50 protein-coding genes and 1 tRNA gene (1 of these 51 only partly in view) are annotated in these 50327 nt (G+C 58.9%); 29 read left to right on the top strand and 22 right to left on the bottom strand.

What is annotated here, in order from left to right:
- Positions 1 to 89: 89 nt before the first annotated feature.
- Genes M5J06_RS10915 through M5J06_RS10905 form a run of 3 tightly spaced genes read right to left on the bottom strand, consistent with a single transcriptional unit; the run spans position 90 to position 3060 of the window.
- Positions 90 to 1436, bottom strand: coding sequence for a tripartite tricarboxylate transporter permease (locus M5J06_RS10915; RefSeq protein ID WP_284150887.1), 1347 nt, complete (start codon positions 1434 to 1436; stop codon positions 90 to 92).
- A complete protein-coding gene (locus M5J06_RS10910) occupies positions 1436 to 2077 on the bottom strand; it encodes a tripartite tricarboxylate transporter TctB family protein (RefSeq protein WP_250224657.1) in 642 nt (213 codons plus the stop codon). The genes M5J06_RS10915 and M5J06_RS10910 overlap by 1 nt, the downstream gene beginning before the upstream one ends.
- A 2-nt stretch (positions 2078 to 2079) precedes the next feature.
- A complete protein-coding gene (locus M5J06_RS10905) occupies positions 2080 to 3060 on the bottom strand; it encodes a Bug family tripartite tricarboxylate transporter substrate binding protein (protein WP_250224656.1) in 981 nt (326 codons plus the stop codon).
- Positions 3061 to 3235: 175 nt separating this feature from the next.
- Between M5J06_RS10905 and tcuA the strand changes: the two genes are divergently transcribed.
- Positions 3236 to 4753, top strand: a complete 1518-nt coding sequence (gene tcuA, locus M5J06_RS10900; RefSeq protein ID WP_250224655.1) for an FAD-dependent tricarballylate dehydrogenase TcuA — start codon at positions 3236 to 3238, stop codon at positions 4751 to 4753.
- Positions 4754 to 4823: 70 nt separating this feature from the next.
- Positions 4824 to 5468, top strand: coding sequence for a GntR family transcriptional regulator (locus M5J06_RS10895; RefSeq protein ID WP_250224654.1), 645 nt, complete (start codon positions 4824 to 4826; stop codon positions 5466 to 5468).
- Positions 5469 to 5498: 30 nt separating this feature from the next.
- On the opposite strand, the gene M5J06_RS10890 is transcribed toward M5J06_RS10895, so the two are convergent.
- Positions 5499 to 5966 (bottom strand): ASCH domain-containing protein, encoded by a 468-nt coding sequence (locus M5J06_RS10890; RefSeq protein ID WP_250224653.1) that lies wholly within the window; start codon positions 5964 to 5966, stop codon positions 5499 to 5501.
- Positions 5967 to 6285: 319 nt separating this feature from the next.
- Here M5J06_RS10890 and M5J06_RS10885 point away from each other — a divergent pair, with 319 nt between their 5' ends.
- The 7 genes from M5J06_RS10885 (at position 6286) to M5J06_RS10855 (ending at position 13732) form a co-directional block, all read left to right on the top strand.
- A complete protein-coding gene (locus M5J06_RS10885; protein ID WP_083306827.1) occupies positions 6286 to 7479 on the top strand; it encodes an ATP-binding protein in 1194 nt (397 codons plus the stop codon).
- A 407-nt stretch (positions 7480 to 7886) separates the two neighbouring features.
- The gene (locus M5J06_RS10880) at positions 7887 to 9134 is read left to right on the top strand and encodes an arginine deiminase (protein WP_250224652.1); all 1248 of its coding nucleotides are present in this window, start codon (positions 7887 to 7889) and stop codon (positions 9132 to 9134) included.
- Between the two features lie 269 nt (positions 9135 to 9403).
- Entirely contained in the window at positions 9404 to 10678 is a 1275-nt protein-coding gene (locus tag M5J06_RS10875; RefSeq protein ID WP_070597195.1) for a hypothetical protein, read from the top strand.
- Between the two features lie 30 nt (positions 10679 to 10708).
- A complete protein-coding gene (locus M5J06_RS10870; RefSeq protein WP_070523482.1) occupies positions 10709 to 11281 on the top strand; it encodes a hypothetical protein in 573 nt (190 codons plus the stop codon).
- 3 nt (positions 11282 to 11284) lie between these two features.
- The gene (locus M5J06_RS10865) at positions 11285 to 11866 is read left to right on the top strand and encodes a hypothetical protein (RefSeq protein WP_070597193.1); all 582 of its coding nucleotides are present in this window, start codon (positions 11285 to 11287) and stop codon (positions 11864 to 11866) included.
- Between the two features lie 209 nt (positions 11867 to 12075).
- Positions 12076 to 13329 (top strand): ATP-binding protein, encoded by a 1254-nt coding sequence (locus tag M5J06_RS10860; RefSeq protein WP_070523578.1) that lies wholly within the window; start codon positions 12076 to 12078, stop codon positions 13327 to 13329.
- 55 nt (positions 13330 to 13384) lie between these two features.
- Positions 13385 to 13732, top strand: a complete 348-nt coding sequence (locus M5J06_RS10855; protein ID WP_070597192.1) for a DUF2200 domain-containing protein — start codon at positions 13385 to 13387, stop codon at positions 13730 to 13732.
- 34 nt (positions 13733 to 13766) lie between these two features.
- On the opposite strand, the gene M5J06_RS10850 is transcribed toward M5J06_RS10855, so the two are convergent.
- Together M5J06_RS10850 and M5J06_RS10845 are read right to left on the bottom strand one after the other, a co-directional pair.
- Positions 13767 to 13997, bottom strand: coding sequence for a hypothetical protein (locus tag M5J06_RS10850; RefSeq protein ID WP_070597191.1), 231 nt, complete (start codon positions 13995 to 13997; stop codon positions 13767 to 13769).
- A gap of 1 nt (position 13998) precedes the next feature.
- Positions 13999 to 14631 carry a RelA/SpoT domain-containing protein gene (locus tag M5J06_RS10845; RefSeq protein ID WP_256375377.1) on the bottom strand — a complete coding sequence of 211 codons (633 nt, stop codon included), beginning with the start codon at positions 14629 to 14631 and terminating at the stop codon, positions 13999 to 14001.
- A 412-nt stretch (positions 14632 to 15043) separates the two neighbouring features.
- On the opposite strand from M5J06_RS10845, the gene M5J06_RS10840 reads away from it, so the two are divergent.
- From M5J06_RS10840 to M5J06_RS10805, 8 genes are all read left to right on the top strand, one after another.
- Positions 15044 to 16006: a DUF2891 family protein gene (locus M5J06_RS10840; protein ID WP_250224651.1), complete on the top strand. Its 963-nt coding sequence runs from the start codon at positions 15044 to 15046 to the stop codon at positions 16004 to 16006.
- Between the two features lie 151 nt (positions 16007 to 16157).
- A complete protein-coding gene (locus M5J06_RS10835) occupies positions 16158 to 17156 on the top strand; it encodes a sortase family protein (RefSeq protein ID WP_250224650.1) in 999 nt (332 codons plus the stop codon).
- 296 nt (positions 17157 to 17452) lie between these two features.
- Positions 17453 to 18190: a hypothetical protein gene (locus M5J06_RS10830; RefSeq protein WP_070624377.1), complete on the top strand. Its 738-nt coding sequence runs from the start codon at positions 17453 to 17455 to the stop codon at positions 18188 to 18190.
- Between the two features lie 419 nt (positions 18191 to 18609).
- Entirely contained in the window at positions 18610 to 18975 is a 366-nt protein-coding gene (locus M5J06_RS10825; RefSeq protein ID WP_143335822.1) for a hypothetical protein, read from the top strand.
- A gap of 223 nt (positions 18976 to 19198) precedes the next feature.
- The gene (locus M5J06_RS10820) at positions 19199 to 19960 is read left to right on the top strand and encodes a LamB/YcsF family protein (protein ID WP_070564696.1); all 762 of its coding nucleotides are present in this window, start codon (positions 19199 to 19201) and stop codon (positions 19958 to 19960) included.
- Positions 19960 to 21507 carry a 5-oxoprolinase subunit B/C family protein gene (locus M5J06_RS10815; RefSeq protein WP_250224649.1) on the top strand — a complete coding sequence of 516 codons (1548 nt, stop codon included), beginning with the start codon at positions 19960 to 19962 and terminating at the stop codon, positions 21505 to 21507. The genes M5J06_RS10820 and M5J06_RS10815 overlap by 1 nt, the downstream gene beginning before the upstream one ends.
- A 24-nt stretch (positions 21508 to 21531) precedes the next feature.
- On the top strand, positions 21532 to 23307 hold the full coding sequence (locus M5J06_RS10810; RefSeq protein ID WP_250224648.1) for an acetyl/propionyl/methylcrotonyl-CoA carboxylase subunit alpha: 1776 nt from the start codon (positions 21532 to 21534) through the stop codon (positions 23305 to 23307).
- A gap of 22 nt (positions 23308 to 23329) precedes the next feature.
- Positions 23330 to 23929, top strand: coding sequence for a GntR family transcriptional regulator (locus M5J06_RS10805; RefSeq protein WP_070624373.1), 600 nt, complete (start codon positions 23330 to 23332; stop codon positions 23927 to 23929).
- A 447-nt stretch (positions 23930 to 24376) separates the two neighbouring features.
- On the opposite strand, the gene M5J06_RS10800 is transcribed toward M5J06_RS10805, so the two are convergent.
- Positions 24377 to 25156, bottom strand: a complete 780-nt coding sequence (locus M5J06_RS10800) for a putative hydro-lyase (protein ID WP_437177592.1) — start codon at positions 25154 to 25156, stop codon at positions 24377 to 24379.
- A complete protein-coding gene (locus M5J06_RS10795; protein WP_250224662.1) occupies positions 25147 to 26310 on the bottom strand; it encodes an NRAMP family divalent metal transporter in 1164 nt (387 codons plus the stop codon). Before M5J06_RS10795 ends, M5J06_RS10800 begins: the two co-directional genes overlap by 10 nt.
- 324 nt (positions 26311 to 26634) lie before the next feature.
- Here M5J06_RS10795 and M5J06_RS10790 point away from each other — a divergent pair, with 324 nt between their 5' ends.
- The 3 genes from M5J06_RS10790 (at position 26635) to M5J06_RS12505 (ending at position 30977) form a co-directional block, all read left to right on the top strand.
- Positions 26635 to 27795 carry an acetyl-CoA C-acyltransferase gene (locus tag M5J06_RS10790; RefSeq protein ID WP_250224646.1) on the top strand — a complete coding sequence of 387 codons (1161 nt, stop codon included), beginning with the start codon at positions 26635 to 26637 and terminating at the stop codon, positions 27793 to 27795.
- The gene (locus M5J06_RS12395; RefSeq protein ID WP_284150886.1) at positions 27796 to 30003 is read left to right on the top strand and encodes a 3-hydroxyacyl-CoA dehydrogenase/enoyl-CoA hydratase family protein; all 2208 of its coding nucleotides are present in this window, start codon (positions 27796 to 27798) and stop codon (positions 30001 to 30003) included.
- Between the two features lie 476 nt (positions 30004 to 30479).
- The gene (locus M5J06_RS12505; protein ID WP_437177593.1) at positions 30480 to 30977 is read left to right on the top strand and encodes a recombinase family protein; all 498 of its coding nucleotides are present in this window, start codon (positions 30480 to 30482) and stop codon (positions 30975 to 30977) included.
- A 429-nt stretch (positions 30978 to 31406) separates the two neighbouring features.
- Here M5J06_RS12505 and M5J06_RS10770 read toward each other — a convergent pair whose 3' ends face one another.
- The 4 genes from M5J06_RS10770 to M5J06_RS10755 form a co-directional block, all read right to left on the bottom strand.
- Complete coding sequence (locus tag M5J06_RS10770; protein WP_250224645.1) at positions 31407 to 33008, bottom strand: LGFP repeat-containing protein; 1602 nt, start codon at positions 33006 to 33008, stop codon at positions 31407 to 31409.
- Between the two features lie 333 nt (positions 33009 to 33341).
- Positions 33342 to 33839: a sporulation delaying protein family toxin gene (locus M5J06_RS10765; protein ID WP_250224644.1), complete on the bottom strand. Its 498-nt coding sequence runs from the start codon at positions 33837 to 33839 to the stop codon at positions 33342 to 33344.
- Positions 33840 to 33852: 13 nt separating this feature from the next.
- Complete coding sequence (locus M5J06_RS10760) at positions 33853 to 34254, bottom strand: SdpI family protein (RefSeq protein WP_250224643.1); 402 nt, start codon at positions 34252 to 34254, stop codon at positions 33853 to 33855.
- A 185-nt stretch (positions 34255 to 34439) separates the two neighbouring features.
- On the bottom strand, positions 34440 to 35873 hold the full coding sequence (locus M5J06_RS10755) for a phytoene desaturase family protein (RefSeq protein ID WP_250224642.1): 1434 nt from the start codon (positions 35871 to 35873) through the stop codon (positions 34440 to 34442).
- Positions 35874 to 36040: 167 nt separating this feature from the next.
- Between M5J06_RS10755 and M5J06_RS10750 the strand changes: the two genes are divergently transcribed.
- Positions 36041 to 36116: transfer RNA gene (locus tag M5J06_RS10750), tRNA-Val, on the top strand.
- Between the two features lie 78 nt (positions 36117 to 36194).
- On the opposite strand, the gene M5J06_RS10745 is transcribed toward M5J06_RS10750, so the two are convergent.
- Positions 36195 to 36911, bottom strand: a complete 717-nt coding sequence (locus M5J06_RS10745; RefSeq protein WP_250224641.1) for a GNAT family N-acetyltransferase — start codon at positions 36909 to 36911, stop codon at positions 36195 to 36197.
- 152 nt (positions 36912 to 37063) lie between these two features.
- Between M5J06_RS10745 and M5J06_RS12500 the strand changes: the two genes are divergently transcribed.
- Positions 37064 to 37459 (top strand): integrase core domain-containing protein, encoded by a 396-nt coding sequence (locus M5J06_RS12500; RefSeq protein WP_367615202.1) that lies wholly within the window; start codon positions 37064 to 37066, stop codon positions 37457 to 37459.
- Between the two features lie 133 nt (positions 37460 to 37592).
- On the opposite strand, the gene M5J06_RS10740 is transcribed toward M5J06_RS12500, so the two are convergent.
- Positions 37593 to 38768: an acyl-CoA dehydrogenase family protein gene (locus M5J06_RS10740; RefSeq protein WP_250224640.1), complete on the bottom strand. Its 1176-nt coding sequence runs from the start codon at positions 38766 to 38768 to the stop codon at positions 37593 to 37595.
- 177 nt (positions 38769 to 38945) lie between these two features.
- On the opposite strand from M5J06_RS10740, the gene M5J06_RS10735 reads away from it, so the two are divergent.
- Positions 38946 to 39503 carry a TetR/AcrR family transcriptional regulator gene (locus M5J06_RS10735; protein ID WP_250224639.1) on the top strand — a complete coding sequence of 186 codons (558 nt, stop codon included), beginning with the start codon at positions 38946 to 38948 and terminating at the stop codon, positions 39501 to 39503.
- Here the strand turns inward: M5J06_RS10735 and M5J06_RS10730 are convergent.
- Together M5J06_RS10730 and M5J06_RS10725 are read right to left on the bottom strand one after the other, a co-directional pair.
- Positions 39500 to 40549 carry a hypothetical protein gene (locus tag M5J06_RS10730; RefSeq protein ID WP_250224638.1) on the bottom strand — a complete coding sequence of 350 codons (1050 nt, stop codon included), beginning with the start codon at positions 40547 to 40549 and terminating at the stop codon, positions 39500 to 39502. The genes M5J06_RS10735 and M5J06_RS10730 overlap by 4 nt on opposite strands.
- A complete protein-coding gene (locus M5J06_RS10725) occupies positions 40542 to 41036 on the bottom strand; it encodes an RNA polymerase sigma factor (protein ID WP_070521314.1) in 495 nt (164 codons plus the stop codon). Before M5J06_RS10725 ends, M5J06_RS10730 begins: the two co-directional genes overlap by 8 nt.
- 94 nt (positions 41037 to 41130) lie before the next feature.
- Here M5J06_RS10725 and M5J06_RS10720 point away from each other — a divergent pair, with 94 nt between their 5' ends.
- Together M5J06_RS10720 and M5J06_RS10715 are read left to right on the top strand one after the other, a co-directional pair.
- A complete protein-coding gene (locus M5J06_RS10720; RefSeq protein ID WP_144675569.1) occupies positions 41131 to 42171 on the top strand; it encodes a ribonuclease HI in 1041 nt (346 codons plus the stop codon).
- 38 nt (positions 42172 to 42209) lie between these two features.
- A complete protein-coding gene (locus M5J06_RS10715; RefSeq protein ID WP_070685081.1) occupies positions 42210 to 42695 on the top strand; it encodes a hypothetical protein in 486 nt (161 codons plus the stop codon).
- On the opposite strand, the gene M5J06_RS10710 is transcribed toward M5J06_RS10715, so the two are convergent.
- The gene (locus M5J06_RS10710) at positions 42692 to 43165 is read right to left on the bottom strand and encodes a YdcF family protein (protein ID WP_250224637.1); all 474 of its coding nucleotides are present in this window, start codon (positions 43163 to 43165) and stop codon (positions 42692 to 42694) included. The genes M5J06_RS10715 and M5J06_RS10710 overlap by 4 nt on opposite strands.
- Positions 43166 to 43196: 31 nt before the next feature.
- Here M5J06_RS10710 and M5J06_RS10705 point away from each other — a divergent pair, with 31 nt between their 5' ends.
- Positions 43197 to 44090: a ribokinase gene (locus M5J06_RS10705; RefSeq protein WP_250224636.1), complete on the top strand. Its 894-nt coding sequence runs from the start codon at positions 43197 to 43199 to the stop codon at positions 44088 to 44090.
- Here the strand turns inward: M5J06_RS10705 and purE are convergent, their stop codons facing one another.
- Both purE and M5J06_RS10695 read right to left on the bottom strand, forming a co-directional pair.
- On the bottom strand, positions 44091 to 44591 hold the full coding sequence (gene purE, locus M5J06_RS10700) for a 5-(carboxyamino)imidazole ribonucleotide mutase (protein WP_070597167.1): 501 nt from the start codon (positions 44589 to 44591) through the stop codon (positions 44091 to 44093). It lies immediately after the preceding gene.
- Positions 44592 to 44633: 42 nt separating this feature from the next.
- Entirely contained in the window at positions 44634 to 45896 is a 1263-nt protein-coding gene (locus M5J06_RS10695; protein ID WP_256485996.1) for a 5-(carboxyamino)imidazole ribonucleotide synthase, read from the bottom strand.
- On the opposite strand from M5J06_RS10695, the gene budA reads away from it, so the two are divergent.
- Positions 45882 to 46601 (top strand): acetolactate decarboxylase, encoded by a 720-nt coding sequence (gene budA / locus M5J06_RS10690; protein WP_250224635.1) that lies wholly within the window; start codon positions 45882 to 45884, stop codon positions 46599 to 46601. The genes M5J06_RS10695 and budA overlap by 15 nt on opposite strands.
- Here budA and M5J06_RS10685 read toward each other — a convergent pair.
- The 3 genes from M5J06_RS10685 to M5J06_RS10675 all read right to left on the bottom strand — a co-directional run bounded on the left by M5J06_RS10685 (position 46598) and on the right by M5J06_RS10675 (position 48812).
- Positions 46598 to 47041 (bottom strand): hypothetical protein, encoded by a 444-nt coding sequence (locus M5J06_RS10685; RefSeq protein ID WP_250224634.1) that lies wholly within the window; start codon positions 47039 to 47041, stop codon positions 46598 to 46600. The two genes, budA and M5J06_RS10685, sit on opposite strands and share 4 nt — an antisense overlap.
- 292 nt (positions 47042 to 47333) lie before the next feature.
- On the bottom strand, positions 47334 to 48209 hold the full coding sequence (locus tag M5J06_RS10680) for a biotin--[acetyl-CoA-carboxylase] ligase (protein ID WP_250224633.1): 876 nt from the start codon (positions 48207 to 48209) through the stop codon (positions 47334 to 47336).
- Positions 48210 to 48251: 42 nt separating this feature from the next.
- Complete coding sequence (locus M5J06_RS10675; RefSeq protein ID WP_193629268.1) at positions 48252 to 48812, bottom strand: hypothetical protein; 561 nt, start codon at positions 48810 to 48812, stop codon at positions 48252 to 48254.
- A gap of 48 nt (positions 48813 to 48860) precedes the next feature.
- On the opposite strand from M5J06_RS10675, the gene M5J06_RS10670 reads away from it, so the two are divergent.
- Together M5J06_RS10670 and M5J06_RS10665 are read left to right on the top strand one after the other, a co-directional pair.
- Entirely contained in the window at positions 48861 to 49850 is a 990-nt protein-coding gene (locus M5J06_RS10670) for an ABC transporter ATP-binding protein (protein ID WP_250224632.1), read from the top strand.
- A gap of 125 nt (positions 49851 to 49975) precedes the next feature.
- Positions 49976 to 50327, top strand: the 5' end (the start) of a protein-coding gene (locus M5J06_RS10665; RefSeq protein WP_070597163.1) for an ABC transporter substrate-binding protein. The gene runs 938 nt beyond the window's last position; 352 of the gene's 1290 nt are visible here — the first part of the coding sequence; its start codon is at positions 49976 to 49978; its stop codon lies off the right edge, out of view.

Here is a 50327-nt window from a genome sequence, read left to right as displayed (position 1 = left end):
AAACATGCGCCTCACCACCAACACATAACCACCAACAACGCCTGAGTAAGACACCGCTACCGGATACTCACTCAGGCGCTACCAGATACTCACCACACCGCTACCATTTCAGTCTTCTGAACAATCGGCATTTGATAACGACGCATTAGGAAACCAAGGAAGCCAAGGGCAAAGAGAAGCAGGAGGTCGACGATAGAAGAAGAAATCGCGTAAACACCCAGCATCGCGACGATGACGATGCCCGCATACAGGTAGTGGTTTGGAATGTAGAGCAAACGCGCCCACATTGGCGCTAAGAAGAGGTTCAACGCTAGCAATACAAACAGGGCAATGAATAGTGAAGCCAGTAGAGTCCACACCAAATTGCCGGAACGCTCAAAGAGCAAAGGTCCCGGTTGCATTCCGTACTGTTGGAAAGCAGCCAACAAGATCGCAGCTGTCGCAGAGGTTGGCAAACCAAGAGCAAGCAGGGTTCCCATCGCGGTTCCTGCCGTAGCATTTCCTGCGGCTTCCGGCGCAGCAAGACCACGGATTGAACCTGTCGTGCCGAATTCCTTATCGCCGTTGTGCTTAGCAATGCGCTTCTCGGTGCCATATGCCAAGAACGTGGGAACCTCAGCACCACCCGCTGGGATCATTCCGAACGGTGCGCCAAAAAGGGTGCCACGAATCCAAGCAGGCAACGCCTTCCTAAAATCCTTTCCTGAAAGACGAGCGATGCCACCGGTAGTCAGCTTGTGTGCTTCTGGTTCTTTTCGAATTCGGGAGGCGATATGGAAGACCTCTCCCAGTGCCAGCAATCCAACCGTGATGACGACAATATCGATGCCATCGAAAAGCCCAGGCTGGTCAAAAGTGAACCGTGAAGTTCCAGACGGTCCATCGATTCCTACGAGAGAAAGAGCGATACCTATCGAGAGCGCCCCAAGTCCCCTGATAACGGACTCTGACACCACGGAAGAAATTGCTACAAACGCAAACACGGCGAGCGCAAAGTACTCCGCGGGCCCGAATTGAGTCGCCATCTTCACCAAATAAGGAGACATGAAGACAACAATGATGGTGGAGAAAAGACCACCAACGAAGGCACCGATTGCAGCCGTCGCAAGCGCTTTTGCTGCCTGGCCATTCTTTGCCATTCGGTGACCTTCAAAGGTCGATGCAATGGCTGAAGACTGACCGGGCGTATTTAGCAGAATTCCCGCGGTTGAATCGCCAAACAATCCGCCGAAATAGACACCGGCAAACATAATGAACGAGGCCGTGGGGTCTAGCGCAAAGGTGATAGGCAATAGCAGTGCCACCGCCATGGAGGAACCAAGCCCAGGTAGAACTCCTACAGCCGTGCCAAGCACCGCTCCGATGAACACGAATAGAAGATTGTAAGGCGTTATGGCGGAAGAAAAGCCTTCAAACAAAAGTCCGAGCTGTTCCATTAGATGCCTCCTATAAATCCGGTCGGCAGTGTTAATCCCAAGAGGGCACCAAAAATGAGTTGAATGACGGACGCCACGATTAACGAAACCCAGATATCAAAAACTGGTCGCGTCGAGCCTAGGAAGTGCGATATCAGCCAGAACAGTGCGGCGGCAGCCAGCACCCAACCCAGGTAAGGCAGCGAAATAATAAAGCCCAAAACCGACGCTAAGACTGCGCCTAGGGTTTTCCAGTCAGAACTAACGATCGGTCGGGCCTTGGAATCGGTCGCTATCTCGGCATTCCCCTTCCTGCTATGCCGATTCAACAATTCCTCGTGCAAGAAAGAATCTTCACTGTGCTTCATACCCGCGAGGTCATGCAGCATGTCGATAGACATCTCGTAGACTCCCGAGTTGTCTAAAGCATCGGATTCTTGCTCAACTTCTGGACGACGAATAACGTCAAAAGCCAAGGCTATTGCAAATACAGCTGTCAGAACGCCCAAAAGCATGGGAGTAAATTGAGGCCCGGGTTTGCTTTCAGACATCACTTCCATGGTGAATGAACCCCAGATCAGAACCACGGCCACAATTCCCAAAAGCGCAACCATGACTAGTTCGCTGCGTCCGCGCAGCACGGAGCTTTTGTTGCTTTTCATTTCTACATTCCCAACTGTTCAATGAGTTCTTTGGTTCGCGCTGTTTCCTCATCGATGTAATGCTCGAGTTCATCCCCAGTCATGTAGGCATCCGTCCAACTATTTCGACGGACCGCTTCCTCCCAGGCTTCACTGCGATGCAATTCATCAATGATTTTCAGCAGTTCCTCTTCAGCGTCTTCGGGGATGCCAGGCGGGGCCAAGAAGCCACGCCAGTTAGACATTTCTACATCGATGCCCTGTTCTTTAAAGGTCGGCAAATCAGGTGCTGTCTCAATTCGTTCTCCAGATGAGATGGCGAGCGCCCGAAGAGTTCCGGAATCGACTTGGTCTGCAATTTCGTTATAGCCAGAGATTCCGATATCAGTCGTGTGACTCAAAAGAGAGTTCAGCGCTTCACCGCCTCCTGAATATGCAATGTAATTAGCATCTTTGGGATCTATTCCGATTTCTCCGGCGATAGCACCAGTGAGCAAATGATCAATGGATCCTAGGGATCCGCCCGATATCGAGACCCCCTTTGGATCCGCTCTCCACGCCGTGACAACATCCTCCAGCGTTTCGAAGTCAGAATCAGCCGGAACGACCAAAGCCGAGTAATCATCTGACATGCGTGCGAGCGGCACCACGTCCTTGAGAGTAGCTCCGCTCCCCTTCAGCTCAACGGCGCCTATCATGACTCCACCCGTAGTCATGATCGTTGATTCCTCCCCTTTCATTTGCACAAACTGTGAAAGCCCAATAGTTCCTCCAGCTCCAGGGATATTAACGACCTTTGCATTATTGACGAGGCTATCCGCGCGCAGGACTTGCTGAGCTTCCCGAGAAAACCCATCCCAACCGCCGCCAACAGCTGCGGGCGCAATAATTGTTAAATTCGACCGAGCCTCACCAACGCTCGCGCTGTTAGCCGACTGAAAAACTGCAGTTCCAGTTATTCCTACAGCGATTACTGCGGTTGCGGCTTGCAACGCATTAACCATGTCGCCTCCTTAGAATTGAACAATGACTCGCCATTGTCCTATGTCACTTACCGTTAGAGCTTGTGACTTGAAACATGTTTTTAAACTTTCTACCCGATTGCAGCTTTCAGCACAAGAGGTTGCATATTGTTCTCTTTTCTGCTTAGTTTGTATCTATTCTCAAACATTGAGATACATGCACACCATTGATGCTGGAAGGACACACATGCCGGACAATCTTTCAACCACTAGTCAAACTCTCGACGCCGACGTCATCGTCGTCGGCGGAGGAAATGCAGGCTTTAGCGCTGCCCACGCTGCTGCCGAACGCGGCCGAAAGGTCATTCTGCTAGAGCGTGGCGAGGGCGATAGGGCCGGTGGAAACTCCTACTTCACCGCCGGCGCAACACGAATCGCCCATAACGGACTTGACGATCTCAAGGATCTCGTCGAGTTCGACGAAAGACACGAAAACACAGTCGTGCCGCCCTACTCTCCAGACGAGTATCGCTCGGACCTAGAACGCGTCACCGAAGGACGCACTGACTCTCGGATGGCAGATATCCTGGTCAATGAAGCAGCCGATGCCCTTCGCTGGCTCAAGTCACTAGGGCTGAAGTACCGCTTGATGTATGAACGCCAAGCCTACAAGCGCCCAGATGGTTCATTCTTGTTCTGGGGCGGACTGCATGTTGGAAATGTTGACGGCGGAGTGGGACTGATTGCAGATCACACACGCGTTGCAGAAAACAACGGCGTAGACATTCGCTATGGAGTACGCGCTCTAGATCTCATTCTTGAAGATGGCAAAGTATGCGGAGTCATAGCTGAAACAGATGGTGAGCAATTCGCACTTCGCGCTGAATCCACCATTATCGCTTCAGGTGGATTCGAAGCCTCACCCGAAATGCGCGCCGAACACCTTGGGGAGCGTTGGGCACACGCACGAGTCCGCGGCACTCTCTACAACGTAGGCGACATGCTCAAGGCTGCGCTTAAGATAGGCGCCGCAAAGGGCGGCGACTGGGAGACCTGTCACTCCGTGCAGTGGGACGCAAACCCCGAGATTAATGAATCCAATATCGAGCTCACCAACCGTTTGACCCGACAGTCTTACTTCTTGGGACTACTCATCAACGATGAGGGTAAACGCTTCTTAGACGAGGGAGCAGACTTCCGAAACTACACCTACGCGAAGTACGGAAAAGTCATCCTAGAGCAGCCAAACTCAGTCGCTTACCAGATCTTTGACGCCGACCTTCGTCCCACTCTTCGAACCGAAGAATACGACATGCCCGGCATATCGGAGGTAAAAGCAGACTCCCTAGAGGAACTAGCGAAGCAGATTGGAATTGACCCAGACACCTTCGTAGCAACAGTTAACGATTTCAATGCGAACGTCAACGATGCAGAGTTCGATCCCACCATCAAGGATGGGAAGGCCTCATCGGTTACTCCACCAAAGTCCAACTGGGCAACGCCGATTGATAAGGCACCGTTTTATGCTTACCCGGTTACCTGTGGCATTACGTTTACCTTTGGCGGCTTGAAGGGCGATGATAACGGACGAGTTCTCAATGAATCTGGCGAAGTCATCCCGGGATTGCTTGCTTGCGGAGAAGCTCTTGGAGGTCTGTTCTCAACTAACTATCCTGGTGGATCAGGCCTTGCAGCAGGATGCGTCTTTGGTCGCCGCGCAGGTAGTGTTGCATAATTAGAAGTACATTGGCGTACAAACAGGCCCGGCCGCTAGGCCGGGCAATTCTTTTCGGAGGCTCTAGGAAATGCGCGAAGACATATTTGCCAAACTGCGCAGTGAAATACTGAACGGCACGCTTCCACCTGGCACTCAGCTTAAAGAAATACAATTGGCCAGTCGCTTTGGAGTATCGCGCACACCGGTCAGAGATGCCCTTTCCCGTCTCGAAGACTCAGGATTAGCAGAACGTGTAAATCGTGGCCTTCAGGTGCGAGGTCTGGATCCGGAGCAAGTGATCCAGGTTTACGATATGCGGATCCTCCTCGAAGTCGAAGCATCTGGTCAAGCTGCTCAAAACCGGAGCTTGAACGATATTCTCGCACTTGAAGCGCTCCTAGAAAGAGACAAAAACCTGAAGAAACCAACAGATGCTGAACTCATCCAAACCAACCTAGAGTTTCACCGTAACGTCTGGAAAGCTTCCCAAAACCCAGTACTTATCGATCTACTTGAGCGTCTAATGACGCATTTGGTTCACGCCCCAACGTCGACGTTAAGCGTAAATAACCGACAAAAGGAAGCCCTAAAGGAACATGCACGCCTGATCGAAGCCATAAATGATCGCGATGCTGCCGCAGCCCGTGAAATCGCTAAATTGCATTTCAGCACAGCCCGCGAAATCAGAATGGATCTGCTTCGCAAGGCTGCTTTCAGAGACGCTACACGGTAGCCATTTAAGTAATCCACAAAGAGCAATGACTCACACTATGCTGCCCCACGGCTCCAATGTCTTAACTGGATACCGCCCATCAACAGCAAAACGCTGGCACACCACCTGGGTGTCGTCGTTAATGTCTAGCTCTCCGATGTATTCAACGAACTCGGGTGAGCGCCAGAATTCTTCATGCCCGGCGCGCCATTCGCTGGCATCGGTGTAGCCCTCGCCCTCGGCGATGGCGTGCTCGTCGCTAACGTCGGCAAGCCGGCAGACCTGGACCTCGGTGGTACGGATGACGCACACCACGTTGTCGTGTGAGTCGAGGACGGCCTCAAGGGTACCCACGTCCTCGCACGGGTCGTGGTCGCGCGGATGCTCGGCCAACAAGGACGTCGTAGTGGTTTTCGTGCCGTTCAGAATGGCGGTGACGAGGGCGTCGCGAAGCGGGCCAGGGAAGGCGAACTCTCCGCGGAGCAGTTCCGCTATAGGTTTCAAAGCGTCCTGAGTCATACGTTTACAGTACGTGGCCAGTTAAATGTTGCTGAGTGAGTACGCGCTCGCTTTCTGTTCCGACCGGCCCGATGCTCGCTCCCCCAAACTCGCTTCATCCACGACGATGTCCGGGCGCATCCCTTGCGCCAAAGATGCTCCTTACAAAGAACTTGTAAACCAACTTCTTTCCCAATCGCTCCATGCCGCGCCACTGCCTCCTATTAATAGCGACGCAGGCCCTTCTTCAAACTTCAAAGCTCTTCATAAACTTCAAAGAATTCACAAAATTCATAAACTTCACAAGACTTCAAAAGCTCTGTGGTCTAGAGTGAGGGACATGAATCCGAAACACACCAACCCTTTTACGGCTACTCTCGGCGCCACTCCCCCGCTGTTGGTTGGCCGCAGCGATGCCATTCGTGATTTCGGTTTTGCACTCGATGAAGGCCCTGGTGCCCATGAGAGGATCTCACTCATCATCGGACCACGCGGCATCGGCAAGACAGTCCTTCTTAATGCCTTCGAAGACGAAGCGCTCGAGCGCGGTTGGCTCACGCTCAGTGACACTGCAACGACCGGTTTTGTTGAGCGACTGCGTAGCAGCATTATTCAGCTTCTGGCTAAGGAGAGGAAACAGCTCAAAGGCCTCAACGTCTCTATCCTCGGCATTGGAGGCGGGCTCAATTGGGATACCCGAGCTATCGCAGAGTCCACGTACTCGCTCCGCAATGCACTCAAGGATTTACTGGCCTATAAACGTGAGCTCGACCGGAAATCCCGCCAGGAGCCCGGTGGTGTTCTTGTAACACTGGATGAAATGCACCATCAACGCAGCCAGGAGCTCATAGAGTTCGGCGCCACGATTCAACATTTAGTTCGCGAGGGTGAGGACATTTCCGTTGTCATGGCAGGCATCCCGTCCTCAATTAGACCTTTGCTTTCCGGGAAGCTGAACAGTCGTGGCGACACCAATCCAGTTACCTTTCTTCGACGCGCTAACCGCATTGAGCTGGGCAGGGTCTCCGATTCGGATGTACGTGAAGCACTGGAGGAACCCCTTCACAGCGCCGCCACCTCATGGTCACAGGACGCTTTGGAAACCGCGGTTGAGGCGTGCCATGGATATCCATTCATGATCCAGCTCGTCGGCCAGTGCTCATTCAGGGAAAAGGAACGTACCGCTGACGGAGGTACCGAGATTTCTATCGACGCTGCCCGGCGCGGAGTCGCAACAGCACAGCGCAAGCTCGGCCAACTTGTTCATGAGCCAGCGCTGTCGGACCTCTCCCCCGTCGACCGAAGCTTTTTGGTCTACATGGCTCAAAGCGATGGCCCTTCCAAGATGGCGGACATCAAGGCACGCTTCAATAAGACTGATTCTTATGTAGGCAACTATCGCCGCCGGCTTCTCGACGCCGAAATGATCACCACCACGGGCCACGGCGAAGTCGATTTCGCCTTGCCGTACTTACGCGACTACCTCCGCGAGCACGCGGCAAGTCTCATAGCCGAGGACTTCGACGCCCAGTAGCGAGGCCTCCCTCGCCCTCGGACTGCACGCCACACCTACCCCCGCGCGTTTACATCTCTACTATTCGCGCAGAGTTTCCATTCCTCTCAAAGTTATTCATCCGGCTCGCCGGGAAATGCAGCACCTGCCAGCGTAGGTGTTGTCGCAGTGGCGGAGGAAGAGGCGTCGACAAGCGCGGCGTGGAACCTCACTATGTGCGCGCCGGAGCCGTGTGAATAAACGGGGATAATAGTATGCACACAGCCGCAAAACCTGCATCTACGTGGGCTTTCTTCGGCTTGCGGGAGCTTGAAAAAGTGCGAACTTTTCTTAGAATTGTCGTCTAGTTCACATGTCACCACCCGGGTGTCCCTACTCACCGCATTAGGGAATAACACGGCACACCCCGCCAAGAAAGGTTCACGCACATGACAACTCCCCCGCTGGGCGTTTGGTCCGAGGTTGGCAAGCTCCACCAAGTCATGGTGTGCGCGCCGGGGCTCGCGCACGAGCGGCTGACCCCTAGCAACTGTGGGGAGCTGCTTTTCGACGACGTCCTCTGGGTCGACGAGGCCAAGAAGCATCACGCAGAGTTCGTCGCCAAGCTGCGCAGCTACGGCGTCGAGGTGCTGGAGATGCACACGCTCCTGGAGGAAACCCTGGCCACCCCAGGCGGGCGTGATTTCATCCTGGACTTCAAGCTGCTGGATAAGAACGTTGGTGTCGGCATTGGTGGCGAGCTGCGCCACTGGTTCGAGAACATGTCTAATAAACGCCTGGCGGAGCTCCTCATCGGCGGGCTACCCTTCGCCGAAATCCCGGAAGGCCTGGGCCACGGAACTATCGACGCCATGCGAGAGGTCTACGGGCCTTCCGCGTTTGCGCTGCGCCCGCTGCCCAACACCCAGTACTCGCGGGATAACTCGGCGTGGATTTATGGCGGGGTCTCACTCAACCCCATGCGGATGCCGGCGCGCCACCAGGAAACGCTGCTGACCAGAGCGATTTATAACTACCACCCGCGGTTTGCGCAGGCGGATTTTCAGTTCTGGTACGGAAATACCGATGAGGAGCCAGGCCTGGCTTCCTTGGAGGGCGGGGACATCATGCCGATCGGAAAGGGCATCGTCCTCGTCGGCATGGGTGAGCGCACCACCTGGCAGGGAGTAAGCCAGCTGGCCATGCGCCTATTCCAGGAAGGCGCGGCCGAGAAGATCATCATCGCCGCCATGGCCGCCGACCGCGCCTCGATGCACCTCGACACCGTGCTCACCTTCCTGGATGCAGATAAGGTCACCGCCTACCCCAAGGTCGTGAACACCATCCGACCCATCGTCTTGCATCCCTCCACGAGCACGGCGCCTTTCGACGTCGAACTGCCCACCCAGTCTTTCCTCGAGGTCGTCGCCAAGGCGCTTGGCGTCGGGAGTCTGCAGGTGGTGGAAACCGGTGGGGACACCTATGCCGCTGCCCGCGAGCAGTGGGATGACGCCAATAACGTCGTGGCCATTGAACCGGGCGTGGTGGTGGCTTATGACCGCAACAAGCACACCAATAAGAAGCTGCGCGCCGCCGGGATTGAGGTTGTAGAGATTGGCTCGGCGGAGTTGGGCCGCGGGCGCGGGGGCGGGCACTGCATGACCTGCCCTATTGTGCGTGATGCGGTGGACTACTAGAAGGTTTTCCGGCTTCCAACCACCAGTGCGCGTATCCCATAAAGTCAAGAGACCGGGTCTGCACTAACCCACCCACACGGGGTTATACAGAAGTTTGTGTACGAAAGATCAATGGGCTGGCCAGCAAATACTTAACGCCACTAACTTTCTTCAAGCGTCGTAAGCCGTTTTCTATATCCATTGTCTACCCCCTGCATGCCTCCTAAAATAATTGCGGATTCTACAGATCTCTCACTTTTCACTTAATAAAATATAAGGACGGTACACAGGTGCTCCCTAAGGGACTGCGCGCGCTTGCACCACTGGTGGCAACCGCGGCATTAATTACCCCCTCGGCACAGGCGGCCAACATTCCGCCCATGCCACAGGCCTACCCCATCACCAACCTCTACAAGAGCTGCAGCGCAGCAGGTGAAGACAACGCCACGCCCGAGTGGCACTTCGCAGAGACCGGCCGCCGCTACTTGAGCGACGGCACCCTGCAGTTTAAGAACACCACGAACCAGGAGGTGCCATACACCGCCTCCGTGGAAACGGGCACCAACCACAAGATTGAGGCCAACTCCAAGGCCGCTATGCCTTCCGGGTGGGACACCACCGCCAAGTCCGACATCGGACTGAAGCTGAGCAACGGCTGGCAGGAGAAGGAAACCTTCGGCCCCGTCACCCTGAAGCCGGGCGAATCCTTCCGCGTGGAATACGGCGTAGTGGAAAAGGACTTCATCTCCATGTTCGTCGGCTGCAACGATGACCGCCTGGAAAACATGCCCGGCGCCAACGTCATCCGCGGCAAGGGCCCGGCTGAGCGCTATGCCTTTGCCTACATCATCAAGGCGGATGGTTCGATTTCGGACCTCGCCATGGAAATTCCTTCCCGCTCCCCGGGCGCGAACTCCAAGCCCATCGAGGGCAACTACACCTCCGTGTCCGGCCCCAGCCTGGAGAAGATCGCGGACCCAAAGAAGGATGAAATCATGCAGCCTTCCGAGGACCTGCAGCGCGACCCATCCTGGCCCAAGGAAGGCGAGACCTGCGAAGGCCGCGATAGCTCCTGGTACCCGCTGGACATCACTGCGGTGAAGCCGACCTTCCGCAAGCCGGGCTACTCCACAGACTTCCTCAACTGGTCCAAGGGTGACTATGAGTACGCGCCGGTCACCGATTTCGTCGTCGGCGCCGAGCACGCGCCGTACACCAACTGGCAGGGCAACCGCGGCGATATCCCGAAGGGCTGGCTGGAATCCGTTGGCGCGGTCAAGCGCGCCTACATGCCGGTGGGAACCGAGCTGCAGCACATCGACCTGGCCCCTGGTGAGCGCGTCCGCGTGGAGTACGGCACCACCATGACCCGCATCAACTACCGCGAAATCCACTGCGGTAAGGACGGAAAGTACAGCCTGACCTCCAACTACAAGCAGACCACCGCTCCCAGCGGTTTCTGGGCGGAGGCCACCATCACGGGCAAGGACGGTTCCACCCGCACCGAGGACGTCACCCCGGACGAGTACCGCGAACTCCCAGTCCCAACCCAGACCATCTACTAATCCCCCTTTACTTCCCAAGGAGAATCCACCATGTTCAAGACCAAGATTGCTTCCACCACCGCCGCCGTGGCCATTGCCTGCGGCCTGATCGCTACCCCGGCTGCGAACGCCCTCCCGGCACGTGACCTGGGCCCGGCCAACCCGACCACCATCGGTGAGCACTGCACCAACCCGGGTGACACCGGCCAGACCGTTAAGATCAAGCGCACCTACTTCGACGGCTCCGCTGGCTCCTGGACCGTGTCCAACTACAACGACGAGCCGCTGCCGGTCACCCGCTCCATCAAGGAAACCAAGACCAAGACCTGGAACGTTTCCGCCGGCGTTGACTTCAAGCTGCTGGATCTGATCAACTTCACCTTCTCCTCCAGCTACACCGACTCCCAGTCCTACGAGGTGGGCGAGCAGGTCGGCCCGTACAACATTGCTCCGGGCAAGACCGCCGTCATGCGCGCCGGCTGGGTTGTCTCCGACTTCGAGGGTCAGAAGACCATCTGCGGTTCCGATAACACCTGGCAGGCCAACGGCGGCACCTTCACCGCTACCCTGCCGAAGGAGCGCCACGTGGAGGTCTCCACTCGCGACAACAACGATTGGGGCTAAGACGTGCTGAAGAAGTCCATCGCGAGCGCCTTCGCCGCGCTCAGCCTATTGGCGGCCGCTCCTGTGGCCCACGCCGCTGACTTCGGCGGGGACTTCGAGCTGCCGCAGCGCTGGAATGATGATTTCAAGCCGGGCACGCACTGCTCGACGCCCGGTGAGAACGGCACTTACGTCACCGCCACCCGCCGGTGGTTCAAGCAGACTGATGCCGCTAGTGTGGCCAACCGCAATGATGAGCCCGTGCCGGTCAGCCACACCGTGACCCAGGCCCGCACGCAGACCATCGAGGTCTCCGGTTCCATCAAGGGCGAGGGCGAGCTGGCCAAGGTTCTGACCCAGACCTACGGATTCAACTACGTGCACGAGCAGCACTGGAAGCTGAACCAGAAGGTTGGCCCGTACACACTGCCAGCGAACTCCCAGGGCAAGCTGGTGTGGGGCTTTACCATGCTCGACACCGACGGCCAGGACGTGCGTTGCAACACCAACCAGGAATGGGAGGCCGTGGGCAAGCCCTACTCCGCCACCGTTCCGGAGGCGCGCTATTCCGAGCTGCAGCTTGGCGACGCCCCCGTCTGGGACTAGCTCACCTCCCCAGGCCGCACAGAAGAGGGCACCCCAAGCCGTTTCACGACGGCTGCGGGTGCCCTCTTTTTGGCGTTCCACAGCGTGATCAAACGGCAGCGCGAGCATTGCAGAACGGCAATGAGAACCTTGCAGAACCGCAACGAGAGCATTGCAGAACCGCAATGAACATCTTGCAGAACCGCAACACCGCAGGTAGATTGACGGCCATGACTCATTCTTTTCTGCATAGAAACGCACTAGAACTGGCGGAAGAAGTTCTGTCAGATACACCTGTGCTGACTATTTCCGGCGCACGCCAAGTAGGAAAGAGCACCCTTGTCCATCAATTACTCGAAGGTAGGGAACATAGATTCATTAACCTTGATGAGAGCGCTTCGCTGGTATCTGCGAAAGCAGATCCAGACGGCTTTGTCAGACAGCTCCCCGAAGGGACACTAGCCATAGATGAAATTCAGCGCGCACCAGAGCTGTTTCGCGCGATTAAAGGCGCACTCGAAGAAGATCGACGGCCGGGTCGTTTTATCCTTACCGGATCATCCAACCTCCTCAGTCTCACAGGAGCTGAAGAATCTCTCGCTGGCCGCGCAGAAACTATTCGCCTTCACGGCCTCAGCGTGGGCGAACGTTTAGGTATCCACGAAGACTTTGCAGGCCGAATGTGGTCATTAAAAGATGCAAGCGTACAACCCGCATCCGCCCTTTCCCGGGCTGACTACTTCCAGCTCTTCTGCACGCCGAGTTTTCCAGGACTTAGGGATTCTAGTCGGCGACGGCAACACCGGTGGTTCGATGCTTATATTGAGCGAGTCTTGTCAAAAGACGCTGCCGAGCTCTACGGCATTCAATTCCCTGACCGCTTACACAATCTTCTCGCCAAGTTTGCTGCACAAGGCACCGCGGAACTTGTAGCGGCGCACATTGGGCGTGCACTCGACATTCCCGAACGCTCAGTCCCTACCTATGTAGCTGCTCTGAATGATGTCTTCTTGATTAACCAATTACCATCATGGGGAACAAATCTTGAGAAGCGAGCTATCTCTAAGCCTAAGGTCTTCCTCTCGGATACCGCACTGGCCACAAGTCTGGCAGGCCTCGAGCCAGAGGCATTGGAGATGAACATTTCCAGCACGCTTAGCGGCGGCATCTGCGAAGCCTTTGTTGCCAACGAGCTTCTGAAGCAGAAAGCATGGTCATCAGTTGATTATCGCCTCTTCCACTTTCGGACTTCTACTGGCAAAGAGGTTGACCTTGTGCTGGAATCACGATCCCGGGACGTTGTTGGCGTGGAGGTCAAAGCCGCAATGTCGATCCAGCCGAAGGACTTTGCTGGCCTGCGCTATCTTCAGCAGGTAGCTGGTGATTCTTTCCGCGCAGGAATTGTCTTGTACACAGGCAAGGACGTCTTGCCGATGGGTGAAAACCTCTGGGCAATGCCAATCTCGACGCTCTGGCACGGCTAAACCGCGACAACGAACGGCCGCCGCGCGCCATGAGGCCCACCGATATACTGCGCCCATGTCTCACCGCATCTTTTCCGTTCCCTTCGCCGATATTTATCCGCACTACGTTAAGAAGGTAGAGCGCAAAGGCAGGACTGTCAGCGAGCTTCACGAAGTCATCACTTGGCTTACCGGCTACTCGGTTGAGGAGCTGGAACGGGTCCGGAAGCAAAAGGTCACCCTCGAGGACTTCTTCGAGCAGGCCCCGCACCTGAACCCATCCCGCTCCCTCATCACCGGCAGCATCTGCGGGCACCGTGTCCAGGACATCGAGGACCCGCTGATGCAAAATATTCGGTACATGGACAAGCTCGTTGACGAGCTAGCCAAAGGAAAAGCCATGGAGAAAATCCTTCGCGGCTAGCCTTCGCTAACTACGCTATTCAAAGCTTCAAGCTTTAAGCCACAAAGGGATACGGCGGCGCGGTCTTCTCACGGAAGAAGTAGCGCGCGTGCGTGTGTCGAACGGACTCTAGGCTTTCAGCGCCAATGGCAACGAGCTCAACGTCTGGGTCATCGTTGATTTGATCGAGGTCGTGACGGGCAAGAGTTGCCGCAGTTAGGGATTCAAACTCCGTGACATTCAGTGCACCCGTCGGACGGTGATACTTAATAAGAAAAGCCGGCATACTATTTACTCCCTTCCGACTCGTTTTCTGTCCGTCTCCGGTCGAGCTCACTAATTAGCCTATCCAACATCCTAGAAGTCCTTTGCCGCAATGGCCGGGCTTCACGCAACTCCACCGTTTCCACTGGGCGCTCGGCAAACGGAGAAGAGAGCACATCGAAGTATTTTTCTACTCTATGCACCACTTCTGAAAGCTCATGCAACGAGCGAACCTGGGTCTCAAATTGCAACGGTACGTGCTCTCCGAGCTCAAGGTATCGGATGCCGCGACCGTACAAGTCACCAGCAAGTTCATAAAGGTTGGCCCATCGTGACTGGAGCGCCGTCCGAAGCTGAAACTCAGCCCGGCCTGCCGGAGAGTAAATATGTAAATGGATCGCCCTATACCCAGAGTGCGGCTTTTCTCTCATGTCCTGAATTTTGACGCGGTCGGCTCCCCTTTCTTCGAAGTCCTGGGCGAGTAGCTCCGCCAGCCTTGATTGTTCAGAGAGCGCCACATCAAAGTCCATTCGCACTCCTGAAAGATCTTGGATGCTCTCTAGCGGGAAGCTCGGCATTCTCCGCAGTTTCTCAACGAGCACCTGCCGAGTCTTGACCCGCGAACCTATAAGGAATCGTTTCGAGTCCGGTTCCACAACGGAATCTGTCGAGCGCTCCAGCGGCACGCTCAGTTCATTCAGTGTCGACGCTGCCAAGGACTCAAGATGGTCACAAAGAGCAGACTGATGTATGAGTATGCGCCGATATAGCTCTTCATCGATCTCTTGCCCAGTGCGCAACGCACTACCTATTCGATGTACTTGTCTCTTACTAAACGTCGTCGGCCTGTTTTCCAAGAACTGCACAGTTCCCCCTTCTTCGATAGTGGCAACCCCCAAAGACGAAGAGCATTGCCAGCATTTTCAGACACCCACACATCCCCCACCCCTTGGATGCCTGCCCTAAAGACTACGAGGGCGACCGGACACCAACACCACATTTTCGGATATATGTTCGACGTTTGCGCTGAAACGCACATCCCACCTTCAGCTTTGCCATACTTGACGCATGACCACGCTAGAAACTTGTGCCAGCGCCTGGGCGAAAGCAATTATGGCCGCACCCGAGCGCGAATTCCCCGCCGCGATGCACCACACGAGCGCTTCCACAGAAGACTGCGACGTGCGCCCGCGCGAGCTGCACCCCAGTTTTTACGGTTGTTTCGACTGGCACTCCAGCGTCCACATGCAGTACTCAGGCGCGCTACTAAACAAGATTCTCGGGCCCGAGTCTCCCAAAGAACTTGCCGCGCTTCTCGACGATCGCCTCAGCGCAGAAGCCCTCACCACGGAATACAACTACCTCCTCGCCCGCCCCGGATATGAAATGCCCTATGGGCGCGCCTGGCTGCTGCAGCTCGCCTCCGTTCGGCCTGGCGAAGCGATGGACAAGCTCGTAGAGCTAACCGCACAGCACTGCCGCGACTGGCTTGAATCACTCAACCAACCGGTGCGCCACGGCATGCATTCCAATACAGCCTTCAACCTTTTCCTCATCCACGAGGCCGCGGAGAAACTCGGGCTGGATTCACTGGCGAGCTCGGTGCGCGAGGCTGCTGTCCGCCTTTTCGGCGAAGATCGCGACTACCCGCTCAAATGGGAGCTGTCCGGACATGATTTCCTATCCAACGGGCTATCGGAGGCTCTACTCATGTCGCGCGTGCTACCGGACTTCCCACACTGGTTCGACGGCTTTCTTCCCCACCAAAACGAAGCGCTGGACTTTTTCACACAAATCCCAGAGGTGCTTGACCCAACCGATGGCCGCCTGGCCCACCTCTACGGCCTGGCGCTGACCAGAGCATGGATGCTCGTTGAACTCGCTGAGCATTTCGACGCCTCCGTCCTGCCCCGCACCCATGCACTCGCCGCCAGTGCGCAAACGCAGCTTGTCGACGGCCACTTCATGTCCACCCACTGGCTCATCACCTACGCGCTGCGCTTTCAGCTCGCTGCCGACGGAAGGCATTAGCCAACGGCTTCCCTCATCGCCAGCCATCCAGGCCGAGAGTTCAGGCCGGCATTTTATGCCCGCTCCTGCCGCCATAGTGAGCGCATACGGAATAGTTACTTAGCGAGTAGTACTGTAACTTTCTAATTATCGTTCTCTTCAGGAGCTCACTATGGATTCTCGCTACTCGGCGCAGCGCGATAACTACCGCCTGCCAGAAGAAGGAATCCGTATTGATCTGCGCGCCGAGCGTGCCCGCCAGAGAGGCTCTACTCACGACCGCGAGAGCACTGCCCCTGAGCGCCCTTCCTACCGCCCGCGACGCCGCCCCAGCCACGATCGCCCAGCTTCGTCCCCGTCGACAACTTCCCCTTCCCGTCGATCCGCTTCAACGTCGGCGCCTGCCCGACAAACGCCATCCCAACAAGCGCCGACCCGAACCGCGCCGAAGAAGACGACAGCCCCTGCGCCACGGCGGAAATCACCGCGCCCTCGCACGCCCATCAGCCGTCGCGGGTTGGGAGTCCTCCTTATTTTGGCACTGGTTCTCGTCGGCATCGTCGCCGCACTCCAGTTCAATAAGGAGCCAGACGCGCCCGCGCCGCAACCAACCGATGTGGTTACGGAACCCGCCGCCGTCATCGAGCCCTCCCCAGCGGTGGAGATGTACATCCCGACAATTGATGTGCGTGCAGAGTTTGAAGAAGGCTCCTGTCGGATCAAAGACAACAAGATCAACCCCGACTCGATGAATAGGGCCTGCACCTACACCGCAGACGATAAACCCTATTCGCTCCCCGGTACGGATGCGCAGGACGTCGTGGTGGTCGCCGGGCATACCGGTGCAGGAGTACCAGCGGTGTTCAATAACCTCTACGACGGTAGCGCCGACGAGCACAAAGCCTCTGTGGGCGACAAGTTGTACCTGCGCACGCAGAACTCCGGCGAGCAATGGCTGGTATACACCGCAACAGATCTGCACGATCCGTCGAAGGATGGCCTTGAGCAGGATGAGAGCATCTGGGGCACCGATGCCCAGCCCGGTCGCCTTCTCACTATCAGCTGCATCCAGCCGGCCAACCCTTTGGCTGCCGCGGTGCGCAATGCCGTGGTGGGATGGCAGTTTGAGGGCGTAACCGAGGCTCCTGATCCTGCCGCAGAACAGAGCTAAGCCCCATGCAGCATCCCCCGTTCAGGGGGATTTCCGCCACTACGCGCAGTTATCGAACATTTTCGCAGCTCAACAGACAACACCGTTCTTATCCTTGCAGGTTAACACGCCTTGTAGCGCCGCCCGTGAGGACCTCAACCCACCGAACATGCCACCCGTTTGGCACGAAAAGCATCCGCCATGTTACGGAGCGAAATTTCGAAACCCTTGTGATCAATGTGAAAGTTGTGGCTATTGTGGTTCACGTCGGGTTGAATCCCTCTCACATACCTCACAAACCCCGCAAGGAGAAGCTTATGAAGCGCATCAACCGCACCCTGACCGCAGCCGTTCTGGCTGGCTCCCTCGCACTGGGCGGCACCGCCGTTGCCTCCGCCCAGATTCCGGCTCCGGCTGAACTCACGGTCGATGGCGTCACCTACCAGAAGCAGGCCGACGGTAGCTACCAGCACCGCAACGAGAACGGCGAGCTGGACGGAACCACCAAACTGACCGCAGAGCAGGCACAGTGGGCTTGGGAGCAGCAGCAGGCTCAGCAGGATGCCGACGCGCCGACCACCACCAGCGTGATGGCCCCGGACATGGACATGGCAGCCACCGGCGAGGCTACCGCTCCGTCTTCCGTTGACTACCCGATCAACGGCGAGTCCGAGGCTGAGCCGACCAGCGCCGAGTTCGACAAGAAGCAGCTGGCTTGGCTGGCTTTGCCGGCCGCCCTCATCATCGGTGGCGTGACCTGGTACCTGGCCAAGGACGGCAAGACCTACGTGAAGTCCGAAGAGGCAGCTCAGAAGGACGCTCCTTCCGCTGAGGAGAAGGCCGCTTCCGAGAAGATGCTGCAGGAGAACAAGGACGAGGTCATCGCCCAGGGCGGCAAGGTTGCTGAAGGCACCGCCGCACAGACCCCAGCACAGTCCCGCGGTATCTCCGCTGAGACCGGTTCCAACACCGTTGCTCGCGGCCTCGCCGCACTGGCAATCGCAGCGATGATCGCCGCTGGCGCTGTCGTTGCTCGCCGCAAGCTCTTCATCTAAGAGGTTTAAGGCCTAGGGCCAACAGGCAGCCCATCCGCGTCTCCCCCTCTCCCTACCGGGGGTGGAGAGACGCGGCTTTTGCGGTTTTATGCGCCCGTTGGGCCACCACTTTTCTGGCCGCACCCCTTGGAGGAAGTTAAAAGATTCAATAGATGAACTAGCACGCAAGCAAGCCCCAAAACCCGAACCACGCAGGAAGTTTCATCCCACCACCACAAGGCTCGGCGCCATCCGACGCGCCAGCGCACCCTGACGCGTTCATGAAAATTTGCGTGGAGTAGCTTAAAAATTGGAAATAGTTTGACCTACCTCACTTTTTCTTGGTTAGTATGTGGGAAGTCGACATCAGTTAACGGTGACAACATCGTCTGATACGGCGTTGACCAAACTTTCCCGATCTAACCCCAGGAGTAAGAAACATGAAGCGCATTTCCCGCAACCTCACCGCCGCAGCCCTGGCCGGCGCCCTCGCACTCGCAGGCGTCACCGCCGCCAACGCTGAAGACACCACCGGCCAGAGCGCCAACGCCACCTCCAGCACCGGCACCGAAGGCGATAACGGCAGCAGCAACCAGGGCGGCGACGCCGGCAGCAGCAACGAAGGCAAGGGCGACCAGAGCAGCGAGGACCAGAGCTCTTCCGACGACATCAAGGGCAAGCTCTCCTCCGAGGACGGCAAGCCAACCGGCTTGGGCATCGCCGTCATCGTCCTCGGCGTCGTAGGCGCGCTGGCCGCAGCCGCACCGGCCGCAGCACAGGCACTGGGAGTCAACCTCCCGTTCTAATCTGAATCCTGCACCATCGAGCTTCAAACGCGAAGCTCTTAGCAGCGCCGGCCCACCGGCGCGAGGCAGCCGCACCCCCATCACCGTCGTGATGGGGGTGTTTTCACGTCCCACCCATCCACAGATACGGGACACACTTCACAAACCGACGTGATGCGGGCTACACTAGGCACCCATAGATTGTTCAACAATTTGGGAACTACAGAAGAGGTGTCCTCCTAATATGAGCGCGCTGCACATAGACCTCAACGCTGACCTCGGCGAAACCACCGCCGGCAACCCCGTTGCCGATGACGCCGCGATGCTCCAGCTTGTCTCCTCCGCCAACGTCGCCACCGGCTTCCACGCCGGCGACCCGCACTCCATCGCGGGCACCCTCAAGGCGGCCGCAGAAGCAGGCGTCACCGTCGGCGCACACGTGGGCTATAACGACCCGGCAGCCTTCGGGCGCCGCTTCATCGATTACGCACCTGCCGAGCTTGCCGACGAAATCACTTACCAAATCGGTGCCCTCCAAGCCCTGGCCCAGGCCAATGGCACCCAGGTGGCCTACGTCAAGCCGCACGGTGCGATGTACAACACCATCGTCCACCACGAGGCTCAGGCCCATGCGGTTATCGACGGCATCAAAGCCTTCGGCGATCTGCCCGTTATGCTGCTGCCAGGCGGCGTCGCCGTCGACATCGCGGAGAAGAAGGGACTCACCGTCATCCGCGAGGCCTTCGCGGACCGCAACTACAACCCCGATGGCACGCTCGTCTCGCGGCGAGAGGCGAATGCTGTAATGGGTGATGAGGGGGACGTCGTCAAGCGCGTGCTCGAAGTCGCCGAAACCGGATCCATCACCGCCATCGATGGCTCCGTACTCAACGTGGATGCCCAGTCGGTGTGCACGCACGGTGATTCGCCCGGCGCGGTGCAACTGCTGCGCGGTGTGGTTGCCGAGCTGCAGGAGCGCGGAATTGAGATTCGGAGCGCCATCTGATGCATATTCACCCCGTAGGAACGCGCGCGCTGCTCGTGGAGCTGGAGGACTTATCCCAGGTCATGGCGTGGCACGCGGCCCTCGACGCCAATCCGCTCAAGGACCAAGTCGATGCCATTGCTGCAGCCACCACCTTGCTGCTGACCTTTGCCACGCCGAATTCCGCCGCCGCTGCCGCCGAGAAGCTGCAGGACTTCCACCCCACCGCGCAGGCGGGCGAGGATCCGCGCTTTGTGGAGATCGACGTCCTTTATGACGGCGAGGACCTCGACGAGGCCGCCGAGTTGATGGGTATGTCGCGCGAAGGCCTCATTGAGTGGCACACGTCCACCGAGTGGCTCGCGGCCTTCGGCGGTTTCGCGCCCGGCTTTACCTATTGCACCCCGGCTGACCCGGCGCAGAACTTCAACATCGAGCGCCGCGCCACCCCGCGCACCGCGGTGCCGGCGGGAGCCGTCGGTATTGCCGGCGGTTTCTCCGCTGTCTACCCGCGCGTCTCCCCCGGCGGCTGGCAGCTGCTGGGCACCACCTCGACCCCGATGTGGGAATCCGATGCCCACCCGCCAGCGCTGGTGCAGCCCGGTGACCGCGTGCGCTATCGCGCGGTGAGCTCGCTGCCGGACGTGGTGTCGACCACGCCTTTTGGCCGCCGCACCCCCGCGCGCTTGCCGCGCTTGGAGGTCCTCGATGCGGGCTTGCTCACCCTCTTCCAGGATCAGGGTCGCCCCGGCCGCGGCAACTTGGGTGTCACGCCCTCGGGTGCGGCGGACCTGGCGGCGGCTGCCACGGCCAACGTCGCGGTGGGCAACCCGCGCGGTGCCACCGTACTGGAGAATATCGGCGGCATTCGCCTGCGCGCGCTGACCGACGCCGTCATGTGCGTCACCGGCGCCCAATCCCGCGTCCTGCTCGACGATATGCCGGTACACCTCGCACGCCCGGTGCTCGTCACCGCTGGTTCGACGGTGACCGTGGATCCCGCGACGGTGGGCCTGCGCAACTACATCGCCATCCGCGGCGGCATCGTGGCGGATGCGGAGCTGGGCTCTGCCTCCACCGATGTGCTCTCTGGGTTGGGGCCTGCACCGGTGCGGCTGGGCGACGTCATCGGCGTCCTCCCCCGCTCCACCGCAATGACCGATGCCCAGCTGAGCAACCCGATGCGCGTTCGCGAAGGCGCGCACGGCCAGACCGAGGGCGTGCTGCGCTGCGTGCTCGGCCCGCGCGATGACTGGTTCACGCCCGAGAGCCTGGAGGCCTTCCTGGCCACCGAGTGGACTGTGACCGCGCAGTCCAACCGCGTGGGCGTGCGCCTGCTGGGCCCGGAGGGCTCCGTGGAACTGAGCCGTGCCCGCGAGGGCGAGCTGCCCTCGGAGGGCATGGTCGCCGGCTCCGTCCAGGTTCCGCCGAGCGGTGAGCCCGTGATTTTCCTTCGCGATCACGCCGTGACCGGCGGTTACCCGGTCATCGCCACGGTCCTCGAAGAAGATATTGATATTGCCGCGCAGCTCCCGCCGGGGGCGACGGTCCGCTTTGAACTCGCTTAAACACTGATTAAGGAACAACCACACATGATTTCTGCAGTCCTTATTGCTAACCGCGGCGAGATCGCCGTCCGCATCGCCCGCACCGCGCGCGACATGGGCATCCGCTCCATCGCCATCTACTCCGAGGCCGATGCCGGCGCCCTGCACACCCAGGTGGCTGATGAAGCCTACGCCCTGCCCGGCAACTCCGCGGCGGATACCTATATGAATGTCCCCGCGCTCCTGGATATCGCCGTGCGCGCAGGTGCCGATGCCATTCACCCGGGTTACGGCTTCCTCTCGGAGAACGCCGACTTTGCCCGTGCCGTGGCCGAGGCCGGCCTGACGTGGATTGGCCCGTCGCCGGAGTCCATCGAACTGCTCGGTGACAAGATTGCCGCGCGCCGTGTGGCCGAGGAGGTTGGCGCCCCGCTGGCACCGGGTACCTCCGATCCCATCGATGACTGGCAGGAGGCCCGTGCCTTCGCCGAGGAGCACGGCCTGCCCATCGCCATCAAGGCCGCGTATGGCGGCGGCGGACGCGGTCTGAAGGTGGTGGAGAACCTCGAGGACATCGAGTCTGCCTTCAACTCCGCCGGCCGCGAGGCCAAGGAGGCTTTCGGCCGCGCGGAGTGCTACGTGGAGAAGTTCCTGACCCACCCGCGCCACGTGGAGGCGCAGATTCTGGCTGATACGCACGGCAACGTCGCCGTGCTGGGCACCCGCGATTGCTCCACGCAGCGCCGTTTCCAGAAGCTCATCGAGGAGGCCCCGGCGCCCGCGCTTTCCGACGAACAGCGCACCGGCATCCACGAGGGTGCCCGCGCCATCTGCGCGAAGGTGGGCTACACCGGTGCCGGCACGGTGGAGTACATCGTCTCCGAGGATGGCACGATTTCCTTCCTCGAGGTCAACACCCGCGTGCAGGTGGAGCACCCCGTGACTGAAATGGTCACGGGCGTGGACATCATTGCGGAGCAATTCCGCATCGCCTCCGGCGAACCCCTGTCCTTCGCGTCTGATTCCTCTTCCCCGTCCGATGCTTCCGCATCGGACCCTGTGTCCGATGGCCACGCCTTCGAGTTCCGCATCAATGCCGAGGATATCCTCAACGGCTTCGCGCCGTGCCCGGGCACCATCGTGCGCTTCGAGCCGCCGACGGGCCCTGGCATCCGCGTGGACTCCGGCGTGCGCTCCGGTTCCATCGTGCCGCCTTATTACGACTCGCTCGTGGCCAAGCTCTTGGTCTGGGGTCCGACCCGCGAGATCGCACTGAAGCGTGCACAGCAGGCCCTCCAGGAATTCGACATCGAAGGTGTTCGCACCGTGCTGCCCTTCCACCGCGATATGGTCTCCTCCCAGGTCCTCGTGGATCACGGCGACGCCGATGCCGCAGCCGGTATCTACACCGACTGGCTCGACCACAACTACCGCCCCTCCGCGGAGGCCACGAGCGCTACCGTCCCGGTTGAGGCCATCTACGCGCAGCGCACCCGCGTGGCGCTGGAGATCGACGGCAAGCTGGTCAGCGTGGGCTTCCCCACCGATATGTTGTCGCAGGGGCAGGTGAAGGGGGCGTCGGCAAGCGCGGCGTCCGGCGCCAGCGCCAGCGGCAACGAAGTGACCTGTCCTTATGAGGCCAACCTCGTGGCGTGGAACGTGGCGGACGGCGAGGCCGTCGAGGAAGGCCAGGCCATCGCCACTATCGAGGCCATGAAGATGGAATCCGCGGTCAAGGCTCCGGCCGCGGGCACGCTGAGCCGTGTGGCGAAGGAAGGCTCGAGGTTGGAACCGGGCGCGGTAATCGCCACGATTTCCTAAGCAGCGGGCTACTGTAAGTCGCATGCTTGCAGATTCCGTCGCGTCCGCGCTCCGCGCCGCCATCTCCGAGGGCGAGTACATGCCCGGACAGCAGCTCAGCGAGGTCCGCGCGGCCGAGCGCTTCGAATGCTCCCGCAACACGCTGCGGGAGTCCTTCGCCATGCTCGCTTCCGAGCGAATCGTCGAGCGCATCCCGCACAGGGGCGTCTTCATTGCCACCCCGGATACCGATTTCGTGCGCGATCTCTACTTGGCGCGCGCCGCCATCGAGCCGGCCGCGGCGCGCTATGCCACCTTCGAGGACCCGGGCGAGCTGGTGCGGCTGACCGAATCCGCCGTGCTTGCCGACGCTCCCCGACCCCTCATCAACCAGCGCTTCCACAAGCAGCTGGTCGCTGGTTTGGGCTCGCCGACGCTGGACCGCTCCATGTCGCACCTGCTGGCGCGCATGCGCTTGACCTTCTTGTTGACGCTGGAGCGCTACCCGCAGATTCACGATAACCACGTGCAAGCCAACATCGACTTGGCCCACCTCATTGCGCAAGGTGAGCGCGAGGCGGCCGCCGATGCCTGCCGCGCAGACCTGATGCGCGCGATGAACTCGATTCTCCGGGTCCTCTAACTGCGCCTCCGCGGCACAGGACCGCCCGCGTTTGCAGGTACTTCTTTGCCCGCGGCTCCGTTTTCGCCCGCAGGCCTGCCCTGTGTTTACGGGCTCACTTCGCCTGCGGTTCCGTTTTCGCCCGCGCAAACGGCTATTGACCGGGCTTCGGCACAGTTCGCAGATGGCATCTTCTAAAAGGCATCAGTCAAAAGGCGTTTTCACGCCTAAAAACGCCTTTTGGGTTGCACACATGGCGTTTTTAGCCCCAAAGACGCCTTTTGGCGGATGCCATCTGCGGGATGCCTTTTGTGAGATGCCATCTGCTGTCGGGCCACGCGGCAGCGTGCTCAGCGCCGTAGTCGGAGGTGCGCCGCGACTAGTGTGAGGCGTCTAGACACGGAAGGGACCGTGGCGGCGTAGAGCGAAATTACCAGGCCGAAAACACTCCAGCCGCTGCGGTAGTAACTAAGGGATGAGGAAGTCGCGGTCCGGGATGTCGGTGACCAGCATCTTGCCCGGGGCATGCGTGATAGCCAGGCTGGGCCGCGAGTTCATCACGATGGCCTGCGGAGTCACGCCGCACGCCCAAAAGACCGGGATGGTGCCCTCAGGGATGTCGACGGCTTCGCCGAAATCGGGCTGCGACAGGTCCTCGATGCCGATGGCCGCTGGGTCACCCACGTGAACCGGGGCGCCATGGACACCCGGGTAGCGGGAGGTGATGCGGACGGCATCGGAAATCTGGTTCGCAGGAATGGGGCGCATGGAGACAACCATCGGCCCAGAGAAGACTCCAGCCGGCGCGCAAGGAATCGAGGTGCGATACATCGGCACGTTGCGGCCCTGATCAATGTGGGCGATGGAAATGCCGTTTTCCACGAGCGCGTTCTCAAAGGTGAAGGAACAACCGATGAGGAAGGAGACGATGTCGTCGGAGTAGAAAGAGGAAGCGTCGTCAAGCGTCTGCGTAAGCTGGCCATCCTCATAGATGTTGTAGGCCGGGATGTCAGTGCGAATGTCCCCGCCCGGGATGAGCTCAGAGGTGAACTGCCCTGCCTCCAGCACGCCGACGATGGGGCACGGCTTGGGGTTGCGCTGTGCGAAGAGGAGGAAATCGAAGGCGTACTCGCGCGGCAGCGCAATGAGGTTAGCCTGCATGAAGCCGCGGGCATGGCCGGCGGTGGTGGTCATGTCGTGTGTGCGGGCAAAAGCGCGCACCTCTGCTGGAGTCTGCATTATGCCCATAGGTTAACGATTCCCGAGATGGATTTAACGCCGATGAAGATTTCCAATACGAGCGCCAGGACACCGGCGATGAGCAGCCACATCGGCTGCTTAACGCCGTGGGTGAGGTCGTGGCGCTTGAACGCGACCCACATGATCATGGCGAAGGCGATGGGCAGGATGATGCCGTTGAACGCACCCGCGAAGATGAGCAGCTTTTGCGGTGCGGAGTTGAGGATGGCGAAGAGGATCGCGCACACCACAATGAAGCCGACGGTGAGGTAATTGCGGGTGCGAGGGTTGATCTTCTGGGTGGTCACGAAGGTAATAGAGGTGTAGGAGGCACCGATGACGGAAGACAGGCCGGCGGCGAAGAGGACGACGCCGAAAGCACGGAGGCCAAACTCACCGGCGGCGTGGCGGAAAGCATCGGCGGCCGTATTGTCCTCAGAGAGCGCAACACCGGTAGACACAACGCCCAGGACCGCAAGGAAGAGCAGCACGCGCATGATGCCGGTGACGATGATGCCGAGCACGGAGGTCTTGGTAATCGCGCCGACGTTCTCCGGGCCGGACAGACCCGAATCAATGAGGCGGTGCGCGCCGGCAAAGGTAATGTAGCCGCCCACTGTGCCGCCGATGAGGGTGGTGATGACGAAGAAGTCAATGCTTTCCGGCATGACGGTATTCTTCAGGGCTTCGCCCACCGGCGGCTGGGAAACAATCGCCACGTAAAGCATGAGCAGAATCATGATGGCGCCCAGCGCGGCGACGATGCGGTCGAGCGCGACGCCCGCCCGCTTGGACAGGAAGATGAAGATGGCGATGGCCGAAGCGATTAGGCCACCGATGCGTGCATCGATGCCGATCATGGCGTTTAGGCCTAGGCCCGAGCCGGCGATGTTGCCGATGTTAAAGACCACGCCGCCGATGAAGACTAGTACGGCAAGGAACCAGCCAAGGCCAGGCAAGACGGTATTACCCAGTTCGTTAGCGCGCATGCCGGAGACAGCGAGGATGCGCCAGACGTTGAGCTGGATGGCGATGTCCACAATGATCGACAGCGCAATAGCGAAGGCGAAGGCCGCGCCCATCTGCACGGTGAAGACGGAGGTTTGGGTCAAGAAGCCCGGGCCGATGGCAGAGGTGGCCATGAGGAACATGGCGCCGGCCATGGCGCCGATGCCCTTGGGGGCTTGCGCTTCTTTCGGCGCGTCCTGTGTAGTTCCCTGGGCTGCTTCCTGGGAAGCTGCGGAGGAATTGGTTGATTCCAAGCTCATTGTTGGGCACCTTTCGTGACGAAGGTCGCATTTAACGATGGTGAAAGCATAAGGGTTGTTGAACAATCTGTAAACAACGCGGGGGTGGCGCACGTTACACCCACGCCATAACTACAGCCCCTCACACACTTTCCAGTGGAGCTCCGTTGCACGCGGCGAAAAAGTGACCTAGGATACCGAGTTAACTAATGGTGATTCGTTAAACCTATGGAGGAGCTCATGCCCCAAGACATCTACATCGCGGGCGCCGCACGCCTGCCCATCGGAAAATTCGGCGGTAGCCTGGCCCGCCTTTCCCTTACCGAGCTCGGTTCGCTTGCCGCCGAAGCAGCTATTGAGCGTTCGGTGCTTACTGGTGCAGACCTCGATACCGCCGTAGCCTCCAACGTCATGCCCGTCGTGCCGAAGGACCTCTACCTCTCACGCACCATTGCCAAGCACGTCGGCATGCCGGACTCCTCCACTGCGATGGGCGTCAACCGCCTGTGCGGCTCCGGCGTCCAGGCCGTCATCAGCGCGGCGCAGCTGCTGCAGTCTGGCGACGGCTCCCTGGCGCTCGCCGTCGGCGCGGAATCCATGAGTAACGCGCCCTACTCCGTCGAAGGCGCACGCTTTGGCAAGCGCATGGGTGACGGCAAACTCTACGACTGGCTGACCGGCGCGCTCTCCTGCCCCTTCGGCACCGGCCACATGGGTGTGACCGCAGAAAACGTCGCCGCCGATAACAACATCTCCCGCGAACGCCAGGACGAGTTCGCCGCCGAGTCCCAGGAACGCGCCGCGAAGGCTCGCGCGGAAGGCGTGCACGCCGAGGAAATCGTCCCGGTCGGCGAGCTGGACTTTGATGAAGCGGTGCGGGAGACGGACGTCGAGAAGCTGGCGAAGCTCAAGCCGGTCTTTGTTAAGGACGGAACCGTCACCGCCGGCAATGCCTCCGGCATCAACGATGGCGCGGCGGCCGCTGTGCTCGCCACCGCGGAGGAAGTGACCAAGCGTGGCCTGAACCCGCTGGCGAAGATTGTGTCCTGGTCCATCGCGGGCGTGGACCCGACGCGCATGGGCATCGGCCCCATCGCTGCCGTCCCGAAGGCGCTGGAGAAGGCCGGGCTGAAACTGGAGGACATCGACCTCATCGAATCCAACGAGGCCTTCGCCGCCCAGGCCATCGCCGTGCAGGAACAGCTGGGCTTCGACCCGGCCAAGACGAATATCTACGGCGGCGCCGTTGCACACGGCCACCCGGTCGGTGCCACGGGCGTCATCCTGCTCACCAAGCTGGCTTATGCGCTACGCCGAGAGGGCAAGCGCTATGGCCTGGTCACCATGTGCATCGGCGGCGGTCAGGGAATCGCCATGATTATTGAGAATGGAGCGAAATAAATGAACATCACCAAGGTAGCCGTTATCGGCGCAGGTTCTATGGGGTCCGGCATCGCGGCACTCTGCGCATCCGCAGGCATGGACGTCGTGCTGCTGGACCAGAATGCGGAGGGCGCCCAAAAGGGCGTCGAGATCCAGCTCAAGCGCAAGGGCTTCCACCTGCCGGAGTTCGCCGAGCGCGTGCGCGCCAGCGATGACTACGCCCTGCTGGAGGACCGCGAGTGGGTCATCGAGGCCATCTTCGAGGACTTGGGCGCCAAGCATTCGCTCTACCAAGCCATCGAGCCTCATTTGCCCGCGGACGCTCTGTTGAGCTCGAATACCTCTACCCTGCCGCTGGCTTCGCTCCTTGAGGGTGTGCCGGAGGCCCGCCGCGACAAGTTCGCTATCACTCACTTCTTCAACCCACCGAAGGTCATGCGCTTGGTGGAGCTCATCGCGTCTGGCCCGACGGAGGCTGCTCTGCGCACGACCATCGAGCAGACACTGGGCAAGATTGCGCTCGAGTGCCGCGATACCCCGGGCTTTATTGCCAACCGCGTGGGCTGTTACTGGATGGCTGCCGGCGTGGCCCGCGCCCGCGAGTGCGGCGTGAGCTACGAGCTTGCGGACGCCGCCTTCGGCCGCGCTTTCGGCATTCCCCGTACCGGCATTTTCGGGCTGCTCGATTACATTGGCCTCCAGCTGGTCAAGCCCATTTGGAAGTCTTTGGAGACGGCCCTTCCCGCCGGCGATCCACTTCTTGACGTCCCCCTCGGCGATGATCCCTTCATCGAGGGCCTCGTGTCTCGGGGGCTGACCGGCCGCACTGGTGAGGGTGGCTTCTACCGGGGCCGAAACGAGGTCATCAACGCTTCCTACGAATACGTACCTCGCTCAACGTTGTCCGATCCCGTCGTGGGTCTCAAGGATCCTCGCGAGGTCATGGACACCGACTCCCCCGGCGGCCGCTTCGCCCGCGCGGTCTTCCTCGACACGCTGGCCTATTGCTGCGAGGTCGCACCTGATATCGCTGAGCACGTGGGTCTCATCGACGAGGGCCTGACCTTGGGCTTCGGCTGGAAGAAGGGCATCTTCGCGCTTGCCGACGCCATCGGGATCGACCACGTCGCCTCCGCCTACGGCTCCGAGGTCCCTTCCTTGGTTTCCGCCGCGGCTGCGGCGGGTGGCTTTTATGGCGAAGGGACGGTGCTCTCCTCGACCGGTTCGCGCCAGGAGCTCGCGCCGCGCGAGGGTGTCGTGACCTTGGCTTCTCTTGATACTGAGACCATCGTTTCTCTGGATGCGGGCGCGGTCCACGCGGTGTCCACGTCGGCTGGACGTATTGGCATCATTGACCTGCATACGCCGATGAACTCCCTGCCGACTCCGGCCCTCGAGGTCATCCGCGCCGGTCTAGGCGCTGCGATCTCGGAGAATCTCGTGGCGCTGGTGATTGCAAACGACAAGCCGGTCTTTAGCGCGGGTGCAGATCTTGCCTCCATCGCGGCCGCAGGTGAATCGGGGTCTGCTTCTCGCGTTGAATCATTAATTGCGGATGGCTCGAAGACCCTGCGCGCACTCAAGTTCGCCCCGGTTCCCGTCGTGGCGGCTGTGCGTGGCGTGGCTCTGGGCGGCGGTTTCGAGACCGCGCTGGCCTGCGACCGCATTGTCGCTCACGCCGATACTCGCCTCGGTTTCCCGGAGCGCACCGTGGGCTTGTATCCCGGTTGGACGGGAACCATCTCCTCGCTGGAGCGCCTCAAGGCGGCCGGTGTACCGGACTACCACCAGAAGGCCTTCGACTTCATCGCCTCGGCCCGCAACTTCTCCTCGGCTTTCGAGGCGCAGAAGGCTGGCTTCCTCTCCTCCGATGACGTCGTGCTCATGTCCTTCGACCACGTCCTCGCCCGCGCCCTGCTCGAGGCCGCGGACCTGGCTGCCTCCTACACCCCGCCCGCCGACACATCTATCGAGATGTACTCCGGCTCCCCCGCCTTGGACCGCGACTGGCCCATCGACGGCACCACCGAGAACGACCACGTCATCGTGTCCAAGCTGGCCGAGATGTACACCGCTCCCGCTTCCTCCAGCTCCGCTCCAGCTTCGCTGAGCTTCACCGAGTTCTGCGAGCGCGAAGTGGAGTTCGACGTGCCGCTGGTCCTGCTACCGGCCAACGTGGAGCGCGCCAAGCACATGGCCGCGACCCGCAAGCCGCTCAATAACTAGCCTGCACCAACCTCAACGCAAATGGTCCCTTTACTCTGGTCCCTTTACTCAGCAAAGGGACCATTTGTATGGAGGTTTTGGTGTGGAGATGGTCCCTTATCAGCGCTAAGAAACCAAAGTAGAAGGAGTGGTGCGGCTACCGGAAGTATCATCCCGAGCGCCCTGAGCTGCTACCAGAAACTCACTGAAGCGCTACCGGATAGCCACGACACTGCTACCAAATAGCCGGTCGCAACAGCGATCAGCATTGCCGATAAGAATCGGCGTAACAATAGGGTGTACCCCAGTAGAACACTTTGAGAATTGCAACCCTTCATTGTTGTCTCGCCTGTTCGGTAGGGTTAGTGCATGTCTAACGGAACAGAACCGCCACTACCCCTAGACATTCCCGAACAGCCGGAGGCGATAGCCGGGCAGAAAATCGGATATGCACGGGTTAGCTCCAAAGACCAAAACCTAGAGCGACAAATAGCGGCATTGAAAAAGAAAAAGTCTTTCGCTGCTTCACCGACACTGCTAGTGGCTCCTCCACGCACCGCCCCGGCCTCGACGGGGCACTCAACTACCTGCGCCCTGGTGACCAACTCATAGTGACCAGCATGGACAGACTGGAACGCTCCCTTATCGACCTCCACCGCCTAGTCGATGACCTCACCGCACGTGAGGTGTCCGTGAAGTTTCTCAAAGAGGGTCAAACCTACTCCTTGACCTCCACACCCGTCGTCAAACTCATGCTTGGTCTGCTTGGTTCTGTCGCCGAGTTCGAGCGTTCCATTATCCGCGAGCGCCAGGCGGAAGGCATTGCGCGAGCAAAAGAACGCGGCGTATACAAAGGCCGGGCGAAAGCCCTTACTGATGAACAGCTTGCCCAGGCGCAGGAATGGGTCGGGGCAGGCGTTCCTAAAGCGGAAGTGGCCCGCAGGTTCGGCATCGGTAGAACCACGCTGTATCCCTACTTCAAACAGGAGAGATAAGTATGCACCAGAGGACTATGGCTTGGATCGAACGTCAGGACTCTCATTCGTCTTCATGCTCATTTGCTTGGGCTTTTCCCGGGTGTGAGGTCTATCTGTAATTGATGTGATGAGGCTTAAGATGCATCCAGCCAGTATGAAACCGCTGACCTGCATCTGAGTTGCCGAATCGCCCCCGCCGCCAGCAGTGACCAAAAAAATGGTGAAAGCGATAGCGGCAAGGCACTGGAAGAGGAGTCGGCCATACGCTCGTAACCGGTATCTTTTTGACGATATTGTCTCAACGCCCCAATTTAGCGCTGTGAGAATAAAGTAGAAGACAACTCCAGCTAGCAGTCCGGGCACCATATACAACAATATTTTTCCTCTCAATATCCGGAATTTGGAGCTATTTTCAAACTAGCAACCCTATTTTTTCGCCAAGTCAACTTAAGGGGAGAGCAGGCCCTGGCCAATGTTGTTCGGTGTTGCGGTGGTTGTTTTATCGGGTTTTGAATCTATATTTTCGGATTCCGTGGTCCCAGGACTCTTTGAGCCTTCCCTGTTATCAGCCGGTATTTCTGTTTCTAAGGTCGTGGTTTCTTCCGGAGCAGAAATAGCTGGGATATCCGCTGTTCCGAGACTCTTCTCTAACTCAGCATTGTCCGTGCCAATGGGATATAAGGGAACCTTATTCGTAATCTTGGAGGTGTCTACGTTCGCTGGATCAATGACGTCTGTCTCTACGCCGGGGTCATTTGGGGGAGGAGTTGCGTCCTGCGGCGAAATAGCTCGGAAAGCCTGAGCAGGAGGTGTAGATTTGTCGCTAGTGATATAGGTTGTCGAGGCGTTATTGATCCGATTCTGTAAGTTTTTCGAGAACGTTGACCACGAATATCGGGCAATGGTTTCTGAGTTAAATGGGCCAAGGTGAGACGCACGAGATGCCGGACCGGAGGCTTGAACTCGAAGACGGATGTTTGTTGCCCCGTTGTAGTAATAAGTAGTGAACTTGAAGTTGATAAGACGGTCAGCCCCCTCGGGATGCCCTTCCAAAGAACGAATGCTGAACCCATCAGCAGATATTGCTTCAATTTTAATCGGCGCGTATATGCCTCCGACTGTATCTAAGACACACTCTGCTCCAACGTTGATTTCATCAGGACATCCAGTGAATGTGAAGTACTGGTTGAAATGCGTGACGACTTCTCTGTTTATGGATTGCGGTGTCCAACGCTCATTCTGGTCAAATAGTAAATATTGCTGATCGTAGCTCCCGTATCGAGGATTATATGGAGCAAGCTGAGATGAATTCGAAGGAACCCATTGCAAATCTTCTCCCTGGAAGTTTTGTTGTATCGCACCGCCACTAACTTTGTATTCTTCGCTTACAGGGAAACCAAAGCGGCTTTTTTCCCACCCCACCTTCGCCCAATAATCACGGATTCTTCCTTGGACGATGTGAGCGCCGGTTGCGGGGCTCCAATAGATGGAACCGCCCTCAAAATGATTGAAGTTGCCGACCCCGTTAGGAGTGGCTCTCTCATCCGTGGTGGGAAATCCCAGTGACCCCACTTCCCAGTCTTGGGCTGCCCAACGGTCGCGAATCATACCTTGTATGGTGTGAGCGCCGGTTGCGGGGCTCCAATAGATGGAACCGCCCTCAAAATGATTGAAGCGACCACCAGCGGTACGAGTCGGGAGCTCATCTGTAGTTGGATATTTTAAATGACCATGCTCCCAGTCGTAGTCTTCCCATTTGTCTCGAATCTGCCCTCCGACTTGGCGAGCCGTCCCATTCGATACCGAAGGGTGCCAGTAGATTGACGCGTTGTTCTGAAAGTTCTGAAATTTTCCGCCTCTAGCAGCATCTCTTTCTTCAGTGTTAGCGTTTCCAAAAGTCTTGTAGCCCCCAAGCCTATTATAGGTATCGAGGATTCTCCCCTTTACCCAATAACCATGAAATTCGTCGGCAATGGCCGTTGAATTGGCAGCTATAGAAAGGGAAGAAATAGCGGCAAAAGTAGCTATGCCAAGGTTCTTGATCTTCATTTTTCTCCTAAAGGTGGTACATATTCAGTCTAGATAAGGTCGGTACCTTCCATCCTATCCCGCAGAGCCCTTTAAAGTACTTGTTTATCGTATATAGGTTCCAGATTCCGTGCTTATGCCTGATTTTGTCATAGCCCCAAGGACCCCCTTCTCCCCTTTTAGCATCCGGGGTGTACCAGCCGCGTCGTAGTACCACAGGGGTCCCGCACCTGTCCCGAGTAGACAGCACTACGTCATCGATGTAGTCATTGCCTCCAGCAACTCCGCTGCCTTGTAGGGTGGGTGCATCTTGTTCGAGCCCTGCCCCAGGGAGGTACTCTGGGAAAAATTTTTCTAGTTGGGCACCATCCAAGTCCATCCCTGAAGGGCTGCATCATCGGCAGAAACTGTCTTTTGTCGAGCATCTGCGTACTTGAGGAAAGTGTCAGAAAGGTAGACGAGCGCGTTGTCCATTTCTTGAAGGTTTCCGCTTTGGAAAGGAACTGAGACCTTTTCATGGAAATCCGGTACAGTTGCCAAGTACTCATCAATCATAAGATTAAGTTTGGACATATCTGCATCGGGCTTTTCTTGGGAGAAGCCGAGTACGTCAAGGAACTCCGGTTTTTCTTCGGCGATTCGACCTTGGCCAGATAGTAGAAGTTGTGCAACTTCTTGATCTGTGTATTTAAGCTGCTGGCTCTTATCATTCTTCGGCACTGCTCGCTGAGGGGTTGCTGTGGTGTGCTTGTTGTTTGCATTCTCTGCGGAAGAGCTCTGGGCCACCGCAAGGGAAGGGGTTGCTGCAATGGTTACCGCAGTGAAAATTGCAACAAGTCTAGCGTTCTTCATTAGGAGAACCTTTCTAGGTCAGAGTAGTTTTTGCTGCAGAATCTGCTTTTATGGAGGACCAGATGAGCGTTCCTAACTGGAACACAAAGGCGACCGACGGGATGGCATAGATTCCTGCTTCAGTGATGTTTCCGTGTGATTGGAAAAATGGAAGAGCGACTAGAGAGACGGTCGCCCCTACCATTCCGGCGAGTACGGTCGCCCCTACCATTCCGGCGAGTACAGTAGCCTTTAGATAGGGGAGTGCCTGCTGATGGCCGTAGCTCCATGCTTCGTCAGAAGAAAGCGTGGCTTGGGTCCTCAACCCGATAGCATTGTTTCTTGCGAGGCTGTTGGATTTGATTGACCTAGCTAGGGAAAACCCCAGCAACGACAATAGTAACAGCCCTGCAACTAGTGCTATGTATCCGAACATTTTTATCTCTCCTAGCGTTTGTGCGTCCTTTTAGGTTTGTCTTAAAGGGCGCGGAAATAATGTTATGTGAAGGGGGTCACCATAAATATGGAAGATTATGCATAGTCGACTAAAGTCACCACCTTTTTGGTGGTTATGAATTGTAAGGAGGGCATATTAGCCGGTGGTTCAGGCGGAGCAAAGTGTTATTTGCTTAAGTGGATCCTTTTTTGGAGATCCCGAAAGGCCGCAGTTGCGGCATTTTTTCCACATAGTCCGTGAACTCCAGCCCCTGGTGGAGAGGAATGTGAACAGATATAGACACCTTGTACACCAATCCAATATGGATTCGTGGTCATCCTAGGGCGAAATACCAGCTGTAGTCCGTCGTTTTCTCCACCAATAATGTCCCCATTGTGGAAGTTCCTATTGGACGATTCCATTTGCTGCGGGTTAATACTTTTGCTCATAACAATTTGATCACGGAACCCTGGAGCAAATCTTTCTATTTGTTCAGTGACTAGCCCTGTAGCGTCTCCTGAGTATCCTTTAGGCACATGCGCATATGCGTAAATTGGATTTAGATTTCCATTGCTGCGTGCAGGATCTGCCATATATTGCTGTCCGACAAGGACGAACGGTCGTGAAGGCATCTTTCCTTTAGCTCTTAAAGATTCGGAAAGTAGTGTTTCTTTGGCATTGCCACCAAGGTGGACAGTGCCTGCACGTCTACAATGTGAATTTTTCCAAGGGATGTCTCCGCTGATTGCATAGTCAACTTTGAAAGCGGAAGATCCAGATCTAAAATTTGAGTATTGCTTTTTAATTCTTGATGGCATCTCATCTCCATATAAGGAGAGGATCTGTTGGGGAGAAAGATCTAGAAGAACAAGATCTGCGGTTGGAATATCCCTTTTCGAAATAACGGGACTGTTAGTGTGGATCGTTACGTTCTTTTGGGTGAGAGCTTTTTCTAGAGCCGCTACAATTGCGCCAGATCCTCCTTTTGCTACCGGCCAACCCCACTGGTGGGCTGCAGCAGCGAGCATTATTCCGAGCGATGCAGTTAGCGGTCGGTCGAGAGAGGTAAAAGCGTGGGCTGCGATTCCCCCAAACAATGCTTTGCCCGCTTCGGTTTTAAACATGCGCATAAGTGTTGAGGCTGGCAGAGAAGCATATGGGGCGAACTTGGCAAGAGTGACCGGGTGTTGAGGAATATGAAGAAGTGGTCGGAAAGTGTCCTCCGTCAGGAGGTCGAAGTTCCTTACGTTGCTCCCGACTATCTTTCTCCAGATGTCTCCGTCGACTCCCAGATGTTCGACAGTTTTGTCTAGAGATCTATACAGGATCCCAGCCCGTCCATCATCCAGAGGGTGAGCGCAGTCAACTTCAGACCATGCCCATTCTAAACCGTACTTCTCTAGTTCTACCTCTTTCCAAAAACTTGATCCGACACCGAAAGGATGAAACGCTGAACAGTGGTCATGTGTCAGTCCGGGGAGCGTGTATTCCCCGGATCGTGCACCGCCTCCAATAGAAGAATTAGCTTCAAGTATTGTCACCTCAATATCGTGATCGGCGAGGAAAAGGGCCGCTGCTAAACCATTAGGGCCTGCTCCAACGATAACGGCGTTTGTCATGGTTCTTCCTTCTTATTGTTGTTCATCATTTGTTCAACTGGTTGAGGTGTTTAGCTGGGGTGTACCCATAATGGGCAGTGATGCCCCGCTGCTGTAGCTACTTCGCGACTTTTGCTTCCCCTATTTTCCTGCGGTAAAGTAATATCGACCAGTTTAAATACTGGTTTCCGCCTGTAGCTCAGCTGGATAGAGCAGCCCTCTAACTAAGGGTTAGGTCGTGGGTTCGAATCCCACCAGGCCGTTGTGGTGAGTAATTCATCATTTTGACCGCGGGCGCGGAATGGACAGCACTAGGAGTGCTGTCCATTCTTTCTTTCCTTATTAAAGAATCCAAAACAAAACGCTAACAACGACAATTATCGCTGTTAATAGTGAAATCGATAAAGGTCGCTGACGAAGCCAACTTCTTGGAGGTGCTGCCACTTCAACGGTGGTGGCCTCTGGCTGACTTTGAGTTGATGGTGTTTTTGCTACTTGAAGCTTTCGTGGAGATTCTAGGTAGCGATAATAGGCTGTGCCCGCCCTGGCGTTAGGTAATTTCGCCATGATGGATGCTTCTGGCGGCAAGCCAGTACAACACTCCCCTTTTTCGTTTGGGTCTCCAGGCGTATAACCCATTTTCTTCCAGAAGCGGTGAGTGCTTTCTGGCGATCTACTATCTACGTATAGCAAAGAAACAGTAGCTTCTGATTCGACGAAAGCCTTTTCTGCCTGCGCGACCAGTTTTTGACCGATGCCCATATTTTGATATTCAGAAAGAACAGCAACTTCAAGGATTGACCTCGTCGCAAGAGATTCAGGAAAATCGTCTTTGACAGTCATATTTACGCGCCTTAACCCCTCATCATAATGTGTTGAGGGGTGCAGCGCCAATAATCCACCAACTATTTTTTCGTCAATTGCGCACTGAAGCAGAACCGACCGCCTATCTTCATAATTCTTCTTCTCTAAGAGAGACTTGGAGGCATCTGGAATATGCTCCTGAAAGATTCTTTGCACTTTTTTCCGCGCTGGAGCTGACGTGATATTCGTGATCATTAGAGACTCATCATGGCACATACCCTTATTTTAAAACGGGCTGTGCACTTCCTTCGCACTCATGGAATAGCTCCTGATCTGGGTCGGTTTTCCAGCGTTGTGCAGCTTTCTGGCCGCCTTTGCGTCCCATGGTGGCCGGTGCTTTTCGTTTACTGCTTGTAGCACGTCCTGGGGAGCTAGAGCTGTCATTAATTCGGCCGAATGTTTCGAATGACAACCCATTTGAAGAGTCATCACATCGCACAATCAAGCATCACCGCTATGCGTTAGAAACCTATGATGATATCCAGCATGCGCAGAAGGTCATCGGCAGGATTATCGACGGATACAATAACCGTGACCGCCACAGCGGGCTAAATGGATACACACCTAGTGAAGTGTATTCAGGCACGTGGCGTGACATCCTTGAACATCGCCGAGCAAAGGAAACCGTCTACTACGCGACGCACCCGCACCGCAGACCCCGGAAATCCGTCTACAAGCCACCACCTAAAACGGTAGGAATCAACAACGGCAAACCCCTAGCGCCCGAGACATCGAGCGCGTAAAGTAACAGCCACGTCAAACAGGGGGATGTTCACAACTCAAAGGCAGGCGCCGATCGAGGGCAAAGGGACCAAAGTAAGAGGACCAAACTAGAAGGACCACCAAGCGAGCCTTTCCACATCCCCGGCCGGCTGGCTACTTATAGGCCGAGAAGCCCGTAATCTTCTTGCCCATAATGAGGGACTGCACGGTATCTGTTCCTTCGTAGGTGTGCATAGCCTCGATGTCCGCAAAGTGGCGCGCGATGTCGTTCTCCAGCAAAATGCCAACCCCGCCAAGCATGTCGCGGGCATCGGAGGCGATGCGGCGAGCAGCACGCGTGTTATGAAGCTTCGCCGCCGAAGCCTGCTCCGGCGCCAAGGTCCCCGCGGTTTCGCGCAAAGAGACCTCACGGCAGGTCAGCATCATCTGGCTCAAATCGAGCACCATATTGGCCAAACGCTGCTGAATGATCTGTGCCTTCGCCAGCTCGCGGCCAAACTGGACGCGCTCCAGCACATAAGAGCGGGCAATCTCATAGCACGCCACCGCCGAACCCAGCGCCATCCAGGACACACCAATGCGTGTAGCAGTCAGCACGCGGGAAACATCCTTGAAGCTGCGGCAGCCCGGTAGCTGATTGGCGGCGGGGATACGGCAGTCGGTCAACGTAATGTGCGCCTGGTGGATGGCCCGCAGAGAGAGCTTGCCCTCAATCACGGATGCCGAATAACCAGGGGTCTCCTGCGGAACGATGAAGCCGCCAACATTGCCGTCCTCCATGCGCGCATAGATGATCGTGATGCCGCCGGAAGCGCCGTTGCCAATCCACTTCTTCTCGCCGTTCAGGACCCACTCATCGCCATCGCGCACCGCGGTGGTCTCCAGGGCAATCGAATCCGAACCGTGGGCCGGCTCCGTCAACCCAAAAGCCCCAAGCAGCGAGCACGAAGCCATTCGCGGCAAGTATGAAGCCTGCTGCTCCGGAGAACCCAACATAGAAATAGAGCGCATAGCCAACCCCGCCTGCACCGCAATCACCGTGCCCATCGAGGCATCCGCACGTGTGACCTCCATGAGCGCCAAGCCGGCACCGAGCGTGGACATCTCTTCGAAGCCTTCAACCGCCAGGCCATCAGTCATCACGTCCAGCTCCCCCAACCGCTGAACCAAGTCCAGCGGGTATTCCGCAGCCTGCCAATGCTGGTTAATCACCGGAGCCGAGTACTCGCGGAAACGAGCAGCTCGCTTCCACCCCGCAGCATCGGCCTCAGAGAGGTTGTCAAAAACGCCCAGGAAGTCAGTGGTGGGCTCGAAGAGGTTGTGGGACATAGTAAATTCTCCAACTAACAGGCAATACGAATGACGATTAGCGTCAATTGTGACCTGACTCTCTCCCTCTGTCAAGTCTGCCAAGGGCAACCACACTGTCCGAAAGCACAAGGTCTCCCCCTCCCCACAGCACCAGGTATACTAACCGCCATTAGCTCAATGAGGAGGACGCCCACCATGGCCAACCAGAGACGCCGCGACCAAATCGCCGCCGCCGCACTCGACCTCTTTGACCAGCGCGGCTACCACGCCACCGGCATGGAGGACATCGCCAAAGCCGTCGGCATGCGCGCCTCCAGCCTGTACAACCACTTCTCCTCCAAGCAGGAGCTCCTCGCCGAAGTCACCATCACCGCCATGGAGGACCTCCTTCGCGCCAATGCCGCTTGCCTCGCCGGGCTGAGCGATCCCCGCGACAAGCTCGTCGCCACCATGAAAGCCCACGTCATCTACCACGCCACCCACGCCCGGCGCGTCCGCGTGGTCAACAACGAGCTCACCAACCTCGAAGAACCCCACAAATCCGTCGTCCTGCAACTGCGCCGCGATTATGTCGCCCGCTGGATGGCCGTGGTCAACGAAGGCGACTTCCACGCCGAGAACCTCAAAATCGCCTGCTGGGCGCTCATCGATATGGGCATCGGTGTGGCCCAATGGTTTAGCCCCGACGGTGACTACACCGCCGAGGCTTTAGGCGAGATGTACGGCCAGTTCGCGCTGCGTCAACTTACCTAGGGCGCACAACCAATCTGCTGCTCTTCCTCCCGCCCATCCGGGTACTGCACGCGCACGCGGGAGTAGACCTCGGCGTGGTAGCCGCACGCCACGCGCTTGTCGACGACCACCTTCACCCGATCCTCACTGAATTTACCCTCCGCGCAATTGGGGTCACAGTCATTCTCGACGGCCACTCCGTCTGCCTCCGCGGAATCGTCTCCCCAGCGCTGCCAGTCCAACTCGTTGACCAGGTAGTTATTATCCGCGCACGCTAGTGAGATGCGGTCCGGGCCCTCCAAACCCGTCACGGACACGCAGTCCAAGATGGCGGTGGCATCGATGGTGGTTTCCACGTCCGGCCCCACCAGGCCCACCACGCGCACCAGCTGGCCGGTGGCGGGCAAGACGGAGAAGGAGACGCGGTCGGAATCGCGAATCACGGTCACCAGCTGGTCCTCGCCTTCGCCCTCGACGGTGCCGACCTCGTTGCCGTCGGCTTCCGCCAGCATGTCATAGGCAATCTTTTGCTGCTCACTGCTCAAGCCCGGCTGGAGCAGCAGCTCCAGCGCGCCCAGCGCGCGGTTCGGGAAGGAATCCGCCAGCTTCTCCAGCCCGGCGCGGTCGGACGCGATGACGAGGTCCTCCGGGTTGATGGAAGGCTGCGGGTCAAAGCCCGGCACTTCGCCCTGCGAGGAGACCTCCACGGCGCCGCCGGCATCCACCGCATATTCGGTGATTGCCGTGGCATCGCCGAGGGTATCGACGCGCTTCATGTATTCCTTCGCGGTCACGCCCTTATCCACGGCATCGGGCTGGGTTGCGGCTGCCTCGCCGGCCTGGGTCAGAATCTCCGCGGCCGAGGCCACGGGTTCCGAGTTATTGAGCAGCGGGAAGGCACCACCGATGAGCGCAAGCACCGCGACGGAAGCCGCCGCTATTGTCCACGTGGGCCGGCCCTTCGTTATCTTTGCGAGGGTCTCTTCGGAACGGGCGAGGGAGGCGTCGTCAAGCGCTGTGTCAGGAACGGGGTTGGCGGCGCGGAGCATATCGAGAGAGCTAGGCATCGGTTTCTCCTGTGAGTTCGGAAAGGTGGGTACGCGCGCGGTGCAAGCGAACGCGCACGTTATTGCGGGAAATGCCGAGGACCTCGGCGATATCGGGGTGGTCGAGTCCCTCCCAGGCGTGGAGCGTAAGAATCTCGCGCTCCGCGTGCGGAAGCTGCATCAGCGCGCGAGTGATGTCGAGGTTGGCATCGACGGCGTCATAGCCGGCATAGGATTCCAGCTCATGATCATCGAGGTTCTCCGTCTCCCGGCGGGTGCGGTAAAACTCGCGCATCACGTTGCGGGCGATGCCATAGAGCCACGGCAGCGGCGTGCCGCGCAAGGAGTCGAAGCCGGACCAGGCCCGCTCGAAGACGTCGGCCGCCAGCTCTTCGGCGTGGCTCGGTGGGACGCGGCGGCGCAGATACGCCAGCACCGCCGGGTAATGCTCGCGAAACAGGCGGGAAAACTCCCGCTTGCGCGAACCAGGCAAGGTAAGAACAGACACTAATAAAACTCCAGAATGCTAATGGGCTCACTGAGTATGTTGCACTAGACGCCCGAGCGTTACAGGGAAGCGGTGAAATGGTTTACTAAAGGGGATGGAACCACTCGAGCTCTCGGCCCTGACGGGCACGCAATCGCGCACCTACGGCACGCGCAAGATCACCAAGGACATGATCTCAGCCCCCGTGCATGTGGCTATTGCGCTGTGGGATGAGCGCTGGGATTCCGCCGAAAACGGAACTGTCGACGGCTGGGTCATCGCCGTCAACACCAAGAAGACGCGCTTCGTGCGCAAGGGCCAGATTAAAAAGGGCGACATCGTTGAGGTTGCCGTCCGCGAATTCGAGAAAGCCACCAAGGGGCTCCGGGGACGCAGGTGGATCGTCACCGGGCGCCGGCAGTCGGGGTTGCGGGCCGCGCTGGAAAAGCGCGGCTATGCCGTGACGGGGAGCTTTGCGGAGGAGAATAGGGCGTCGAAAAGCGCCAGCTCCGTGCGGCGCAAGCAGGCCGGAATCACCGCGCGCCGCGCCAAGAAGGAAGGCGAGGCCCCGCGCAAGAAGCAAGTAGTAAAGGTGGACACACCGAAGGCGCACTGGTGGCCGAACTTCTCGACGGCCTCCTCCTGGCCCGAGGGTGCCACCGTGCGCATCGCCACGGACGCTTCCTCGGACACGGTGTTCAAGGGCTCCATGTGCTTCGTGGCCAGCAACGGCGACTACCGGTTGCGCACGCGCGAGACGACGGCCAGCACCGATGAGCTCGAGCTCGAATCCCTCACCTTGGCGCTGAAATACCTGCTCAAGGTCGGTGCAACCAAGGCGATCATCGAGTCGGACTCAGTAGCTGCTCTGGAAGCGGTGGAGCAGATTCGGAAGAAGGGCTCGAAGGCGATGCGCTCGCGCGGGGTGTGGCGCGGGCTTTCCTCGGGCTCGCGCTCGCGCTTCCAGCAGGCGTGGCATGACGTGGAAGGAGTCTGCGAGGTGACCATCCGCCGCGTGTTGGGGCATGCGGGCGACCCGCTGAACCGGGCTGCGGATCAGATTGCGTACATGGGCCTGCGGGCGATTGCGCATCCAATGAAGCAATCGCAGGCAACGCTCAAGGAAGGAATCACGAAGGCGTTGGCCAAGCTCTAATTCGGGCTTTGGTTCACTGGTGACATAGGCTAAGCCACATGAGCAATCCCTTTGACTCCAACCCTTTTGAGGAGCCGGACAAGCCTCTCCCCGGCCGTGGGTCGAATCCTTTCGCGGAACCCGCGCGCGAGTCAGACGCGAAGCCTTCGGCGAACCCTTTCGTTGACTCGTATGAGGATCCGAGTGTGGAGCCCTTTGCTGAACCTATCGCAGAGCCCTTTGCCGAGCCGGAGCGCGCCTACACCCCAGCTCCCCTGCCTGACCATGCCCCTGCGCAACAGCCAATGGAAGGCACGATCCACAGCTTCTCCTTTTTCAAGGGGCTTTTGAGTCTGTTCTCGCTCCTCGTAGGCTTCACCGGAATTACTGACGGCGATGTGGCAATGGGCATCGGCTTCGCCTTGCCCGGCGCCTGGTATTTCATCAAGTCACTACAGCAGAAGGCCAACCCAACCACGCCGCAAAAGCGCCATTGGTTTGTCATTTGGCTCATCGCCATCGTGCTCATGTTCTTCGGCGCCTAGGCCACAAGCCGCCGCCGCGCAACCACCCGCCGCCATACGATGCGCAGCAGCGAATGCGGAGTCGCCACCACCTCGCGCAGGTAATTCCATGGGCGGTCTTTCCGCGGGGTGCCAACACCATGCATGCGGACCCGAATCCCCAGGTGCCAGGCCCACAGGCGGGTGCGCAGCACGTGGAAGTCATTGGTTACGACGCGGAAATAGTCATAGTCCGGGCACAGCGCGTGGGCGCGCTCAAGGTTTTCGTTAGTGCTGGTAGCCAGCGGCTCCACACGAATCCGCTCCGGGTCCACGCCCCGCTCGATGAGGTAGCGCGCCATCGGCTCCGCCTCCCCGAAACCGGACACGATGATCGGCTCCTCCGGCAGCACGCGCGCCAGCACCACCGCGCGGTCCAAGCGGCTGCGCAGCAACGAGCCGGGCTCGCCACCCTCCACGCGCGCGCCCAACACCAGAAGCGGAAACTGCATGCCCGCTAGCTTAGCGTGCATACTGGTCAGCATGAGCATGTGCGTAGTCGGTTCCATCAACGCTGACCTCGTGGTCCACACCGCGCGGCACCCGCAGCCGGGTGAAACCCTGCTGGGCAGCGGCGGCACCATCACCGCGGGCGGCAAGGGAGCGAACCAAGCGGTCGCTGCCGCCCGCCTGGGTGCTCAGGTCAGCTTCGTCGGCGCGGTGGGCAACGATGCTTATGCCACGCCCGCGATGCACTACTTGCAGGCCAGCGGCGTGGACCTCACGCACGTCGAAGCCAGCGAGGAGGTGACGGGCTTGGCGGTCATCACCGTGGATAAGCAGGGAGAAAACACCATCATCGTGGTGCCGGGGGCCAATGCGCTTGTCGACGCTCCCTTCGTCACCACCCACTCCTCCCCTATCACCGAATCGGAACTCATTCTGCTCCAAGGCGAGGTTCCGGCGGAGGGTTGTGCCAAGGCCATAGAGCTGGCGACGGGGCGGGTCGTGGTCAACCTCGCGCCGGTCATCGAGGTTGACAAGGAAGCTCTCCTGCGCGCCGATCCGCTGCTGGCCAATGAGCACGAAGCCGGGCTCATCCTGGAGCAGCTGGGCCTGAGCGGCGAGGGCGCGCCGGAGGAGCTGGCGCGGCGTCTGACGGAGGCCGGCTTTGCCTCGGTGGTCCTCACGCTGGGCTCGCGGGGAGCGCTCGTGGCCGAAGGGGCTGAGCTTGTCGACGTTCCCTCCCCGCAGGTCACCGCCGTCGACACGACCGGCGCGGGTGACGCCTTCGCCGGCGCGCTGTGCGCCCGGTTGCTCCACGGCGACGGCCTCGTGGAGGCCGCCACCTTTGCCGCTCGAGTTGGGGCTTACGCCGTCACCGGAGAAGGTGCGCAGGCCTCCTACCCCGATCTCAAGAGCAAGCTTCCCAGCTAATTACTCCCCGAGGAGCTGGGAGCGCAGGTTCTCGTCCTTCTTCTCCACCTCGGCGGCCATGTTTTCTTGGTAGGCCACCATCTTGTCCACCAGTGTCGGGTCACCCGCGGAGAGAATGCGCACGGCAAGCAGGCCGGCATTCTTCGCTCCGCCGATGGAGACGGTGGCCACCGGCACGCCGCCCGGCATCTGCACGATGGAGAGCAGCGAATCGAGCCCATCAAGATCCTTCAATGCGCGCGGGATGCCGATCACCGGAAGCGGCGTGGCCGCGGCGACCATGCCCGGCAGGTGAGCCGCGCCACCGGCGCAGGCGATGATGGCCTTGAGGCCGCGCTCGTGCGCGGACTTGGCATAAGCCAGCATCTTTTCCGGGGTGCGGTGCGCGCTGACAACGCCTACCTCGAAGGGCACGCCGAACTCGGCGAGCACCTCTGCGGCGGGCTTGACGGTGGGCCAATCGGAATCAGAGCCCATGATCAGGCCAACGAGTGGTTCCATAAAAACTCTCCTTATTAAATAGGTTTCAAGCTCGCTGCGGGCTTAAGCCCACTGCGCGTGGACGAGGAAGTGGGCGGCATCGTGGGCGATGCGGCGGGTTTCCGCCACGTCCTCACCGACAACGTTGACGTGGCCAATCTTGCGGCCCGGCTTGTGGTCCTTTCCATAGAGGTGGACCTTCGCCTCTGGGTAGCGCTCCATCACTTCGCGGACGCGCTGGGGCATGGGCATCTGCGGATCTTCTTCGGCACCCAGCACATTGGCCATCACCGTGACCGGGACCAGGGCTGCGGTAGAGCCCAGCGGCAGGTCCAGCACGGCGCGCAGGTGCTGCTCGAACTGCGAGGTCACGCAGCCATCCTGAGTCCAGTGGCCGGTATTGTGCGGGCGCATGGCCAGCTCGTTGACGGCGATATCCTCCTCAACAACCGCGCCCGGCGCGCCAGAGGCGGAAGCGATGATGGAGCCGGCGTCTTGCTTCGTGGCGAAGGCAAAGAGCTCCACCGCCAGCACGCCGGTAACGCTAAGTTCGGTGGCCACCTTGATGCCCACCTGCATGGCGCGCTCGGTCAACTCCGGCGAAAGGTTCGGAGCGGGGGCAAAAGCCTCGGCGCAGATGCCGTCCCGCTGCACGGACTCGGTGACCGGCCAGACCTTCACCTCGCCGGAGGGGCGACGGGCGACGAGCACGGACAGCTCGCGGGTGAGGTTGACCTTTTCTTCGGCCATGAGCGGGGTATCGGCCGCAAGCAGCTTAGCGACGAGCGGCTCCAGCTCCTCCGCGGACGGGAACCACACGCCATGGCCGTCGTAGCCGCCGCGGCGGGCTTTGAGGCACACGGAACCGTCGACAAGCGCGGCGAAATCCCGCGCATCCTCCACCGATTCGATGGCGGCAAAGCGCGGCACTGGGGCGCCCAGCTCTGCCATTTTCTGGCGCATGAGCAGCTTGTCCTGCGCGTAGAGGAGGGCGGAAGGCTGGGGCTGGACGTTGAGGCCGTCGGCGATGAGCGCCTGCACGTGCTCGGTGGGAACGTGCTCGTGCTCAAAGGTGATTGCATCCGCGCCGTCTGCGGCGGCGGTGAGCACGTCGAGATCGTGATAGTCACCGAGAACGACGTCCGGGATCACCTGGGCGGCGGACTTATCCGGCGCGGAGGCTAGCACGCGCAGGTGGATGTCGAGCTCGGCGGCGGCCGGCTGCATCATGCGCGCAAGCTGGCCGTCTCCATAAACAGTAACGAGGGGTTTGTGTTGTTCACTCACTCTTCCAATACTAGCCTTGGGGCCATGATCGTCCGGCATACCATCTTTCAGAACTCCCTCATGACCGCCCTGTTGGATGGCATTTACGACGGCGAAATGACCATCGGTGAGCTCTTGGGCAAGGGCAACTTCGGTATCGGAACCTTCGATGCGCTGGACGGCGAGATGATTATCCTCGACGGGGTGTGCTACCAGCTGCGCGGCGATGGCACCGCGACGGTGGCGGACTTGGACCAGGGAACCCCCTTCGCGGTGGCCACGAACTTTGTCCCCCGTATTAAGGTGGCCGCGCCCAAAGGATTGAAGCGCGAGGAGCTGTCGGCCTTCATCGATGAGGTCGAGCCTTCCGCCAACTACATGTACGCGGTGCGTATCGCCGGACGCTTCAGCAATGTGGTCACCCGCACGGTGGTCAAGCAGAGCAAGCCCTACCCGCCGATGGCGCAGGCGGTGGGCGGTGACAAGGAGCTGCGCTTTGACGACGTCGAGGGCGTCATCGGTGGTTTCCGCACGCCGGTCTTTGAGAAGGGAATCTCCGTGCCCGGATGCCACGTGCACTTCATCGACGCTGCACGTACCTCCGGAGGGCACGTGCTGGACTACACGGTGGATGAGGCCACGATTGAGCTCTGCCCCGGAACGGACCTCGATCTGCGTCTGCCGCTGACCCACGAGTTCCGCTCCGCCAACTTGGCGCCGGAGGACCTGGACCAGCAGCTGCATACGACGGAGATTAAGGGCTAGCCCCAGACCGGTTGCTCGTTGAGGATGTCTTCGACGCGCTTTGCTTTGGGGATGGAGGGAAAATACATCGGCTTGTCATAGCCGTGAAGTGCCAGCGAGATCCCACCGCGGCGGCGGCGCGCACCGCGAATATCGGTGAGCGGGATCGAATCAACGCGTTTGCCTTCGCGAGCGATGACGCGCAGGTTAGTCACGATGAAGCGCTTGCGACGGGCCTTGACGAGAGGAACGATGAAGCGCCAGACGGCAAGCAGGGCCCATATAGCTACTAAGCCATTGCGAAGCGCTAGGTCAATGCCGTTGTAGTCACACCAGCCGATGGCGATCCAGCACACCCCAGTAATCACGACGAGCTCTAGAAAAGGAAAGAGCAGCGTGCGAAACGGGGCGGTCATGTCCGCGCGAACAACTTCGCCGCGGCCCATCTGCATGAGGTTCATGGGGCACATGGTACCTCCCTGCTCCCACTGTCCAGGTGAGAGGACGTCACGTCCCAAACCTTGAAGGCCCAGCCAAGGCTTCGCACATGGCATTTCCTAAAAGGCGTCAGTCAAAAGGCGTCTTTGCCCCCGAAAACGCCATGTGGAGGCGTCCAAAAGGTGTCTTTGACCCCAAAGACGCCTTTTGACTAATGCCTTCTGACAGATGCCTTTTGAATAGCGCCATGTGTCGAGCACGGCGCCTTCTATGAAGGCCTCGCCGGTCGACGCTTGGATGTCCCCGCGCGGGCGATTATTTATCAGCCGGGCGCAGGTGGATGACATCACCGGCGGAGTAGTACTCGCCGCCGACGTTGATGCGGCCGTCGTCAGCCACGCCCTCGACGGTGCCGATCACATCGCCCGTCGGGGCTTCGAGGCGAACCTCCTGGCCAATGGAAGAACACACCTTGCGGTAATCAGCCATGAGCTGTGGGTCCTGCTGCTCCCACTGGGTGATGCGGCGGCGCAGGTTCTTCAGAACGGTGATGGCCAGCTCAGTGCGGTCGGTATCAAGGCCTTCGAGCGCAAGCGAAGTCGCGGCCTCGATGGGCAGTTCCTCCCGGGTCAGGGTGACATTGATGCCCATGCCCACGACCACGCGTGCTGAAGGCGGGTTAGCGGCTTGAGTCTTGGGCGCGACCTCAGCCTTGTTGATTTCCGCTTTGTTGATTTCGGCCTTGTTGACCTCAGCCTTGTTGATTTCGGCCTTCGAGACTTCAGTCTTCGGAGCGGACTTGAAAGCCTCCCCCACCGGGCCGGCTTCCGCGAGGATGCCGCACAGCTTCTTGCCATCGATGTGCACATCATTCGGCCACTTGAGCACCGCACCATCGACCGAGTCGGTCACGGCCAAACCGGCAGCCAGGGGCAGGGTGCCAAGGTGCTCTAGCGACTCCGGGAGGATCAGTGCGGAGAAGATAAGCTGCGACCCCGCCGGGCTCACCCACTGGCGGCCCAAGCGGCCTTTGCCGGCCACCTGTTCGTCGGCAAGCAGTACGGTGCCATCAGCCACCTTCTCCGCCTGCATGAGATCAGTATTGGTGGAGCCAGTGGACTCGGTGAAATCGATGACAGCGAAGTCTTCACGTAGCGCCTCGCGGATGCGGTCCATATCAAGTGCAGTCATGCACCCTAGGTTACCCGCCGGGCAGTGGCCTTCTAGACGTAACTAAAAGTAATCCGGATTGGCCAGAATTGTGTGTGCGGTGGCCTCGTCGAGACAGGTGGTCAAGACCGCTTGCGGCAAAGCATGGGTTACCTGTTCAGGCGTAACGGAGATCTGCCGAGAATCCGCTAGGAAGGACACGGTGTCCTCAACCAGCTTGTCGTAGTCCGCGCGTTCTTTCGTGCCGAGGCTATCTGGTTTGCCTTCAGTCACCAGCACGTAGCGGATCTCCGGGGCGACCCACTTACATACCCACTCGCCGTATTCTTGCGCTTCCGAATCCGAGAGGTCCAGCCCCATCCGCTTCATGCTGGCGCGCATGGTGTCACGATCAACCTTGCCGTTGTCCACCAGTTGTGAGCGGACCTTAGATGAGTCCACGGTGTCGGCGAAAATAGCGCGGAACACGGTATCGCGCTGAGCCGCGGAAGGCGAAGTGGACTGCGTCGAAGACGCGTCAGCGGTACCAGTGGAAACAGTTGTTAGCGGCGTGAAAGTCTCTGCAGATTCCGTACTAGAGCAACCAACCAAGAGCACTGTGAGGAGCGGGGCGAACTTCTTCATAGCGAATTCCAGCCTAATCCACGTGCCGCTGGGTGCTAGTGTGTGTCCATGGCAAAGGTCACTTTTGAGAACGTCGGCATCACCTATCCCCGCGCCGAGAACCCCACGGTCAAAGACCTCAATCTCGAGATTGCGGATGGCGAATTCCTGGTCCTCGTCGGACCGTCCGGCTGCGGTAAATCCACCACCCTGCGCGCCCTCGCGGGACTCGAGCCGGTCTCCAGCGGCCGCATCCTCATCGACGGCAAAGACGTCACAGGGCTGGAGCCCGGCGAGCGCGATATCGCAATGGTCTTCCAGAATTATGCGCTGTACCCGCACCTCACCGTGGCCCAGAACATGGGATTTTCCCTCAAGCTGGCCAAGATGCCCAAGGCAGACATCAAAGCCAAGGTCGAGGAAGCCGCCAAGACCCTCGGGCTCACGGAGTACCTGCAGCGCAAGCCCAAGGACCTGTCCGGTGGTCAGCGCCAGCGCGTGGCCATGGGCCGCGCCATCGTGCGCGAGCCGAAGGCCTTCCTCATGGATGAGCCCCTGTCCAACCTCGATGCCAAACTACGAGTGCAGACCCGCGCGGAGCTGGCCAGCCTCCAGCAGCGCCTCGGCACCACCACCGTCTACGTCACCCACGACCAGGTGGAGGCCATGACCATGGGAGACCGCGTCGCCGTTCTCAAAGACGGCGAACTGCAACAGGTCGCCCCACCGCGCGAGCTTTACGACGCCCCCGCTAACGAATTCGTCGCCGGCTTTATCGGCTCCCCCGCGATGAATATCTTCGACTACAACGGCGGCCGCGTCGGCGTGCGCCCAGAGAAGATGTTCATCAACAAGGGGCCAGTAGGCTTCCAGGGCACGGTGGAGTTCGTGGAGGAGCTGGGCTCCGAATCCTTTGTCTACGTCATGGTGGGCGAGCAGCGCTTCGTTGCCCGCGCGAGCAATAACGTTCCGCAGCGCGGTGAGAACGTCGTGCTGACCTTTAACCCCCGCGAGGCCCACCACTTCGATCCGGAAACCGGCCAGCGCATCGAGGCTTAGGCAGTAGCGCTAACAGGGGTAGCTTCACCCCCGTGTGAAGTGAATTAAAAGCCAAAACCATGTGCCTTGTGGGGATGATCCCCTATTTTGAAGTCATCAAAAGTTTTCCGAAAGGTGAATACTCCATGAAGAAGCCGTTTCTCCCTAGCTCGCTGCGTTCTGTCCGCCGCGGCGTAGTCGTCACCACCGCTGCACTCGCGTTGACCTTGGCAGGTTGCTCGTCGGGCGACGAGGGGTCGTCGTCAAGCGCTGGCTCCGATGCCTCCTCCACCGATGGTGGCGGCCGCGGGCCCATCACCTTTGCCATGGGCAAGAACGACACCGACAAGATCACCCCCATCATCGAGGCATGGAACGCCGAGCACCCGGACGAGAAGGTCGAGCTCAAGGAGCTCGCCGGCGAGGCCGACGCTCAGCGCGAAACCCTCGTGCAGTCCCTGCAAGCGGGCAACTCCGACTACGATGTCATGGCGCTCG

Origin of the sequence: Corynebacterium intestinale (assembly GCF_023574125.1) — a bacterium.
Classification (GTDB): domain Bacteria; phylum Actinomycetota; class Actinomycetes; order Mycobacteriales; family Mycobacteriaceae; genus Corynebacterium; species Corynebacterium hesseae.
The sequence above is the reverse complement of the archived record's forward strand: the minus strand, read 5'-3'. Positions and strand labels throughout refer to the sequence as shown.

What these genes read in the sequence shown, in the direction of transcription:
- M5J06_RS10755 (WP_250224642.1), bottom strand. Translation starts at nt 35,873, where the DNA reads ATGACAAACGCCGTTATCGTTGGAGCAGGCCCTAATGGTTTAGCAGCG.
- M5J06_RS10910 (WP_250224657.1), bottom strand. Translation starts at nt 2,077, where the DNA reads ATGAAAAGCAACAAAAGCTCCGTGCTGCGCGGACGCAGCGAACTAGTC.
- M5J06_RS10685 (WP_250224634.1), bottom strand. Translation starts at nt 47,041, where the DNA reads ATGAACCTCATGCAGATGGGCCGCGGCGAAGTTGTTCGCGCGGACATG.
- M5J06_RS10790 (WP_250224646.1), top strand. Translation starts at nt 26,635, where the DNA reads ATGCCCCAAGACATCTACATCGCGGGCGCCGCACGCCTGCCCATCGGA.
- budA (WP_250224635.1), top strand. Translation starts at nt 45,882, where the DNA reads ATGATCGTCCGGCATACCATCTTTCAGAACTCCCTCATGACCGCCCTG.
- M5J06_RS10840 (WP_250224651.1), top strand. Translation starts at nt 15,044, where the DNA reads ATGACCACGCTAGAAACTTGTGCCAGCGCCTGGGCGAAAGCAATTATG.
- purE (WP_070597167.1), bottom strand. Translation starts at nt 44,591, where the DNA reads ATGGAACCACTCGTTGGCCTGATCATGGGCTCTGATTCCGATTGGCCC.
- M5J06_RS10795 (WP_250224662.1), bottom strand. Translation starts at nt 26,310, where the DNA reads ATGGCCGGCGCCATGTTCCTCATGGCCACCTCTGCCATCGGCCCGGGC.
- M5J06_RS10905 (WP_250224656.1), bottom strand. Translation starts at nt 3,060, where the DNA reads ATGGTTAATGCGTTGCAAGCCGCAACCGCAGTAATCGCTGTAGGAATA.
- M5J06_RS10810 (WP_250224648.1), top strand. Translation starts at nt 21,532, where the DNA reads ATGATTTCTGCAGTCCTTATTGCTAACCGCGGCGAGATCGCCGTCCGC.
- M5J06_RS10870 (WP_070523482.1), top strand. Translation starts at nt 10,709, where the DNA reads ATGTTCAAGACCAAGATTGCTTCCACCACCGCCGCCGTGGCCATTGCC.
- M5J06_RS10705 (WP_250224636.1), top strand. Translation starts at nt 43,197, where the DNA reads ATGAGCATGTGCGTAGTCGGTTCCATCAACGCTGACCTCGTGGTCCAC.
- tcuA (WP_250224655.1), top strand. Translation starts at nt 3,236, where the DNA reads ATGCACACCATTGATGCTGGAAGGACACACATGCCGGACAATCTTTCA.
- M5J06_RS10735 (WP_250224639.1), top strand. Translation starts at nt 38,946, where the DNA reads ATGGCCAACCAGAGACGCCGCGACCAAATCGCCGCCGCCGCACTCGAC.
- M5J06_RS10890 (WP_250224653.1), bottom strand. Translation starts at nt 5,966, where the DNA reads ATGACTCAGGACGCTTTGAAACCTATAGCGGAACTGCTCCGCGGAGAG.
- M5J06_RS10885 (WP_083306827.1), top strand. Translation starts at nt 6,286, where the DNA reads ATGAATCCGAAACACACCAACCCTTTTACGGCTACTCTCGGCGCCACT.
- M5J06_RS10675 (WP_193629268.1), bottom strand. Translation starts at nt 48,812, where the DNA reads ATGAAGAAGTTCGCCCCGCTCCTCACAGTGCTCTTGGTTGGTTGCTCT.
- M5J06_RS10805 (WP_070624373.1), top strand. Translation starts at nt 23,330, where the DNA reads ATGCTTGCAGATTCCGTCGCGTCCGCGCTCCGCGCCGCCATCTCCGAG.
- M5J06_RS10820 (WP_070564696.1), top strand. Translation starts at nt 19,199, where the DNA reads ATGAGCGCGCTGCACATAGACCTCAACGCTGACCTCGGCGAAACCACC.
- M5J06_RS10710 (WP_250224637.1), bottom strand. Translation starts at nt 43,165, where the DNA reads ATGCAGTTTCCGCTTCTGGTGTTGGGCGCGCGCGTGGAGGGTGGCGAG.
- M5J06_RS10830 (WP_070624377.1), top strand. Translation starts at nt 17,453, where the DNA reads ATGAAGCGCATCAACCGCACCCTGACCGCAGCCGTTCTGGCTGGCTCC.
- M5J06_RS10895 (WP_250224654.1), top strand. Translation starts at nt 4,824, where the DNA reads ATGCGCGAAGACATATTTGCCAAACTGCGCAGTGAAATACTGAACGGC.
- M5J06_RS10835 (WP_250224650.1), top strand. Translation starts at nt 16,158, where the DNA reads ATGGATTCTCGCTACTCGGCGCAGCGCGATAACTACCGCCTGCCAGAA.
- M5J06_RS10715 (WP_070685081.1), top strand. Translation starts at nt 42,210, where the DNA reads ATGAGCAATCCCTTTGACTCCAACCCTTTTGAGGAGCCGGACAAGCCT.
- M5J06_RS10880 (WP_250224652.1), top strand. Translation starts at nt 7,887, where the DNA reads ATGACAACTCCCCCGCTGGGCGTTTGGTCCGAGGTTGGCAAGCTCCAC.
- M5J06_RS10670 (WP_250224632.1), top strand. Translation starts at nt 48,861, where the DNA reads ATGGCAAAGGTCACTTTTGAGAACGTCGGCATCACCTATCCCCGCGCC.
- M5J06_RS10720 (WP_144675569.1), top strand. Translation starts at nt 41,131, where the DNA reads ATGGAACCACTCGAGCTCTCGGCCCTGACGGGCACGCAATCGCGCACC.
- M5J06_RS10730 (WP_250224638.1), bottom strand. Translation starts at nt 40,549, where the DNA reads ATGCCTAGCTCTCTCGATATGCTCCGCGCCGCCAACCCCGTTCCTGAC.
- M5J06_RS10825 (WP_143335822.1), top strand. Translation starts at nt 18,610, where the DNA reads ATGAAGCGCATTTCCCGCAACCTCACCGCCGCAGCCCTGGCCGGCGCC.
- M5J06_RS10860 (WP_070523578.1), top strand. Translation starts at nt 12,076, where the DNA reads ATGACTCATTCTTTTCTGCATAGAAACGCACTAGAACTGGCGGAAGAA.
- M5J06_RS10695 (WP_256485996.1), bottom strand. Translation starts at nt 45,896, where the DNA reads ATGCCGGACGATCATGGCCCCAAGGCTAGTATTGGAAGAGTGAGTGAA.
- M5J06_RS10740 (WP_250224640.1), bottom strand. Translation starts at nt 38,768, where the DNA reads ATGTCCCACAACCTCTTCGAGCCCACCACTGACTTCCTGGGCGTTTTT.
- M5J06_RS10765 (WP_250224644.1), bottom strand. Translation starts at nt 33,839, where the DNA reads ATGAAGAACGCTAGACTTGTTGCAATTTTCACTGCGGTAACCATTGCA.
- M5J06_RS10760 (WP_250224643.1), bottom strand. Translation starts at nt 34,254, where the DNA reads ATGTTCGGATACATAGCACTAGTTGCAGGGCTGTTACTATTGTCGTTG.
- M5J06_RS10680 (WP_250224633.1), bottom strand. Translation starts at nt 48,209, where the DNA reads ATGACTGCACTTGATATGGACCGCATCCGCGAGGCGCTACGTGAAGAC.
- M5J06_RS10770 (WP_250224645.1), bottom strand. Translation starts at nt 33,008, where the DNA reads ATGAAGATCAAGAACCTTGGCATAGCTACTTTTGCCGCTATTTCTTCC.
- M5J06_RS10855 (WP_070597192.1), top strand. Translation starts at nt 13,385, where the DNA reads ATGTCTCACCGCATCTTTTCCGTTCCCTTCGCCGATATTTATCCGCAC.
- M5J06_RS10915 (WP_284150887.1), bottom strand. Translation starts at nt 1,436, where the DNA reads ATGGAACAGCTCGGACTTTTGTTTGAAGGCTTTTCTTCCGCCATAACG.
- M5J06_RS10850 (WP_070597191.1), bottom strand. Translation starts at nt 13,997, where the DNA reads ATGCCGGCTTTTCTTATTAAGTATCACCGTCCGACGGGTGCACTGAAT.
- M5J06_RS12395 (WP_284150886.1), top strand. Translation starts at nt 27,796, where the DNA reads ATGAACATCACCAAGGTAGCCGTTATCGGCGCAGGTTCTATGGGGTCC.
- M5J06_RS10815 (WP_250224649.1), top strand. Translation starts at nt 19,960, where the DNA reads ATGCATATTCACCCCGTAGGAACGCGCGCGCTGCTCGTGGAGCTGGAG.
- M5J06_RS10745 (WP_250224641.1), bottom strand. Translation starts at nt 36,911, where the DNA reads ATGATCACGAATATCACGTCAGCTCCAGCGCGGAAAAAAGTGCAAAGA.
- M5J06_RS10800 (WP_437177592.1), bottom strand. Translation starts at nt 25,156, where the DNA reads ATGGGCATAATGCAGACTCCAGCAGAGGTGCGCGCTTTTGCCCGCACA.